Raw genomic sequence first — 56,767 nt, 5'->3', positions numbered from 1 at the left:
CGCCTTTTGCCACGGATCAAACTGGTAACTGACCTTGCGAATGATCCCGTATCGCTGATCGTTCCGCCAGCGATTGCACCATTGCGTCGGCGGTTTGAGCTTCTACAATTCGTATCGAAACTACTGGAACAAGAACCCGACCTTGCGCCGCGTGCCGCACTTTATGATCTGTCAGATAGCCTTGCGAAACTGATGGACGAAATGCAGGGCGAGGGCGTAAGCCCAGAAACCATTGCCAGCCTTGATGTGTCCGATCAATCCGGCCACTGGCAGCGGGCGCTCAAGTTCCTCAACATTATCACACCGTTTTTTGGGGCGACCAACGACACCCCCGACAAAGAAGCGCGCCAACGGCTTGTCATCGAAACGCTGTCACAGCGCTGGGCGGACACGCCACCAACCCATCCAATCATCGTCGCCGGTTCAACCGGGTCACGCGGCGCGACCGCGATGTTTATGCAAGCGGTCGCAAAACTACCCCAAGGTGCGATTGTCCTTCCCGGTTACGATTTCGATCTTCCCGATCCCGTTTGGCAGGCGATGGACGATGAAATGACCGCCGAGGATCATCCGCAGTTCCGGTTCCGTCGTCTTATGGACCTCATGGAATTTGGCCCCAATGACGTAAAGTCCTGGTGTGATTTGGCGCCCATTCATCCAGCGCGAAACAAATTGGTATCACTGTCGCTACGCCCTGCACCCGTCACCAGCCAATGGCTGGAAGAAGGGCCCAAGCTGGGCGACCTGTCCGCTGCAACCGAAGGGCTGACATTAGTCGAGGCTGCGTCGCCCCGCGCCGAGGCCGAAACCATCGCGCTACGTCTACGCCAAGCCGTCCAAGACGGCATCACTGCCGCGCTGATTTCTCCGGATCGGATGCTAACGCGGCAGGTTACCGCCGCGCTGGACCGTTGGGATATTAAACCGGATGACAGTGCCGGTGTTCCGTTGCAGCTATCGCCGCCAGGCCGGATGCTGCGTCATGTTGCTGACACGCTGGGCAAACCGCTGACCGGGGAAATGTTGCTCGTGTTGCTAAAGCATCCGCTGTGCAACTCGACAGATTCTGAGCGCGGCCCGCATTTGCGTCATTCCCGCGAACTTGAGATCTATCTGCGCCGCAACGGGCCGCCATTCCCAACGCCCGACACGCTGCGCAATTGGGCGTCCCGTGCCGAAGGACGCGATGAATGGGCGAATTGGCTTTCCGAAACGGTATTTGGCTATGCCGATCCGCTTACCATACCTTTGTCCGACCATTTGCAGACGCATCTCCGACTGGCCGAAAAGCTGTGCGCCGGGCCATCAGGAACAGACGCTGGCGAGCTATGGAAAGAGGCAGCGGGCCGTGAGGCACGCAAAACCTGCGATACGATTGCCGAGAACGCCGACTTTGCCGGTAAAATGGATACCAAGGATTACGCCGCGCTTTTCGGCGCTATCCTGTCCGAAGGCGTCGTGCGCGAACGTGACAAAGGCCACCCACAAATCCTGATCTGGGGTACGCTAGAGGCCCGTGTTCAAGGCGTTGACCTGACGATCCTTGGCGGGATGAACGATGGGGTTTGGCCCGAGGCACCAGCACCAGACCCTTGGCTAAACCGCGTCATGCGGGCCAAGGCCGGATTGCTTTTGCCCGAACGGCGCATCGGTCTTTCCGCGCACGATTATCAACAAGCAATCGCCGGCAAAGAGGTCTGGATCACGCGCGCTAAACGGTCCTCTGACGCGGAAACCGTACCTTCGCGTTGGGTGAACCGGCTTACCAACCTGCTACGTGGATTGCCCAAACAAAACGGCGTTGTCGCGCTGGACGCAATGCTGGAACGTGGCCGCAACTGGGCTGACATGGCAGCGCAATTATCAGGCGCCGATCACCGGACAGAACCAGCACCACGTCCTTCACCTTGCCCACCCGTTGATGCGCGTCCCAAACAATTGTCCGTCACACAAATCAAGACGCTGATCCGCGATCCATTCGCGATTTACGCACGCAAGGTGCTGCGCCTTGACCCGCTTGATCCGTTGGCACCAACAGCTGATGCACCTTTGCGCGGGACCATCGTGCACGAAGTCTTAGAAAAATTTATCGCAGGCGGCTTTGCACCCGACGATCGCGAAGCACTGATGCAAATCGCCAATGAATGTTTCCATGAACACTGCCCATGGCCGACCATCCGCGCCCAGTGGATCGCCCGGATGGAAAAATCAGCCGATCCGTTCCTAGCAGATGAAGTCAAACGACAAGCCCTGTCCGATCAGCGCGTGATCGAAAAGAAGGGTGAAATCGTAGTTCCAAACGTAGGTGTAAAACTGACCTGCCTTGCCGACCGGATCGACATCACCCCTGACGGTCAGGCGCTGATCTACGACTATAAAACCGGCGTTGTTCCCAGCGAAAAACAGCAAGAAAACTTTGACAAGCAACTGTTGCTCGAGGCCGCGATGGTCGAACGCGGTGCGTTTAATGACCTTGGACAGAAACCCGTTAAAGCCGCCACATTCATCGGGGTAAACACGACGATGAAAAACAGCAACGCACCACTTGAAAAGAACCCGCCGGATCAGGTTTGGGCCGAGTTAGAGACGCTTTTTGAAAATTGGCAACGTGTTGATCGCGGCTATACCGCTCGGATCGCGCTATTCTCAAAGACCGATTACAGCCCCTATGATCACCTGTCGCGTTTCGGGGAATGGGACACCAGTGACGATCCAAAACCAGAGGTGCTGACATGATCCGCGACGCAGCATCCCAACGGCAGGTCGACGCCGCCGATCCACGCACATCCACTTGGCTTTCTGCAAATGCCGGGTCTGGCAAAACCCGCGTGCTGACCGACCGCGTGGCGCGGCTATTGTTGGAAAAGGTGTCCCCGCAGAACATTCTTTGCCTGACCTACACCAAAGCCGCCGCAGCCGAGATGCAGAACCGCCTGTTCAAGCGGCTTGGTACTTGGACGATGATGGCGGACGACGCGCTGCGTGCGGACCTTCAGTCGCTTGGCGTGGATCGTGTGATTGATGATCAGCAACTGCGCGAAGCAAGGACGCTGTTTGCCCGCGCGATTGAAACTCCTGGCGGTTTGAAAATCCAAACCATCCACTCGTTTTGTGCAGGTGTTCTGCGGCGTTTTCCACTCGAAGCGCAAGTGAGCCCGCAGTTCCGCGAAATGGAAGACCGCGCCGCAGAGCTGCTACGCGCAGAGGTCATGGATGAACTGATCACTGGTCCAGATGCACCCGCTGTCGAACAGGTTTTGCGATACTTCACCGGCGCGGAGCTATCCAAACTGACGGCCGAAGTCGCGAACAAACGTGATGCCTTTGCAAACGGTATCCCACGCGAAGCACTGTGTGAAACGCTTGGGATCGATCCGACGCTTTCGGCTGATGTGCTTGTTTCACAAGTCCTAAGCCAATCAAGCCTTGATACGATCCACGCGCTGGCCAAGATTTGCGCCAAAGGCAGTTCGACCGAAGCCAAGGCTGCAGCAACACTTGATAAAGTCAGCACAACCGCACCCGGGACGCTGCAAGACCTAGAATTATTAGAAAGCGTGTTTCTTTTCGGGGCATCGGCCAAATCCCCGTTTGGGGCGAAGGTCGGTAGCTTCCCAACCAAGGGCACCCGCGAAGCCCATGCCGAACTAATGGACGATCTGGAACCCATCATGCTGGGCGTTCAAGACGCTCGCGAAGATCGGCTGGCGCTAAATGCGTTGCACCGCACGCTTGCGATCTATCGGTTTGGCGCTATTTTTGTGCCGGCCTATGAACAGCGCAAATTGATGATGGGTGCGTTGGATTTTGACGATCTGATCCGCAAAGCCAAGGCACTGCTAACCGACCGGGACGTGGCGCAGTGGGTGTTGTTCCGATTGGACGGCGGCATTGACCACGTTCTGGTTGACGAAGCCCAAGACACAAGCCCCACCCAGTGGGCTGTGATCGAACAACTGACCCAAGAATTCGCAAGCGGCGAGGGCGCGCATCCGGACCGCGAGCGCACTGTGTTTGTTGTGGGTGACAAAAAGCAGTCGATCTATTCGTTCCAAGGCGCTGATCCTGCCGCCTTTGATGAAATGAAGGTCCATTTCCGCGATGCCCACCACGCCGTTGAAAAGCCGTTCGAGGTCACATCGCTTGACCATTCGTTCCGGTCTTCGCAAGCGATCCTGTCCGTCGTGGATGCCACGTTTACGGGTGACCGCGCCGCCGGGATGGACGACACGCTGACCCACATTGCGTTCAAAGAAAACATGCCGGGGCGCGTTGATTTATGGCCTGTCGTCGAAAAATCGGTGGTTGATGAACCCCGCAACTGGTTCGACCCCATCGATCTGCCCAGCGAAACGGACCACACTGTGTTGATGGCAAACCGTGTGGCGGAACAGATCAAGCGCATGATCACGCACGAAACCTTGCCAGAGGAAATCGGGCATTCGGGTGAATACCATCGCCGCCCGATCACCGAAGGCGACTTTTTGATCCTAGTGCAGCGGCGTTCGGAACTGTTTTCTGAAGTGATCCGCGCATGTAAGGCAGCAGGTCTAAAGATCGCGGGTGCTGACCGTCTACGCGTTGGTGCAGAACTGGCGGTCAAAGACCTTGCGGCACTTTTGAACTTTCTTGCCTTGCCAGAGGATGATCTTTCGTTGGCTTCCGCTTTGCGGTCCCCATTGTTTGGCTGGTCAGAACAGGATCTCTTCACACTGGCACACCACCGCCCAGAAAAAGGATATCTATGGCCTGCCTTACGGGATTCAGACCATTCCGAGACTTTGGCTATCCTGCGTGATTTACGTAAAGAAGCTGACTTTTTACGCCCCTATGACCTGATTGAACGTATCCTGACGCGTCACGATGGGCGGCGCAGACTTTTGGCGCGGTTGGGGCCAGAGGCAGAAGATGGCATTGATGCGCTGCTTTCCCAAGCGCTCGCCTACGAAAGCACAGGGGTGCCTAGTCTGACCGGTTTCCTGACGTGGATGGAAACTGATGATCTAGAGGTTAAACGCCAGATGGATGCCCAAGGTGACCGGATCAGGGTGATGACTGTGCACGGGTCCAAGGGACTTGAAGCGCCGATTGTTATTTTGCCCGACACTGCCAAACGCCGTGTTGACGTTAAAGACGAATTGCTGCCGGTTGGTGAACACGTGATCTGGAAAACTGCGGCGCAGGCTTCGGGTTCTGCAATGCAGGAAATCCGAGATGATTTCGTCGCCAAGCAAACCCGCGAACGGATGCGTCTTCTTTATGTTGCGATGACGCGTGCAGAAAAATGGCTGATCGTCGGGGCCGCTGGTGATGTGGGGGACGGTGACGACAGTTGGTATAACATCGTTGCAGACGGCATGGCCGCCCGCGGTGATACCGAAATACAAATCGACAACATGGAAGCGCGGCGCGTGGCGCACCTTGATTGGGACGCAGGCGAATTGCTGCAGCCCGAACCTATCACCAAAACGAAAGTTGAGGCACCGACCTTTGGCCCAGTTCCAGAGCTAACCATTCGCAAAACGTTGTCTCCGTCGGAATTTGATGGCGCGAAAATCATGCCCGGTGATCCGGCGCGGGCGGATATCGAAGACGCAATGGAACGCGGGACAGCGATCCACAATCTGTTGGAATACCTACCGCAGGCCGACCCAAAAGAGCGTAAAGCGCTTGGCCAGCGTGTATTGGAACACAACGATCCTGGACTTGTGGAGGAAGTTGTCCGGCTTTTGGATCAACCTGATTTAGCCCATCTTTGGGATCCAGCCGCCTTGACCGAAATTGATGTCACCGCCGACATCGATGGTATAGGGCGCATTCATGGCACGATTGACCGATTAATCATCCGCGAAGACAGCGTTTTGGCGATTGATTACAAGTCAAACCAAATCGTGCCTGATCATGCCACACAAACGCCGTTGGGAATTTTGCGGCAGATGGCAGCCTACGACGCTGCCTTGCGCCAAATTTATCCAGATCGCGATGTTTGTGTGGGCATTTTATGGACGGCCACGGGGACATTGATGCAACTGCCCAAAGAACTGCTTCACGAAACCCTGAACGGCCTTTCGATCCCTTGACCAATCCACGATGGGTACATAGGTTCAGCGTCCAATGACATTCGCCAAGGAGTGACCCAATGGCAACCGTAGCAGTAACAGACGCAACCTTTGACGCCGAAGTACGCCAGTCAGATATTCCTGTTGTCGTAGACTTCTGGGCTGAATGGTGTGGCCCATGTAAACAAATCGGCCCAGCTCTTGAGGAGCTATCTGCCGAGTATGATGGCAAAGTAAAAATCGTCAAAGTAAACGTTGACGAAAACCCGAATTCGCCTTCACAGCTTGGCGTTCGCGGCATCCCAGCACTGTTCATGTTCAAAGGCGGCGAAGTCGTTTCGAACAAAACAGGTGCTGCACCAAAAGCTGCTTTGCAGGGCTGGATCGACGAGTCGATCTAAGCAGTCTGACATTATGAATTATGGGCGCCCATTGTGGCGCCCTTTTTCATTTCAGACGGGCCAACCGTGACCCTGCAAAACTTTGCGTATGGTTTCTTCTGTTTCTGGCCGTCCTGCGTTGATGGCCTGTTGTTGCAGAAACCAAAACAGATAGGCAGCGTAGTCTGGAGTGTGATCTGTGCGCGCAGCAAATGCTTCGGCAACGCCCATTGTTTGCACATTTAACCCGATATGATGGAAATCAGTTTTTCCAAACAAGATCACAGGTTTTTCTAAGAAATATCCGTGAAACCCAAGACTGGAATTCTGCGTCACGATGTAATCGCAATTATGCAGGTATATGTCCGCACTACGGTGTTGAATGGATAGCCGACCGTTCGCGTCAACCAGTGACTTCAACGCCGTCAAATCATCATCGCTATAGTTTTCTGACGGGTGAAGCGTCGCGATAATTTTTCGGTCAGGATCATGTTGCAGCGTTGTTTCAATCATCTCAATCGGACTGCAAAACTGAAACGAACGACGCACGGTTAAACGCCCCTGCAAAGGCATGTATACAAACCCTTCTTTTCGGGTTTCGCCTGCAAACAGTTTTTCGCACCACCGTTGATGGAACTTCTTTGCTTTGGTGTGATCCACTGCGCTGGTATCAAATGTTTCTTGCGCGACAGGCCATTCCCAACGCTTGCTTTGTTTTTCGATGTGCCAAAACGGATAGATATACGTCTTACGAAAGCTAAGACCGCGTTCATCAACAGGGTCATCCATCAAAAACAAACTACGCCCCGGTCGTGCCATTGCATTTAAACGACCAAGTTCATCATTCCCATCATAAGCAAATTTTAAACCAGCGCTTTTCAACACAGCGCATACTTGCCTTATGAAATTATGGTTACCACGTTCGGCTTGTCGTCGCAGTTTAGGGTTCAAATAGAATGTGACAGTGTTTTCGTCGCTCATACCGCGAACGCTAGCCCGGTGACTGGCGGGCGGCAACCCATCGGGGTTGTTTGCCCGCGCGCGCACCGCCATATAGTGTCCAACCCGCAAGGAGCAGATTGATGAGTAAAGAAGAATTCCCCGGCTGGCACGGCACAACGATCATCGGTGTGCGCAAGGATGGTAAAGTTGTAATTGCTGGCGATGGGCAGGTTAGCCTTGGCCAAACTGTGATCAAAGGCACAGCACGAAAAGTGCGTCGCCTGTCACCCGGCGGACAAGATGTGATCGCTGGTTTTGCGGGTTCGACCGCTGACGCGTTTACCCTGCTTGAACGGCTCGAGAAAAAGCTAGAAGCAACCCCCGGTCAGCTGGCACGCGCAAGTGTTGATCTTGCCAAAGATTGGCGCACAGACAAATATCTGCAAAAGCTAGAAGCGATGCTGATCGTCACCGATGGCAAAGACCTGTTTGTGATTACAGGGGCGGGCGATGTTCTGGAACCTGAACATGATATCGCAGCCATCGGATCCGGCGGAAACTTTGCGCTGGCTGCTGGTCGCGCCATGATGGACAGCGACATGGACGCCGAAGCAGTTGCGCGTAAGGCGATGGCAATTGCCGCTGATATTTGTGTTTATACCAATGGCAAATTGACAGTCGAAAGCATCGGTTAAGTGATTGGTGCGACGGCAAGACCGACGTTGAATTCCTCGCACCAAATCCAGACCTCGTTATAGGCTGATGTATCGATACCCTCTGGGGCCATATATTGGGATGCACCAGTATCACTGGCAAGCGGTCCCATAATGGTGGCGGGGTCATAAACCCCGTCTTTGCCCAGCGCGACTTTGGGGTCCGGCGCGCCATCAAACACAAAATCATCAAGCAGGTTGATCTCGCTTCCCGCGATTTCAGCGATGCCCGTCACCGTATGGCCATTGATGCCACCCCATGTACCTAAACGGCCATGGCCACCTGCAAATGCTGGCAATGCTGCTGTACTTAGCAACGCCGTGATAAAAGAACGTCTATCCATCGGAAACCTCCTGTTTCTGTTGCTGCTAATCGTACAGCGCATTGGTTTTCAAACAATCATCCCCACGCGTTTGTGAAGCGCTGCAACTTACGGCAAAAGGAAGGTGTCACCCTTGGAGTTGCATGCCACAACACTTAGGTGTGACGAACGCAAAGGAATGCCGATGATTGACACAGATGACCTACGCGCTGCGATCAACAGCGGCCTATTGTCCGAACGACAAGCCGCTGATCTGGCGCAGCTTGCGCAACAGCGGAAAACATCAGGTTCTGATCTGTCGCCCGGCGATGAACCGTTCGAACTGTTTCGTGGTTTCAACGAAGTCTTCATAATCATCGGATTATTTATTCTTGGTATCGGTTGGTATTCGGTTGCTACGCTCGCGCTAGGTGACGAAATTGTTGACCTTAAACGCTATGTCATCGGCGTTACGTTGGCTGGCGCTGTCGCGATCTGGCTACTGTCAGAATACTTCATCAGAAAGCGCCGCATGATCGGCCCCGCATCGACGCTTGCGATTATGTTTATCATCAACGCGACCTTTGGTTTTCTAAGCTATTTCGCCGAACCGTTTATGGTTGGTCAGGGTAATTTCGAAAGCATCCCGCTTCCGCTTTTCCTAGGTTTGATTTCGCTCCTAATCTATTGGTGGCGCTTTCGCGTACCGTTTGCGATGGCAATCCTTGCTATCGGGTTTTTCGTTGTCTCGATGGTGTTCACCGCCAGCAAAGGTGGCGAAATTAACGAATTCAAAGACCTTTTCTTGCTATCCGCTGGCGGACCATTTGCGTGGATCACACTGGTGTTGGGGCTTATTGTTTTTGCCGTCGCCATGATGTTCGATATGAGCGACCCACATCGCGTCACCCGGCGATCAACGAACGGGTTTTGGCTGCATGTCGTTGCAGCGCCTGCTTTGATTAACACAATCGGCCTGACTCTCTTGAACCAAGGGACGTCGGCCGCAAACTTTGGACTATTTGTTGTGCTTGGTATCTTCGCTGTTATTGCGATCATCATCGACCGGCGGTCATTTTTGATTACGGCAATTGGCTATATCGTGACCGTTGCAATCACAGTTCTGGATGGCGATGGCGTCGCCCTAACAGTTCTGCTACTTGGCGCAATCATGCTGTTTTTAGGTGCTTTTTGGGAAAAAATTCGTGCGCGGACTTTGCGTTTGCTGCCGGCTGGTTTTCCATTGCACCGCCTGCCTCCATCCCATGTGTAAGGATTGACATGACTGACCTCACCCCACGTGAAATCGTATCGGAACTTGATCGGTTTATCATTGGACAGAACGACGCAAAACGCGCCGTGGCTGTGGCCCTGCGTAACCGCTGGCGCCGTAAGCAATTGGGCGACGATTTGCGCGATGAAGTTTACCCAAAGAACATTTTGATGATCGGGCCCACTGGTGTTGGTAAAACCGAGATCAGCCGCCGCTTGGCGAAACTTGCCCGTGCGCCATTCATCAAGGTCGAAGCAACAAAGTTCACCGAAGTCGGCTACGTCGGCCGTGACGTTGAACAAATCATCCGTGATCTGGTTGATACTGCAATCTTGGACACGCGCGAGCACATGCGCGAAGACGTCAAAGCCAAAGCACAACAAGCCGCCGAAGACCGCGTTATCACAGCTGTTGCTGGCACCGATGCCCGCGATGGAACCCGCGAAATGTTCCGACGCAAGCTGAAGGCTGGCGAACTGGACAACACCGTGATCGAGCTGGAGCTGGCAGACACATCCAACCCGTTGGGTGGTTTTGAAATACCTGGCCAGCCCGGCGGAATGGGCGGCATGATGAACATTGGCGAATTGTTCGGCAAAATGGGCGGTGGCCGCACGGTTAAGAAGAAGATGACCGTCGCAGAAAGCTATGACGCGCTAATCGCAGACGAAGCCGACAAACTGCTTGATGATGAGACAGTGACCAAAGCCGCGCTAGAAGCAGTTGAACAAAATGGCATCGTCTTCTTGGACGAGATCGACAAAGTCTGCGCACGCTCTGACGCACGTGGTGCTGATGTTTCCCGCGAGGGTGTTCAGCGCGATCTACTGCCATTGATCGAAGGTACAACCGTTTCAACCAAACACGGCCCAATCAAAACAGACCACATCCTGTTTATCGCCTCTGGCGCATTCCATGTCGCCAAACCATCAGACTTGCTGCCTGAACTACAGGGCCGTTTGCCGATCCGTGTTGAACTGCAAGCCCTGACTGAAGACGACTTTGTCCGCATCCTGACCGAAACCGACAACGCACTGACGCTGCAGTATACCGCACTGATGAAAACGGAAGAAGTCATAGTGACGTTTTCTCCCGAAGGGATCAAAGCACTGGCCAAGATCGCGGCAGAGGTCAATGAATCCGTTGAAAACATCGGGGCACGGCGATTGTACACCGTGATGGAACGCGTATTCGAAGACCTGTCTTTCAACGCGCCTGATCGCGGTGGTGAAGCTATCACCGTAGATGCCGCATTCGTTGAAAAGCATCTTGGCGAATTGTCCCGTTCCTTGGATGTCAGCCGCTACGTGTTGTGATTTAGCTGCACCCCTGCATTAGGGCTTTCCTTTTGGGCGGTGCAGGATCACCAAAGGCGTATGAATTCATTCGCCTCTTATTTCCGTTTTATCCGTGAAAACGCGCCATTCCTTGGGGTTGGCGCGATTTTATCGTTCCTGTCTAGCTTTGGCCAAACGTTTCTGATCGCCGTCTTTGCCGGAGAAATCCGCGAAGAATACGGGCTATCCAACGGCGATTGGGGGCTGATCTATATGATTGCCACAATGACGTCAGCGGGGGTCATGATTTACGCAGGCGGTTTGACAGACAGGTTTCGCGTCCGCAGTTTGGGTGTTGTCGTTCTGACATTGTTGGCGTTGTCCTGCCTTGGCATGGCGTTCAATACACATGTGCTTGGCTTAGTTTTTGTCATCTTTTGCCTACGCCTGTTTGGCCAGGGCATGAGCAGCACAATTTCGATCGTGGCGATTTCACGTTGGTTCATCGCGACACGTGGCCGTGCGCTCGCTGTATCAACGCTTGGGTTTATCCTTGCCGAAGCCGCGCTACCGCTATCAAGCGTCTGGCTAAAATCTCATATGGAATGGCGAAAAATTTGGGTCGGATTCGCAGTTTTCATTCTGCTCATGATCCCACTCTTGTGGAGATTGCTCAAACTCGAACGAACTCCGCAATCCTCGGCAAAGTCCGACACTGCTGTTGGCATGGACGGACGACACTGGACTCGCGCCGAGGCATTACGCCACCCGCTATTTTGGACACTTGCCCCCGCGATGGCGTTGTTCCCCATGCTCGCTACTGCATTCTGGTTTCATCAGGTCCACTTTGCAGAAATCAAAGGATGGGAGCATCTGAAATTCGTTGCTGTATTTCCACTGGGGACATTCACATTCATGGGCTCCACGTTCCTGTTTGGCTGGGCCGTGGATAAATTCGGGGTAGGGCGGTTATTGCCGATCTACCTACTGCCATACTCAGTCGCATTCATCGTTCACGCCTTTGCCCCCACGATAGCCTGGTCCGCATTGGGTGTGATCCTGATGGGATTGGCTGGCGGCGGTCAATCAACGTTACCTGGTTCCGTATGGAGCACATATTTCGGCACCGCACACATAGGATCCATCAAATCAGCAGCGGTTGCTTTGATGGTACTTGGGTCCGCGATTGGCCCGGGACTATCTGGTTGGTTGATTGATCTCGGCTTTGAATTCGATACGCAGCTTTTGTTTTACTCAGCAACTTTCGTGATCGCGTCACTTGCCATGGTTCCAGCGATCAAAAAGGCGCAAACCCGTCTATCGGCTTCGGCGTAAATACACATAATACGCGCCGTGGCCTCCGTGTTTCAAATGCGCTGGCGTCACTTGAAGGATCGCGTGGTTTAGTGGTGGAAGCGCAAGCCATTGTGGGACCTGGTGTCGTAAAACGCCCTGCCGAGTTGGGATGGCTCCGCCATCATCACGATCTTTGCCTTTGCCAGTGATCACCAAAACCAACCGACGCCCGATCGAGTGCGACCCAAGTATAAATGCAACGAGTTCGGGGTGTGCCTCGCTCATAGTCATTCCATGCAGGTCGATCCGCGCCTCTGGCACCAGTTTACCGCGTTTCATTTTGCCGAATGATTTGTGGTCCATATGTACAGGTGCACGGCTTAGTCGTTCTGTGATGCTGGGCAAAATATCATGGGGGCGGTGCGTATTTGCTTTTTGTCCAACCTTAAAGTTTGGCATCGGTGTGCCGCCAACATCACGGGGTTTTGGTTTAGGCTTGATCGGTGCCTTTTCAGCAGCGTGCGATTTCGGATCAAGTGGTTTTGCCCGTTCGGCAACTTTATCCCACAGCGCACGCTCTTCTTCAGAAAGGTTTCTTGGCCGCCGCATCAGGTCGTCTTTCCGCAAATTCGCTGCGCCATATCATTTGGCAGCAAGACAACCATACGTCCGCCATCATTCACCTGACCAGCCAGACGCCCAGCCTCGCTCCCAGTGCCAAAGAATATGTCGGCACGTTGAGCACCCTTGATCGCCGATCCCATATCTTGGGCAGTCATAAGACGGTGCGTCCCAGCTTTTTCAATCCAAACCGGCGCACCAAGCGGGGTGATTTCTGGATCAACGGCGATTGATCTACCCGCAGTAATCGAAGCACCTAATGCGCCCAAAGGGCCGTGATCTGCGGGAACCTCGGTTATTTCTTTGAAGAAGACATAGCTTTCGTTTTCCCACAAAAGCGCCTGACCCTTCGTCCTGTTTTGGGCAACCCAGTCACGGATGGATTCCGGGGTCACATCGCTTTCAGCCAGTTCGCGCCGCGCAATAAGAACCTTTCCGATGGATGTATATTCCCGACCATTCTTGCCTGCGAAGCCAACGCGCATCATGGTACCATCGGGTAGCTGAATGCGGCCTGATCCTTGGACCTGCAGAAAGAACAAATCGACGGGGTCAGAAAGCCACGCAATTTCCAAACCGCGCCCTGCAAGAGGTTGGTCTTCGTCAATCTGCCGACGTGTGTATTTGGCCGGTTCGTCGGGCAACGCATAGATGGGAATTGAAAATGCTTCAGACTTTGTGCGCGATCCAGCAAGCTGCGGCTCGAAATAGCCGGTGAACACCATCGGTGCACCGTCTTCGATCAAAACGGGTTGAAAGTGGCTTTCGAAAAACTGACGGGGTGATTGCGCGGCATTCGCCATATCGCCCCAGTTATCATTGGTCAGATGCGCGCTGGTGTTCAGAAAAACATCAAGGGCGGCCTGATGATCATCAGCCGCCCAATCGTTCAAATCGTCAAAGGACAATTGCCTATATGTCAGTCCGGCCATTGCCTTGCCTGCACCTTATTCGCCAGTCGCAACCAGTTTCCAGTTTGGATCACCGGCATCCATCCGACGCGAGAATGTCCAAGTATCTTTCTGGCGTTTCACTTCTTTGTCGCTGCCTTCGACGATGTCACCACCGTTATCGCGGACGACCGAAGTCATCTCGGACTTAAAGCGGACAGAAATATCTGCTTCGTTGTTTGATGCATCGAATTCGGCCGCAGCCAAGGTCATGTCGCTGACACCGATGAATGTAGCGTCAACAGTAAGACCTTTGCGTTTACGGTCTTCGACAACGAAAGCAAAAGCTTCGTAAACGTCATCAGAGATAAACGGTTTGATTTCGTCCAGATCGCCTTTTTCAAACGCCATCAGGATCATTTCATAAGCGGCACGTGCGCCGCCCAAGAACTCCGAAACATTAAACGTTGGATCAACGCGCTTCATCGCGGCAAGCGCTGTCGCTGCGGCGCTACCTTCAGTGACGTGATCGGTGATATCCAGATCAGGACCGTCTTTCACAAGCTCAAGATCAGGCCTTTTTCCACGCCGATCATCTTGTGACGGGCGTACGACAGGTTTTTCGAAACCTTCGCGCGTGCCCAGAACACCCCGCAAGCGCAGGATCAAAAAGACGGCAATGCCAGCCAATACCAAAAGTTCAATAACAGAGTTCATTCGGACCTCAATTAGGGTGGGGCATGGAAACATACCCGTTCCAACCCTATGTAGGGGCTGTATAGGGCCAAGTCCACCTTGCCCGGAACAAGTTAAGAAAGGCGCCCACTATGTGGCTATTGATCGCATTCATCGCAGTCCCAATGATCGAAATCTCGTTATTCATCCAAGTTGGCGGCGCCATTGGTGTTTGGTGGACTCTTTTAATTGTTCTGACAACGGCAATCGCCGGGTCATATTTGGTAAAACAACAGGGCCTGCGTGAACTTGGAAAACTTCAACAATCTTTTTCTGAACTCCAAGATCCGTCCGAACCATTGGCAAATGGGGCGATGATCTTGTTCGCAGGGGCTCTTTTACTAACACCGGGTTTTTTCACAGATATTGTAGGGCTTTCCCTATTGATACCAAAGGTACGCCAAGCAGCATTTGTCTGGGGCCGTTCAAAGATCAAGGTCGCTAGCTTTACAGAAACTTCCAACCAGCAACGCACACAACAACCCAATGATCAGGTCATTGATGGTGAATTTCAGGACGTGACCGGAGACAAAAAACCAACACATCCGCCATCAGGGTGGACCCAGCATTGAGCCTTAGGACATTGGCTGTTAGGAAAACGCCAACAGAATTTAACCGGAGCAGTTTATAATGTCTGATACCCCCGAAAACGGTGCCGCTGCGGCACAACCCGCGCAGGTCAAAAGCCGTGTAATGGCACAGTACATCCGTGACATGTCTTTCGAAAATATCCTTGCGCAAAAAGGTGTTTCTGGCGAAGCCCAACCAGAAATTCAGGTTCAGGTGAACCTAGATGCGCGCAAGCGTACTGCAGACAACCAGTACGAAGTCATCACAAAACTAAACATCACCAGCAAAACTAAAGACAAAGGCGAGCCACTGTTCGTTCTGGAAATCGAATATGCTGGCGTTTTCCACGTCGAAGGTGTCCCAGAAGAGCAGATGCACCCATATCTGCTGATCGAATGCCCACGCATCACTTTCCCATTCCTGCGCCGCATCGTCAGCGACATCACACGCGACGGTGGTTTCCCAGCGCTTAACCTAGAAACAATTGATTTCGTTGCGCTCTACCGTTCGGAGCTGGCACGCCGCGCGGAAGCAGAGAAAGCAAAAGTTAACTAAGCTTTTTCCACAAAGCATCGTCGCCCAATTTGTCGATAAAGGCATTATGGGCGGCGGTTTCTTCAGCAGTTAGCCGCGATGGCAACGGCTGGGGCCGCGCCGATGGGCGCCAATCTTCTGAAGCATTGCTATTCGCTTTTGAACGCGTGTCTGATGAGAGCGCGAAATCCGGCTGTCGTCCGCCGATCAGCTCTAGATACACTTCGGCAAGGATTTCACTGTCCAACAACGCGCCGTGCAACGTCCGCGAAGAGTTGTCGATGCCAAACCGACGGCAAAGCGCATCCAATGATGCTGGCGAACCGGGGAACTTGCGACGTGCAATTGCCAACGTATCAAGTGATTGATCCATAGGCAGCAACGGGCGACCAAGCCAACCCAGTTCCGCATTCAAAAACTTCATATCAAATGCGGCGTTATGGATGACCATTTTTGAATCACCCACGAAATCAACAAATGCCTGAGCGATATCTTTGAACACTGGCTTGTCACGCAGCGTTTCTTGACCCGGCTTTGGATCTTGGGGCGGTTGCAATAAATCGGGACCAATACCGTGAACGCCAAACGCCTCGGCTGGCATTGATCGTTCGGGATTGATGTACTGATGATATGTACGGCCGGTTGGCATATGGCCGATCAGCTCGATCGCACCGATTTCAACAATCCGGTCGCCTTCGTTGGGTTCAAACCCGGTGGTTTCCGTATCAAGTACGATTTCGCGCATCAGATTGCCCCTTTAGTTCCGCAATCAGGTTTCGCACAGCAGCGCGGGTATCGTCCAGCGTCAGCGTTTCAATAATATGGTCAGCGCGTTCACGTTTTTCTGCATCCGGCGTTTGGCGGGAAAGAATAGTCTTGAATTGCTGTTCCGTCATACCGGGCCGGTCCATCACACGTGATTTTTGTATGTCAGCAGGGGCCGTCACAACCAAAACTGCATCTAACCATTCGTCTGCACCAGTTTCGAACAGCAAAGGTATGTCAAAAACCACCAGTGGATCATTATGATTGGCTAAGAATTTACGGCGACTGTCAGCAACAAGCGGATGCACAATTTTTTCAAGCTGCGCGATGACTGTTGGATCTGATGCAATCAACTCTTTCAGTACGTCTCGGGACACTGATTTTTCGACGACCGCATTGGGAAACGCAGCAGCGATGGGTGCTACGGCCAATCCATCTTTTTCATATAGTTCATGCACAGTGGCATCTGCGTCCCAAACAGGGACACCTTCGTCGCGAAACATCTGTGCTGTCGTGGATTTTCCCATCCCAATTGATCCGGTCAATCCAAGCCGTATTGTCATGCTAAAACAGCCTGACGCGTTTCTTCATCGACTTCTGGGCGCTTACCGAACCAACGTTCAAACCCAGGCACACCCTGATGAAGCAGCATTCCCAAACCATCGACTGTCGTACAGCCGACCTTTTCGGCTGCCTTCAAAAACGGCGTACGCAGCGGGTTATACACAATATCTGTGACGACAGTTTCAGGGCGCAGCGCATCAAGCGAGACTTTGAATTCAGCAGCACCTTTCATCCCAAGCGAAGTCGTATTGATCACGACATTCGCGTCTTCCAGAACACTGCCAGCCTGAACCCAATCGACCACACGAATACGCGCACCGAAATCAGCGCGCAAAGCTTCTGCTTTGGCACGGGTCCGGTTGGTAAGGATAATTTCCGGCACACCAGCGTCTGCCAATGCCACGATAACAGCGCGCGCAGCACCACCAGCACCAAAGATTACGGCTGGCCCAGATTTTGGATCCCAATCCGGGGCGCCTTGGCGCAGATTGGAAATGAAACCATAGCCATCGGTGTTGTCCGCAAAAATGCGTCCGTCTTCTTTGAATGTCAGCGTATTCGCCGCACCAATCAAGGTCGCACGATCTGTAATTTGATCCGCGTATTGCAGTACTTCTACCTTATGCGGAAGCGTGACGTTCACTCCTACGAAACCCTGACTAGGCAGCATCCGTAGTGTTTCTTCCAGATCACCTTCTGTGACTTGTAGGGCGGTGTATTCACCCGGCAACCCATAACGCTTGAGCCAATAACCGTGCAGTTTTGGCGACAAAGAATGAGAGATTGGGTTACCAATGACACAAGCTTTTGGTGATTGGGTCATGACGGAAGTGTCCCACGCAATGTCAGATAAGATAGTAGCTCTAATAGCGGCAGTCCCAGCACGTTGAAATAATCCCCCTCGATGCGCGTGAAAAGTCGCACACCTTCTTCCTCAAGCTTATAGGCTCCGACAGAGTAACGAATGCTTTCCCAGTTGCGATCAACATAATCAGTTAAATATGTGTCGCTCGCGTCACGCATTTGCAGCCGCACAACGCCAACATGACGCCATAGCGGTTTGCCTTCGCCGTATATCACAGCTGCTGACAACAACTGATGCTTTTGACCGCGCAAAGACTGTAACTGTGAAAGCGCCTGCTCGGGTGTTTCTGGCTTACTATATATAGTGCGCCCAAGCGCCAAAACTTGATCACAGCCAATGACAAGCGCATCTGGATGTTTTGCGGCAACCCTTTGTGCTTTGAGTTCGGCCAAAGTGTCGGCAATATCCCGAGGCGCAGCATCTTCAGCCTCGAGAGACTGGCGGATCGCATCTTCGTCAATACGAGCCTTATAAACTGTAAAGTTGACCCCCGCGTTTTTGAGCAATGTTGCGCGAATTTCAGAGCCAGAGGCCAATATGATCGTATCGGTCATGTGGATAACCTTTTGGAAAAACCGTGTGTCAGCCTGCGGGCGACCTGTGGGATGAGTCAGTGGATTTCTGAACCTGTGCGAAAGTCGAAACTTATGCCAGCTGTTATGCCGATTTTTCCACGGTGGGAAAGGATAAGTCGGCCCTGTGGAGGAATCGCGCGAAAGTGCAGAGTCAATGTCACAATAGGTACCGGTCGCGAAAACATTACAACGTTCAACGTATTGTTTTTATGACATAAAAGCTTAATTCTAACAAGAGTTATATAATTATTTTTCCAAGTTCAGCCTTGGGATAAGTCTGCGGATGAAAAAACAAACCACAGAAATTGGGCTCACTATCATCATCATCATCTTTTCTTTTAATATATATTTATTAAGAGGTAACTGACGGAAGAGAGTGAAACACATGCTGGAATTTCTGAGCGGTTATTACGATTGGATCAAAGCGATCCATATTATGGCTGTCATCTCGTGGATGGCCGGTATGTTCTACTTACCGCGTTTGTTTGTTTATCATGCTGAGCGGGCAGTGGTTGGATCAGAGCTTGATCAGACATTCCAGGTAATGGAAGAAAAACTGCTTCGTGTGATTATTAATCCCGCTATGGCCGTCACCTGGATCGCAGGGTTGACCATGCTCGCCATGGGGGCATTCGATTGGGGATCGGTCTGGGCATGGGCAAAAATCATATCTGTGATCTTAATGAGCGGTTTTCACGGCTGGCTAAGTAAACGACGGAAAGAGTTCGCTGCAGGGACCAACACGCGCTCTGGGCGGGTCTACAGGCTCGCTAACGAGGTTCCGACAGTTCTGATGGTGATAATCGTTGTAGCGGTCGTTGTGCGCCCGTTTTAGGGCGTCGTTGACTCGCGGTGCATGTTTGCTTATGTGTGCCGCAGCTTCCCGTCCGGGAAAGTGGTTTTTCCATTTTTATATGCAAAGACACCGGCCATTGGGCTGGTGATGGATTTTATGATGTCCCAACACCGTCTGAACCTTGCTGATCTCAAGGCACAAAGCCCAAAAGATCTGTTGTCGCTGGCTGAAGAGCTCGAAATCGAAAATGCTTCGACGATGCGGAAAGGCGATATGATGTTCGCCATTCTGAAAGAGCGGGCAGACGAAGAATGGATCATCGGCGGTGACGGCGTTTTGGAAGTCTTGCAAGACGGCTTTGGTTTCTTGCGTTCACCCGAAGCGAACTACCTTCCGGGTCCAGATGATATTTACGTTTCACCAGACATGATCCGTCAGCATTCATTGCGGACTGGCGATACCGTCGAAGGTGTGATGAAAGAGCCGAACGACACAGAGCGTTACTTTGCGCTGACTTCGGTTGAACAAATCAACTTTGAAGAGCCAGAGAAGGCCAAGCACAAGGTTGCGTTCGACAACCTAACGCCGCTTTACCCAGATGAGCGGCTGAACATGGAAGTCGAAGATCCAACGATCAAAGACCGCTCAGCACGGATTATCGATCTTGTTGCTCCTATTGGTAAGGGGCAGCGTTCATTGATCGTCGCGCCGCCGCGGACTGGTAAAACGGTTCTTTTGCAAAACATCGCCAACTCGATCGAAAAGAACCACCCAGAATGCTATCTGATCGTTCTGCTGATTGACGAACGCCCTGAAGAAGTCACCGACATGCAACGTTCGGTGAAAGGCGAGGTTGTTTCTTCGACATTTGATGAACCAGCAACACGTCACGTTGCTGTGTCTGAGATGGTTATCGAAAAGGCAAAACGTCTTGTTGAACATAAGCGCGACGTCGTGATCTTGTTGGATTCGATCACGCGCCTCGGCCGCGCATTTAACACAACCGTTCCATCGTCCGGTAAAGTTCTAACCGGTGGTGTGGATGCGAATGCATTGCAACGTCCAAAACGTTTCTTTGGTGCGGCACGGAACATCGAAGAAGGCGGCTCTCTGACAATCATCGCAACCGCGTTGATCGATACAGGTTCACGTATGGACGAAGTTATCTTTGAAGAATTCAAAGGTACGGGTAACTCTGAGATCGTTCTGGATCGCAAAGTGGCTGATAAGCGCGTATTCCCTGCGATGGATATTCTGAAATCCGGTACACGGAAAGAAGAGCTGTTGGTGGATAAGGTCGATCTAGCGAAAACATACGTTCTTCGCCGGATTCTAAACCCAATGGGTACGACTGATGCGATTGAATTCTTGATTGGTAAGCTAAAGCAGACCAAAACAAATTCGGACTTCTTCGATTCAATGAACACGTAACTTATTGTTATAATACAATGGGTTGATTTATGGATACGATTTTTGCCTTAGCAACTGCAAAGGGCCGGGCTGGTGTGGCTGTGGTCCGTTTGTCAGGTTCAGACGCGGTGAGATCTGCTGAAAGGCTGATGGGGAATGTACCTGTCAGCCGAGGTGTTCGTGTGCTTTCCGATCCTGACGGGCAATTGTTGGACGAAGCGTTGGTCCTGAAGTTCGCAGAAGGAAAAAGTTTCACAGGCGAAGAGGTCGTGGAGTTTCATTTGCACGGTAGCCCGGCCGTCGTGAGTGCAGTGTTAACCGTGCTCGGAAACGATCCTCAACTTCGTCAAGCAGAACCCGGGGAATTTACACGTCGCGCGCTTGATAACGGGCGGCTAGATTTGGCGCAGGTCGAAGGCCTAGCCGATTTGATTGATGCTGAAACTGAGAGTCAGAGAAAGCAAGCGGTCAGAGTTTTCTCTGGTGCGTTGGGTGATCTGGCAGAAGGGTGGCGGATAAAGCTGATCCGGGCGACTGCATTGCTAGAGGCAACGATTGACTTTGCGGACGAAGAAGTACCGGTCGATGTTGCGCCTGAAGTTCTTGAACTGATCGGCGAAGTCAAAGCGCAGATGCGTCGCGAAGCAGAAGGCGTGCGCATTGCTGAACGTCTGCGAGACGGTTTTGAAGTCGCGATTATTGGTGCACCGAACGTCGGAAAATCAACACTACTTAATCGGCTTGCTGGTAGAGAAGTCGCTATTACATCAGAAATTGCCGGTACGACCCGTGATGTGATCGAAGTGCGACTTGATCTTGATGGTCTTGCTGTAACGATGCTGGATACAGCGGGATTACGTGACACAGATGATGTGGTTGAGGGCATAGGTGTTCAACGGGCAAAAGAAAGAGCAGCACAAGCAGATATACGTGTCCATATGTTGTTACCTGATGATATTGGACCACTTAATGTAGGTGATAGTGATATTCTTGTTCGGGCAAAATCTGATCTAGATTGCGGAGAAGGCCTAGCAATATCAGGGAAAACTGGGGACGGAGTTGATGCGCTTGTTGAAAAAATTTCTGATATCTTGAAGGAACGGGTAGGTTCTGTCGGGATTGCAATGCGCGAACGACATAGGATCGCTATGGTGAACGCCATTCGCTTTCTGGACGCGGCAGAAGCTGATCTTGATGTACAGCATGGGATGACTGACCTTACTGCGGAGGAACTTCGTTCGGCTATTCGCGCAGTGGATAGCCTTGTCGGCCGAGTTGATGTAGAACAAGTCCTTGATGAAATCTTTTCTAGCTTTTGCATCGGCAAATAGGAGTGTTTCACGTGAAACATCATGACTTCGACGTAATTGTTATCGGTGGCGGACACGCGGGTGCAGAAGCAGCACATGCGGCCGCAAGAATGGGTGCGCGTACGGCGCTTATCACGCTGACAAAGCAGTCCATTGGGGTAATGTCCTGCAACCCTGCTATCGGTGGGCTTGGAAAAGGACACCTTGTTCGCGAAATCGATGCGCTTGATGGCGTTATGGCCCGTGTCGCTGACCGCGCAGGTATTCAATTTCGGCTGCTGAATCGAAGAAAAGGGCCAGCAGTACAAGGCCCACGCGCGCAAGCCGACCGTGAAATATATCGCACGACGATGCAGGCAGAGCTAGATCTAGTAGAGAACCTTAAAATCATTGAAGGTGAAGCAACAGATTTAATCATGGACGGTGATCGAGTTAGCGGCGTCGTAATGTCTGACGATAGTCGCATAACTGCGGCTAACGTAATCCTGACTACCGGTACTTTTCTACGGGGCGTTATTCACATCGGTGATGTGTCGCGACCTGGCGGTCGGATGGGGGATAAGCCCTCTGAAAAAATGGCCGAACGGTTGGATAGTTTTCAACTCCCGCTTGGTCGCCTTAAAACGGGAACGCCGCCACGGTTAGACGGACGTACGATTCGCTGGGATTTGCTAGAGGCACAGCCAACAGACGAAGACCCAACAATGTTTTCGTTCATGTCAAAGGGCGTTTTCGCGCGACAAATTGATTGTGGTATTACACACACCAATGAAAAGACGCATGAGATTATTCGCGCTAACCTAGATCGGTCTGCGATGTACGGCGGGCATATCGATGGTGTTGGTCCGCGCTATTGCCCATCAATCGAAGATAAAGTCGTCCGGTTCGCCGATAAAACGTCGCATCAGATATTTCTTGAGCCGGAAGGGATAAACGATCATACTGTTTACCCAAACGGGATCTCAACATCACTGCCTGAAGACGTTCAAGAAGCATACGTACATTCGATCTATGGTCTTGAAAACACTACAATTCTTCAGCCTGGGTATGCTATTGAATATGACTATGTTGATCCGCGTTCGCTTAAGCCAACGCTGGAACTACGTGATGTCCAAGGTCTGTATTTAGCTGGCCAAATCAACGGAACAACAGGTTATGAAGAGGCGGCGGCCCAAGGGTTAGTTGCTGGATTAAACGCAGCTGCGCAGGCCGGCGGTCGCGACCCGATAACCTTTAGTCGTCGGCAGTCCTATATTGGGGTCATGATTGACGACCTTATTACGCGCGGTGTGTCTGAACCCTATCGGATGTTCACATCACGGGCAGAGTTTCGTTTGTCCTTGCGCGCGGATAATGCCGATCAACGTTTAACCGCTTTTGGCCATTCGCTGGGTTGCGTCGGCGACGCACGCTGGGATTCTTTTTCAGAAAAGATGGAAAAGATTCAGAAAGCTCAGGATATGTTGTCTAATGTTTCCCTTTCTGCGCGCGAGATAGCAGGGCAGGGAGTAAAGTTGAATGCGGACGGTCCGCGGCGCTCTGCTCTTGATGCGTTGGCCCTGACCGATTTTGATTTCATGCATCTAGAGGCGCTTGTGCCGGAAACTGGTGCGATTGAACCAGCTGTTAAGGATCAAATCAAGAAAGACGCCTTGTATGCACACTATGTGGCGCGGCAAGAACGAGATATAGCAGCCTTAGAACGCGACGAGAAGCAGGCTATTCCCGAAGACTTGGATTATTCTCTGGTTAAAGGGCTTTCTAACGAGCTTGCCAGCAAGTTGAAAGCAGCACGCCCTGTTAGCATTGCGCAAGCGGGGCGCATCGAAGGCATGACACCGGCAGCACTTATGTTGATCGTAAGCGTGATTAAGCGAACCCAACAAGCAAAGACAGGAAGTTAAGTAATGAGCGTCGATGTTGGTGGGGTTAATGTTTCACGTGAAACATTTTATGATCTACAGAAGTTCGAAGACTTGGTTCGTAAGTGGACACCTAAAATAAACTTGATCTCTCCTGCCTCAATCCCTGAATTATGGGACCGACATATTGTCGATTCAGCACAAATTTACCGATATTCGCCAGAATCATATGAAAAATGGGTGGATATCGGAAGCGGCGGGGGCTTTCCCGGTATCGTAATGGCCATCATTGCGAAGGCTCAGCAGCCAGATGCGTCATTTATCCTCATCGAAAGTGACCAACGTAAGGCTACATTCCTGCGAACAGCCGCGCGAGAATTGGGTCTTCGCGTTACCGTGCTTGCCGAACGAATTGAAAATTCTGACTCGCAAGAGGCAGATGTTGTGTCAGCACGGGCGCTTAGTACCCTATCTACGTTGCTGCCATTGATTGAAAGGCACATAAATCCAAATGGTAAGGCCATTCTTCACAAAGGTAAAAAGGCTGGGGAAGAAATCGCCGATGCGCATAAGAACTGGCGCTTTGACCTTGAAGAGTTCTCGAGTTTAACCGATCTTGGGGGTCAAATTCTTATCGTAAAAGGGATATCCCGTGTCGGCTAATGACTGCAAAATTATCGCTATTGCGAACCAGAAGGGCGGCGTCGGAAAGACGACCACGACAATCAACCTAGGTGCTGCTCTGGCTGAGCAGCGAAAAAAGGTATTGTTGATCGACCTTGATCCGCAAGGAAACGCTTCAACTGGACTAGGTATAGAGCAAGATCAGCGTGATATAACAACATATGACCTTCTTTCGGGCGACGCGAGCTTAGAAGAAGCAGCGTTACCTACCTCTGTAAAGAATTTGTCGATCATCCCGGCGACAACTGATCTTAGTTCGGCCGACCTTGAGCTGATTGATAATGATAAACGCAGCTTTTTGCTGCGTTATGTGCTGCAGGAAGCGGATAAAGCTGTTTCTCAGTATGACTATATATTGATTGATTGCCCGCCATCGCTCAACATCTTGACAGTCAACGCAATGGTTGCTGCGCATTCGATCCTTGTACCACTACAAAGTGAGTTTTTTGCGCTAGAGGGCCTTTCGCAGCTTATTCTGACTGTCCGTGATGTTCGCCAAACTGCGAATCCGGATCTTTGGATCGAAGGAATCGTTCTTACGATGTATGATCGCCGCAACAACCTATCGATTCAGGTCGAAGATGACGCGCGAGAGAACATGGGCGATATGGTGTTTAAAACGGTGATTCCACGCAATGTTCGCCTAAGCGAGGCGCCATCTTTTGCGTTGCCTGTGATCGAATACGATAGCGCGTCGAAGGGTGCGACCGCATATCGGGCGCTAGCAAAAGAAGTCATTAACAAAGCTAAGAAAAAAAGGGCTTAGAGCATGGCAAGTAACGCAAAGAAATCTCGTGGTTTGGGCCGTGGTTTGTCGGCTTTGATGTCAGATGTAGCACCAGATGATACGGCGATCGATACCCCACGCCGTCCTGATTTGTTGGTTCCGGTTGAACATATTTTTCCGAACCCTGATCAACCGCGTCGTACCTTTGGTGAAGATGCGCTTAACGATTTGGCCGCTTCGATTGCTGAAAAGGGCATTATTCAGCCTTTGATCGTTCGTAAGTCTCCGAAAGACGCTGATACCTATGAAATTGTTGCCGGTGAGCGCCGCTGGCGTGCTGCTCAGATCGCTAAGCTGCACGAAATTCCTGTTCTTCTGCGTGAATACACCGACACCGAAGTTCTTGAAGTCGCAATTATCGAGAATATTCAGCGCGCAGACCTGAACGCCGTTGATGAAGCGGCTGGCTATCGTCAGCTTATGGACCGTTTCGGCCATACGCAGGAACAGCTCGCGACTGCCCTTGGTAAAAGCCGCAGCCATATCGCGAACTTCTTGCGTTTGTTGAATCTACCGGACGAAGTGTTGGACTATCTCGTTCAGGGCCAAATTTCTGCAGGTCACGCGCGTGCATTGGTTGGCCATGAGCGGGCAGTGGAAATTGCCCGCGAAGTTATCCACCGCAACCTTTCTGTTCGTGAAACCGAGAAACTTGCCAAGCAGGGGCCGATATTAAAGACAAAGCCCAAGTCCTCCGGAAAGTCTCAGAAGGACGCAGATACAGTTCAGATTGAAAAAGAACTGACAGCGACACTTCGGATGAAAGTCACAATTGATCATAAAGAAGGTGAAGACGGCGGTAAAATGACGATTGGTTATAAGTCGTTGGACGAATTGGACGATCTTTTGCGCGCATTGTCGGGCGGCTAAGCGCCCAACAACTCGCGTAATACTGCATTAAGAACAGGGCGGCCTTCTGGCGTTAGCAGAAGTCTGCCCTCGGCCACATCAACCATTCCTATTTCACGCAAATTATTGATTTTATTTTGAAACAATTCAGTATTGGCTGCAGAAACGCGATTCAGATCAACACCTTCGCGCAATCGCATGCCCATCAACAGCATTTCTGATTGCTGATCCTCAGCTGATAGGGCGGTACGTTCGGAATTGCCATTCCCCGTTCGATTGACCTGCGATAGCCAATTCATCGGTGCTGATGGTGCTTCGGTCGCGAAACGGTTTCCGTTTAAGGTTAGCCGACCGTGTGCACCGGGACCAATTCCCGCGTAGTCGCCATAGCTCCAATAGATCTTATTGTGGATGCTTTCGCACCCGGGCCGGGCGTGGTTGGAAACTTCGTAGCCTTCAAAATTTGCAGCACCGCAAACATCTTGGGTAAGGGCGTACATGTCAGCGGCAACATCATCATCCGGCAATCCGCGAAGTTTTCCGGCGGCATAACGGTCGCCAAACGCTGTGCCCTCTTCGATTGTCAGTTGATACAATGACAGGTGATCAATCGCCAATCCCAATGCTTGTTTCAATTCGTCACGCCAATCCGTCAAAGTTTGCCCCTGACGAGCATAAATGAGGTCAAAACTGACCCGATCGAACGTCTCTCTGGCCGTGCTGAAGGCCGTCAGAGCCTCCTGAGCGGTGTGAAGGCGACCTAGGGCACGCAGATCTTTGTCATTTAGGGCCTGAATTCCCATCGAAACGCGGTTAACGCCGGCCTGACGGTATCCGACAAAGCGTCCAGCCTCGACTGAAGTTGGGTTCGCCTCGAGCGTAATTTCAATATCGTTGGCCATGGACCAGGTCGCGCGCACCTTTGTCAGGATCGCGTCAACCAAATCTGGGTCCATCATGCTAGGTGTGCCGCCACCAAAAAAAACGGAACGCAAGATGCGTCCTTGGGTGTCGGCGCCGACGCGTTCGATTTCGCTTAGGTATGCAGTTTGCCAAGCTTGCTGATCAATCTTGGAAACGACATGACTGTTGAAATCACAATATGGGCATTTAGCCTGACAGAACGGCCAATGGATATATAGGCCAAAGCCCCCGTGTTCCCAATCCTCAGGCAAAGCAACCTGCGACGAGTTTTTGGAAAGCATCAGCCCGGTGGCTGATCTTGTTTTTCTCTTGGCTGTCCATTTCACCAAACGTGATGTCATAACCGTCAGGTTGGAAAATGGGGTCGTACCCGTGACCCTGATCGCCACGCATAGGCCAAACTACCTGTCCTGGCATTACCCCTGGAAAGACCTCATCATGGCCATCTGGCCAGGCTAAAACAAGCGTACAGCAAAACCGCGCGGTACGTGGATATGGGGCAGAAACAGACTCTAACTCTGCCCAACTCCGCTCCATTGCCATTTTGAAATCGCGCCCATTGGGTGTTTCGGCCCAGTCCGCAGTATATACACCGGGGGCTCCATTCAGCCCGTCAATTTCGATCCCACTGTCATCGGCAAGCGCCGGAAGGCCGGTCGCCTTTGCAGCGGCATGTGCTTTGATGCGCGCGTTACCAACAAAAGTTGTTTCGGTTTCTTCAGGCTCTGGCAGACCGTGGTCATCGTTTGACGTCAAAGTCACGCCAAACGGCGAGAGAAGCTCGACCATTTCGGCGAGCTTACCTTTGTTGTGGGTCGCGATGACCAGTTCTTTGCCGTCAAACTTACGCATTAGCTTACCGCCGCCAGTTGTGCTGCTGTTAGTTCAGCGACACCTTTTTCTGCAAGATCCAAAAGAGCGTCCATTTGTGCACGCGAATATGTCGATCCTTCGGCAGACATTTGTACTTCGACCAGCTTACCGGCGGTCATAACAAAGTTACCGTCAACACCTGCTTCGCTGTCTTCTGGGTAATCCAGATCAAGAACTTCTTGGCCTGCGTAAATACCGCAAGAAATCGCAGCGACTGGATCGACAAGCGGATCAGAAATGACATCGCCAGCTTTCATCAGTTTTTGAACTGCCAATTTCAGTGCAACCCAACCACCGGTGATTGATGCACAGCGAGTGCCACCGTCAGCTTGGATAACGTCGCAATCAATGACAATTTGGCGTTCGCCTAATGCAACACGATCAACACCTGCACGTAGTGAACGACCGATAAGCCGTTGAATTTCTTGGGTACGGCCAGACTGACCGTTCTTGGATTCACGACGCATCCGTGTGTTTGTTGCACGTGGCAGCATACCATATTCGGCAGTCACCCAGCCAAGGCCAGAGTTTTTCAAAAATGGGGGAACGCGTTCATCGATTGTTGCTGTGCACAAGACGTGAGTGTTACCGCACTTGATAAGGCAGGACCCTTCCGCATGCATGGTCACATCGGTTTCAATGGAAACTTCACGCATTTCGTTCGTTTGACGGCCTGATGGGCGCATGGGGTCACTCCTTTTGATTGTAACGCTCAGATACGCTGCCCACATATGAAATCCAACCCCGATTGACGCCCGGGCATACTTCGTTTTAATTGCCCAGCCTTTATCCGAGAATGAAATGACTGATCAGACGCCTAATATTTCAGATATGAACGATCGTTCGCGCGAAGTGTTCCGTCGTGTCGTCGAAGGATACCTAGAAAGTGGTTCGCCGGTTGGGTCCCGAACACTGACGCGCGATTTTTCGGAACAAGTCAGTGCGGCGACTATCCGAAATGTGATGCAGGATTTGGAATACCTTGGATTGCTGGATAGCCCCCACGTCAGTGCAGGGCGTATTCCAACGCAGCTGGGACTGCGCATGTTCGTGGATGGGTTGCTAGAGGTCGGTGATTTAGATGGCAAAGATCGCCAAACCATTGATCGTACCCTTGGTGATAATGACAGGGATGTTGCGTCTGTCTTGGATCAGGTGGGGCAGGCGCTGTCTGGTGTGACCCAAGGTGCGAGCCTTGTTCTGACGCCAAAACACGAAGCACCTATTAAACACATTGATTTCGTGAGCCTTTCGCGAGAACGCGCACTTGTTGTTTTGGTGTTCGCTGATGGTCACGTCGAAAATCGCATCTTTACGCCGCCCGCAGGACAAACGCCGTCATCAATGCGCGAGGCTGCAAATTTTCTGAATGCAATTGCCGAAGGGCACACGCTTTCCGAACTGGGCAAAGTCATCTCTCGTGAGATTGCAGCGCGTCGGCAAGAGATCGACAGCCTTGCCGCTGATCTTGTCGAAAATGGCTATGCGCTGTGGGAAAACGAAGGTGAATCTACGGAACGGCTGATCGTACGTGGCCGCGGAAATTTGCTGACTGATGGTGAAAATGAAATTGATCTTGCGCGTATCCGTACGCTGTTTGATGACCTTGAACGCAAGCGCGATATAGCACAATTTCTTGATCTTGCCGAAGATGGCGACGGTGTGCGCATTTTTATTGGGTCTGAGAACAAATTGTTCTCACTTTCGGGTTCCTCTCTGGTCGTTTCTCCTTATATGAACGCCGACCGTAAGATAATTGGCGCCGTGGGCGTCATCGGGCCGACACGTCTAAACTATGGGCGGATCGTTCCAATCGTGAACTACACTGCACAGCTGGTGGGCAAGCTTATTGCCGACCGCTCCTAAAGGAAGAAACTGATGGCTGACAACGAAGAGCAACTGCAAAGCCTTGATGAACTCGCTGCTGAAGGCGATGAAATGGATTTCGCTGCAGAAGCTGGTTTTGAAGAAATAGAAGCATTGCGTGCAGAGCGGGATGAACTAAAAGACAAGTTCATGCGTGCCTTGGCTGATGCGGAGAATATGCGCAAACGGTCCGATCGTGACCGCCGCGAGGCCGAGAATTACGGTGGCTCGAAACTCGCACGTGATATGCTGCCGGTTTACGACAACATGCGCCGCGCGCTTCAGTCAGTAGAAGAATCTGATAAAGAAACGAATGCTGCGTTGCTTGAAGGTGTTGAACTGACAATGCGTGAATTGATCAGCGTATTTAAGAAACACGGCATCGACCCGATCGTTCCCGAAGTTGGTGATAAGTTCGATCCGAAAGTTCACCAAGCGATGTTTGAAGCCCTAGTGCCCGGCACTAAAGCAGGAGAAATTATTCAGGTCGCTGCAGAGGGTTTCATGCTTCATGACCGTCTACTGCGCGCTGCCCAAGTCGGCGTGTCCTCTACGCCAGCATGATACAAAATATGATAAAAGCAGGGCTGTTGGTCCTGCTTTTTTCTTCTGTGCAGACACATGCGCAAAATTACCGGCCGGATCAGGACTTATATGTCAATGATTAAGCCAACCCGCTTAGCCCAGAGCAGGATTGTCTAGAACGCTTGGCGATCTTCAAGATACTATGGGTATCGAGCGGTAGCTAGTGATCTATGTTTCGCGTGAAGCAGCCGGAATGCAGGTCACGACGATCAGTCCCAACAGCACTAAAACCGCGCCGATCACGCTTTGCATTGTTGCTGTTTCCCCAACGAAAAATGTTGCAAGTAGCCATGCTGTCACTGGCTCTGCCAGCGCGAGGGTAACAGCAGTAGATGCCGCGATATGCATTAAGCCCCAAGTGTAAAACGCATATGCTAGCCCGGTTGCGACAAACCCTAGAAACAACATTCCAACCCATGCACTTGGATCAGATAACCAACCTAAAGGGACGAAGAATAATGCAGGTAACGTAATTATCGCTGCGATACTGAAGGTCGCAGCAGCGATGGTGGTCGTAGGTGCGCGTTGTGTCATACGGCTTGTTGCAAGCGAATAACAAGCATAACAAGCGCCAGCACTTAGCGCGAGGATGATCCCAAAGACGGACCCTTCAGAAGTCGTCCCCGCGAGGCCAAGCATACCAACACCGATGATTGAAAGACATTGTCCTGTGGCGCGAATTTTTCCGGGTAACTTTCGTCCGACAAGAATTTCCCAAAGAGTTGTCCACAATGGTGCGCTGCCAATGGTAACCGCTGTTCCAATTCCAACGCCAGACAGCGAAACGGCATAGAAAAATAGAAGGTTGTAACCGCCGATCGCAATTCCGGCGATGATAACCTCTGCGGGAGGCAGCAAGTGGAACGCTTTGCGGCTTTCGCCATTTGCAAATGCCAAACCCAACAGGAATAATGCACCAAAGGCCAATCGCAATGCACCCACAGCAACTGGTTCGCGGTCGCCCGGCAATAAGGTTTGAACTGTCCCGGTGGTTCCCCACAGGCAGGCTGCTAACAAAACAGCGCCCACACTTGCAAACCGGGCGCTGTTCATCAGATCAAATCACGCAGTTCGTAAATCAGCGAAAGCGCCTCTTTCGGGGTAAGCTCATCCGGCAGGATGCTTTTTAACCGAGTTTCGACCTCAGAATCCTTTGGTTTTTGCGGGCTAGGTGCAGGTGTCGCAGAAAACAGTGGTAAATCGTCGATGATGGCCTTTTGGGCACTCCCGCCTTCGCGTTCGCCTTTTTCCAACGCCTCTAACACGACCTTGGCGCGTTCGACCACGACGGGGGGCAGGCCGGCAAGGCGCGCGACCTGTACCCCATAGCTGCGGTCCGCAGTCCCGCGTTTGACTTCGTGAAGGAAAATCACGTCGCCTTCCCATTCTTTGACAGTCACCGTGGCGTTTTCCACACCATCAAGCTTGTTCGATAGCGCCGACATTTCGTGGTAGTGCGTGGCGAACAGGGCGCGACAACGGTTTACGTCATGCAGGTGTTCTAGGGTCGCCCACGCGATGGACAAGCCATCATAGGTTGCCGTTCCGCGGCCGATTTCATCCAAGATGACCAGTGCACGGTCGTCTGCTTGGTTTAGGATCGCGGCAGTTTCTACCATTTCGACCATAAACGTTGATCGGCCACGGGCCAGATCGTCAGATGCACCAACGCGGCTGAATATTTGGCTAACGATGCCAATATGCGCCTTACCAGCCGGAACATAGCCACCCATCTGCGCCAAGATTGCCAGCAACGCGTTTTGGCGTAGGAACGTCGATTTACCGGCCATGTTCGGACCAGTTAGCAGCCAAATAGGCGCGTCAGTCAGACCGCAATCGTTGGCAATGAATGGCTCACCAGCCTTTTGAAGTGCGGCCTCGACCACAGGGTGGCGGCCACCAGTTATTTCAAACGCACGACTGTCGTCCACCAACGGACGGGTCCAATTTTCAGCCACAGACAAATGCGCAAGCGACGTCGCCAAATCGAATTCTGCAAGCGCCCGCGCCAATGCACCTAGTTGTCCAGAGAGCGCCACAATTGACTGAGTTAGGCTAGAATAGAGCCTTTTTTCGATCTCAAGCGCCCGACCGCCAGCATTCAGAATACGTGTTTCGATCTCGGACAGTTCAACGGTCGTAAAGCGTACCTGATTTGCGGTCGTCTGGCGGTGAATGAAGGTTTCATTCAATGGCGCGGCCATCATCTTGTCTGCGTGGGTTGCCGTTGTTTCGATGAAATAGCCCAGCACGTTGTTGTGCTTGATCTTAAGCGAGGGAATACCTGAAAGTTCGATGAACTCGGCTTGCATTGCTGCGATAACTGAACGGCCTTCGTCGCGCAGTTTGCGTACTTCATCCAGTTCTTCGTCATAACCCGGTGCGATAAACCCGCCATCGCGGGATAACAGTGGGGGTTCAGCGACCAGCGCATCATCGAGAAGCGCGAGCAGTTCATCATGCCCGGTTAAATCTTTTGCTGCATCAGCCAAAAGCGATGGCAGATCACCGGTGACGCATTCCGCAAGTGCTTGGGCTTGACCGAGCGTGTTTCGAATGGCTGCCATATCGCGTGGGCCGCCACGGTCCAGCGCCAAACGCGAAAGCGCGCGATCAAGGTCATGAACGCCACGCAGCTGATCACGGATATCTTCGGTCAGTCGCGTGTTGTTTACCAGATGCTCAACACAGTCCTGACGCGCATGAATGACGGGCAGGGTGCACGATGGCGATGATAACCGCCGTTCCAGCATCCGTGCACCACCAGCAGTGATGGTGCGGTCAATGCAATGCAAAAGCGACCCTTGCTTGCCACCATTCATCGCGTGGGTCAGTTCCAGTGAACGGCGGGTCGCAGCGTCGATTTGCATTGCTGCGGACTGGCCTTCCTGAACGGGGGGGCGCAGCAGGGGCAAGTTACCTTTTTGCGTGATATCAAGGTATTCGGCCACGGCAGACATCGCTGAAATCTCGACCCGCGAAAAGCCACCAAAGGCATCTAGCGACCCGACTTTGTATAGGGCGCACAGACGCTTTTCACCTGCCGTGCTGTCAAAGGCAGCAGCACCCAAAGTTGTCAGGGTCGCGCCGTTATCAGACACTATTCCAGCCCAATCCGCCTCTGATCCGTCTGCGACGATCACCTCGCGCGGGGTCAGACGGGCAAGTTCGGGCCCCAAATTCACACCGCTACATGGCATCACATGAAACGCGCCGGTTGAAATATCGACCCATGCAAGGGCGGCCTCATCACGGATCACGGCATATGCAGCAAGGAAGTTGTGGCGACGGGCATCAAGCAGGGAATCTTCGGTCAACGTACCGGGGGTCACAAGGCGCACGACCTCGCGTTTGACCACGGATTTGTATCCACGCTTTTTCGCCTCGGCGGGGCTTTCCATTTGTTCGCAGACTGCGACGCGAAACCCCTTGCGGATTAGCGTCAGAAAATATCCTTCGGCTGCATGGTGGGGTACACCGCACATGGGGATATCTTGATCATCGTGCTTGCCACGCTTTGTTAACGCGATGTCCAATGCTTCGGCTGCTGCAATGGCGTCGTCAAAAAACATCTCATAGAAATCACCCATACGGTAAAACAGCAGCGCATCCGGGTACGCCGCTTTGATTTCTAGAAACTGTGCCATCATTGGCGTGACTGTGGATTTCTTGGTGCTCATTTATGCCCCCGCATCATCTGGCAGACATTATCGGGGCAATGTTAGCGACGAAACCCCGAAATGAACCCGTTGCAGCTACAATCGGTAAACCGTTATGACTGTCGAACCAACGAGGGGGACGATAATGGCCAAAACGAAGATGACCCGCGAAGACGCGCTGCAATTCCACATGCAGCCAAACCCGGGCAAATGGGAAATTCAGGCAACCGTGCCGATGACGACGCAGCGCGATCTTTCGCTGGCATATTCCCCCGGTGTCGCCATCCCATGCGAGGAAATCGCCGCTGATCCTTCGACTGCGTATGACTATACAAACAAGGGCAATTTGGTTGCCGTGATTTCAAACGGTACTGCTGTTTTGGGCCTTGGTAACCTTGGCGCACTGGGTAGTAAGCCAGTGATGGAAGGTAAATCGGTTCTGTTTAAACGGTTCGCCGATGTGAACTCGATCGACATCGAGCTTGATACCGAAGACCCCGATGCGTTTTGCAATGCGGTGCGCCTGATGGGGCCGACGTTTGGTGGGATTAACCTTGAAGATATCAAAGCGCCTGAATGTTTTATCATTGAACAGCGCCTCAAAGAGGAAATGGATATCCCCGTTTTCCACGATGATCAGCACGGGACGGCGGTGATTTGCGCGGCAGGTCTTTTGAACGCGCTGCATTTGTCGGGCAAAAAGATCGAAGACGTTAAAATCGTGCTGAACGGGGCAGGTGCCGCTGGGATCGCATGTCTTGAGTTGCTCAAGGCAATGGGTGCACAGCACGATAACTGCATCATGTGCGATACCAAAGGCGTGATTTATCAGGGCCGGACTGAAGGGATGAACCAGTGGAAGTCGGCACATGCCGCAAACACTGATGCCCGTAGCCTAGATGACGCGATGAAGGGCTGTGATGTGTTTCTTGGGGTTAGCGCCAAGGGCGCCGTTACCCAAGATATGGTCGCGAGTATGGCACCAAACCCCGTCATTTTCGCGATGGCGAACCCTGATCCAGAAATCACACCAGAAGACGCGCATGCCGTCCGCGAAGATGCCATCGTTGCGACAGGCCGTTCGGATTACCCGAACCAAGTGAACAACGTCCTTGGATTTCCTTATCTGTTCCGTGGTGCGCTAGATATTCATGCGCGTGCGATCAATGATGAAATGAAAATCGCCTGCGCCGAAGCGCTTGCTGCACTCGCCCGCGAAGACGTTCCTGACGAAGTGGCAATGGCATATGGCAAAAAGCTGACTTTTGGTCGCGACTACATCATTCCAACTCCCTTCGATCCACGTTTGATCCATCGTATTCCAACCGCAGTGGCACGTGCAGGTATGCGCACGGGTGTCGCGCGGCGTCCGATTGTCGATATGGATGCTTACGAGGCCACCTTGATGGGCCGGATGGATCCGACAGCTTCGATCTTGCGCAGCCTGAACGCACGTGCGCGGTCAAACCAGTCAACTGTGGTATTTGCCGAAGGTGATGATCCACGCGTTTTGCGGGCCGCTGTGCTGTATCAGCGCTCCGGGCTTGGTAAAGCACTGGTTGTTGGCCGTGCAAGCGACGTCGCAGAAAAGCTGACCGCCGAAGGGTTGGGCGACGCAGTGGCTGAACTGACCGTAGTAAACGCAGCGAACACCGAACATCTTGAAACTTACAAAGAATTCTTGAACCATCGCCTTCAGCGTAAAGGGTTTGATAGGCAAGATATCCACCGTTTGGCGGCGCGTGACCGACATGTGTTCGCATCTTTGATGGTTGCTCATGGGCATGCCGACGGGATGATCACGGGCGCGACGCGGAAATCTGCGCATGTGCTTGAACTGATCAATCACGTTTTTGACGCACAGCCGCATGATGGGGCAGTTGGCGTTACGGCAGTGCTGCATAAAGGACGGATCGTCCTAATCACGGATACATTGGTTCACGAATGGCCAGACGAGCAAGACTTGGGCGATATCGCAGAGCGCGGTGCATCCGTTGCCCGCGACCTTGGCCTTGATCCACGTGTGGCTTTCGTTTCGTTTTCGACTTTTGGCTATCCTGTTTCGGAACGAGCCGAAAAAATGCATGTGGCGGCAAGCGTTCTTGACGGTCGCAATGTTGACTTTGAATACGAAGGCGAGATGACGGTTGACGTAGCGTTGAATGTCCAAGCGCAAGAAAACTATCCGTTTTCACGACTAACAGGTCCCGCTAACGTGTTGGTTGTACCGGCGCGACACTCGGCGTCGATTTCTGTTAAGCTGATGCAAGAGATGGCTGGCGCAACGGTAATCGGACCGATCTTGTCAGGTGTCGGTAAGCCTGTTCAAATCTGCTCGACAGTGTCGACGGTAAACGACATCTTGAACATGGCAGTTATCGCGGCATGTAGGATCGATTAATGGCAATTTGGAATCTTGGCTCAATCAACGTAGATATCGTTTTCTCGGTTCCGCATATTTTGGAGCCGGGCGAGACGCTTTCTTCCACGGGCCGAGAGATCTTTTTGGGCGGCAAAGGGGCCAACATGTCGGTCGCCGCCGCCCGTGCTGCCGCGCGTGTAAACCATATTGGTGCCGTCGGAAAAGATGGTGAATGGGCGGCAGATCGATTGCTTGAATATGGTGTGGATACACGAAATATCGCTGTGTTAGACACTGATACTGCTCAGGCAATCATTATGGTCGATCCGCATGGCGAAAACGCAATCGTGCTTCATCCTGGCGCGAACGTGGAAATTCCGCAGACGGTTTTACAGACGGCCATGGCCGAGGCACAAACTGGTGATTGGTTGGTTCTTCAGAACGAAACAAACCTACAACGCACCGCAGCAAGCATGGGTAAGCAGATGGGCCTGAACGTCGCCTATGCTGCTGCTCCCTTTGATCCGGATCGCGTGATGGCGGTTTTGCCTTATCTTGATTTTCTGATCCTGAACGCTGTCGAGGCCGAGCAACTGCGCGAGGCAACCGGTCAGTCGCCCGACGACCTGCCCGTGCGTGATGTCATCGTGACATTGGGTGCAGATGGCGCAGACTGGTATGGTACAAGCGGCAAGCAGCATTTTGACGCGATAAAGGTTGAACCCGTGGATACGACCGGGGCTGGCGACACGTTCACTGGTTATGTGCTTGCTGGGCTTGATCGTGGAATGACGATGGAACAATCAATTGAGCAGGCGACCAAAGCAAGCGCGCTAATGGTCACCCGTCACGGCACGGCTGACGTAATCCCGGATCTTTCCGAGGTTCTTGCTTTCCAGTCCTAGTGCACAAACGGCGCAGCATCGCCCCATAGCTCTGACACACGTTGATCACGCCCGCAGGCATCGCGGTAAAACGCATATGCTTCGCTTTGGCGTTTTGGTCCGCGTCGGGTCAAAACAATTGAGCTACCTTTGTAATAATCTTGGTGGACGGCTTCTGCCTCGTAGAACCGGGCAGCTTGCAGAATTGGGGTAACAATTCGTTGTTCCAAATCGCGTTGGGCAGCAGCCTTGGCAGCCTCAGCTGATGCATTTTGGGCAGCGTTAGACACGAAAATTGCCGTGCGATAGCTTTCACCCCGGTCGCAGAATTGACCGCCCGCATCAGTTGGGTCGACTGATCGAAAAAACAAATGCAGCAACTGATCATAGCTGACAACGTCCGCGTCATACGTGATTTGGACCGCCTCATAGTGCCCTGAACCTTTGATGGTTTCATAGGTCGGGTTTGCGGTCGTCCCGCCGGTATAGCCGGACACCGCGCCGATCACGCCGTTGATCTTTTCAAAGTCGCTTTCGACGCACCAAAAACAGCCCCCAGCTACAGTGGCGGTTTGAATATCTTCTGCGGCAACCACTTGCGCGGTTGGTGCAATTAAAACGGCGGCAATCATTGCTCTGAACATGGGCGTCTCCTCTTTGCTCTATCCTCTTTTGTTGGCGGTTTTGGCGCAATGCACGGCGACGTGATCTCACGCGGTGTTTATCGCTTGGAACATTTGGCGGCCTGTCCTAGCGTCCAAACAAAGGAGCCCGCTATGACCGAAGTGACCACCCACCAAGCCGAAGAAGATGCCCGGAATGAAGACATCCTAATCTATCTGAATGGGCAAATCGTGCCCAAGGCGCAGGCCACGGTTAGCGTATACGATAGTGGTTTCATGTTGGGCGACGGTGTGTGGGAAGGGCTACGTCTGTATGATGGAAAATGGGCGTTTCTAGACGAGCATATGGACCGCTTGTTTGAAGCCGCAAAAGCGGTTGATCTAGATATCGGTTTGGACAGAAAAGGCGTCATTTCAGCCTTGTTAGAGACACAAAATGCGAATGGCATGACCACAGACGCCCACGCACGTCTGATGATCACACGCGGCACTAAGATACGGCCATTTCAGCATCCAAGCCTGTCGCAATCGGGCCCTACGTTCGTGATAATCATGGAGCATTCAAAGCCTAAGATCCCGCGTCCGATCACGCTTTCTACGGTTCCACATTTGCGCGGTCTGCCCATGACCCAAGACCCCAAGCTGAACAGCCATTCCAAACTGAATTGCATCCTCGCTTGCATCGCCGCGCAAAAGGCCGGCGCAGACGAGGCGCTGATGCTCGACTTGAATGGTTTTGTGAATACGACGAATGCTTGTAACTTTTTCATTGTAAAAAAAGGCGCTGTTTGGACAAGCACAGGGGATTATTGCATGAACGGCATCACCCGACAAAAGGTGATAGACCTATGTCGCGCGAACGATATCCCCGTATTTGAACGCAATTTTAGTCTGGTCGATACCTACTCCGCCGACGAGGCGTTTTTGACGGGGACGTTCGGTGCACAAACCCCAGTCAGCAGCATTGATGGTCGTACCATTGGTACGGGTGAACTTGGCCCAATGACGATGCGCTTGCGCGAGCTTTACAAGGAATTGGTGGATCGATCATGAGAATAGCAATGTGGTCTGGCCCTCGAAATCTTTCGACGGCGATGATGTATAGCTTCGGAAACCGCGCGGACTTTGCCATTTGGGATGAACCATTCTATGCGCCCTATCTGGCAGCGACTGGTTTGGATCATCCGATGCGCGACGAAATCTTGGCAGCGCATGAGGTCAATCCAGCAAAGGTTGCCACGCGTTGCATAGACTCTATTCCAGCTCAAAAGGCACATTTTTATATGAAGCACATGCCGCATCATATGATTTATGGCATGCCTTTGGATTGGGCGAATGAATGTGTGAACGTACATCTGATCCGGCATCCCGCGCGGGTAATTGCGTCGTATGGCGTAAAGCGCCAAGAAATGACTTTCAACGATATTGGGTACGCGCAGCAGGCAGCCTTGTTCGACAAAATTGGCGGACATGTCATCGATAGCGCCGACATCCGTACGAACCCGGAAAAGATGTTGCGCAAGCTGTGCGAAGCAATTGACCTGCCATTTGAACCCGCAATGCTGAAATGGAAAGCGGGGCCACGCGCCGAAGATGGCGTATGGGCGGCGCATTGGTACAACGCTGTGCATCAAAGTACGGGGTTTGCTGGGGCCGAAGGGCCGCTACCAGAACTAGAGGGTGAGGCGGCTGAATTATGCGCGCAAGCCCTACCGTATTACGAAAGGCTTGCGGCGCGAAAGCTATGACTTCAGCAGCTCGCCTAGTTTCATCGCGATACGCGCATCGCCTGAGACCTTGAGCTTGCCGGTCATCACGCCAGTCATTGGGTTCAGCTTGCCTTTGACAAGTTTCGCCATGTTGGGCAGCGTGATTTTGATCGTGCAATCAGCCGCGCGATCAGTGTTGTTAGCTGTTTTGTCTTCGAGAACAACAACACCGTCGTCCCCGCAGTCAAATTTTAGGCTGCCCTTTAGAGGCGCATGATCGACCCCGCGTTGCAGCAGGGCCGTGATTTCATCAAGCGTCATTTTGTGCGGCGATCCCGCGCAGCAAGCAGTTTCAAACGCAACGCGTTCAGCTGGATAAAGCCTTGGGCGTCAGTTTGGTCATATGCGCCTGCATCTTCTTCAAAGGTCACGTGGGCCTCTGAATACAGGGAATGATCAGACCAGCGCGCAACGGTTGTCGCAGAGCCTTTGTACAGTTTCACGCGAACGGTACCGCTGACGTGCTCTTGGGATTTGTCGATCAGGGCTTGCAGCATTTCACGCTCTGGTGAGAACCAGAAGCCGTTGTAGATCAGCTCTGCGTAGCGGGGCATGATGCTGTCCTTGAGGTGACCAGCGCCGGAATCCAACGTGATCTGTTCGATCCCGCGGTGTGCTTCTAACAGGACAGTGCCGCCAGGCGTTTCATAGATGCCGCGTGACTTCATACCAACGAAACGGTTTTCAACGAGGTCAAGGCGACCGACACCGTGCTTGCCACCAAGTTCGTTCAACTTGGTCAGGATAGTCGCAGGCGACATTGCTTCGCCATTGATCGCAACGGCATCACCTTTTTCAAAAGTGATTTCGACCATTTCTGGTGTATCGGGCGCGTCTTCTGGGTTCACTGTGCGCTGATAGACGTATTCTGGTGCTTCTTCGGCCGGATCTTCCAGCACTTTGCCTTCGGAAGATGTGTGCAGCAGGTTTGCATCAACACTGAACGGTGCTTCGCCGCGTTTGTCTTTGGCAACAGGGATTTGGTTCTTTTCAGCGAACTCAAGCAGTTTGGTCCGGCTGGACAGATCCCATTCGCGCCAAGGTGCAATCACTTGGATATCTGGGTTCAGCGCGTAAGCCGCCAGTTCGAAACGAACCTGATCGTTGCCCTTACCTGTCGCGCCGTGGGCAACCGCGTCTGCACCTTCGGCAGCGGCGATTTCAACCAAACGCTTGGAAATCAGTGGGCGAGCGATGGATGTACCCAGCAGGTAAACGCCTTCGTAAACGGCGTTTGCACGGAACATCGGGAACACAAAGTCACGAACGAACTCTTCGCGCAGATCTTCGATGTAGATGGCGCTTGCGCCCATCATTTCAGCCTTAGCGCGGGCTGGTTCCAGCTCTTCGCCTTGGCCAAGATCAGCAGTAAAGGTAACAACCTCGCACCCGTATTCCGTCTGAAGCCACTTCAGAATGATCGATGTATCGAGGCCACCGGAATAGGCGAGAACAACTTTTTTAGGGGCAGTCATACGAGGGGCCTTTATGTCAGATGTAATTAGCTTCGCGCGATAACGGTTTTCCGCCGATAGAGCAAGGATTGCACCGTTGACGCATGCTTTGCCGCATGTAACGAAGTCCCCATTCGCCAAAAAAGGGAATTTATTGATGGCTTTTCAGATAATACGGCATGCGTTTGCTATGATTTTCGGCAATTTGGGGCAGGCACTTCGGGTGTCGGTTGGGCCCTATCTGATGTTAATCCTCGTAATAGTTGCCGCTGGCGCTGCGTTGGTAGGGAATAATGGTCAGCTGCTTCGTGTGATGACAGGTGAAGTGCCACCAGAGCATTTTATCGGGCAAGGCGGAGGTGGCATTCTTCTGTTCGCATTGGTCGTGTTGGTGTTTATCGTATTTGTGGCCGCGTGGGTGGCCGTATCATGGCATCGGTTTATCTTGCTTGAAGAATACAGCGGCATGCTTCCTGCTGTGTCTGGCCGTCCAATCTGGCCATATGTGGGACGCAGCCTTCTTTATGGTTTTTTGATTGCACTAGTCGCTTTCGCTGTCGGCATGATATCATCCTTATTCATGATCCCGTTTGCAGCTGCTGGTGGGGATGCTGTGTTTGTTGCAGGCGTAATCATTGGGGTCGTTCTGGTTGCTGTCGTATCTTATGTTTGGTTTCGGATTGGGGTGGCGTTGCCAGCAGTCGCAGTAGGAAAGCCAATCAGTATGGGGGATGCATGGCGTGCCACGGCAGAAATGAGCAGCACGATTTTCGGTATCGTCTTTATCATTGCCTTTGCCAGCGCGATTGCGGGTGTCGCAACACAAGGTCTATACGGACTTAGCCCAATCCTTGGCATGGTTGTGGACATCTTTGTTCAATGGGTGACCTTGATGGTCGGCGTCAGCGTTCTGACAACGCTATATGGCCACCTGATCGAAGGCCGTCCGCTAATCGATTAACCCAGCGATAAACGCGGCGTCGCCATCGTTTGCGATTTCTTGAACGGCGTCGCGTGGGTTCATCCACACGGCTTCATGGCCTGCCTCTGATGGGGGGCCATGTGGTCGCACGGGGCGGGCCAGATAGATATGGCAGATTTTTTCGGCGTTGATTCCGTATTCGGGCATATAAACGAACCGCCGGAAAACCCCTACCCGCATGGGTTTCGCAATGCGCCAGCCAGTTTCTTCGAATACTTCGCGGTGTAACGCCTGAATGGGGCTTTCTCCGGGGTCGATACCGCCACCGGGAAGTTGGAATTCATGGTGTGGCTCGCCTTGGTAAGTTAGCAGCAATTGTCCATCGCGCGGCAAAATCGCATAGGCTCCGGGGCGCAAAACATAGTTTTGACCCGGTTTTGGGCTATTTCCATAGCGTTTGATCATCACTTACCCCTTGGACCGTGGCTTGTCCTGACTATATAGGCGCGGTATGCCAATTCCTGACATGTAAGGAAACCCTATGAGCCTCAGCGCCAAAATCGCTTGGGACGATACCGTCCTGCCTTTTCAACTTGATGCATCCGACATCCGTGGACGGGTGGCGCGGCTTGATGGCGTGCTGGAACAAGTGCTTTCTCAGCATGACTATCCACCGATGATCGAAGGCATGGTCGCCGAAATGGCTTTGCTGACCGCGATGATCGGCCAATCGATGAAAACACGTTGGAAGCTGTCTTTGCAGGTACGTGGCGATGGCCCCGTTCGATTGATTGCGACTGATTATTATAGCCCAAGCGAAGACGGTGCGCCCGCAAGCGTCCGTGCCTATGCGTCGTACGATAAAGAAAACATAGATTTGAACGCCGACGCGTTTAGTCAAATAGGCAAAGGGTATTTTGCTATTTTGATCGACCAAGGTCAGGATATGACTCCCTATCAGGGTGTTACGCCAATTTCTGGTGCATCTTTGTCTGCCTGCGCTGAAACATATTTTGCGCAGTCCGAGCAGCTTCCAACACGGTTTTCCCTGACATTCGGTCAATCGCAAATACCGGGTGAAGGTACGCATTGGCGTGCAGGCGGCGTTATGTTGCAACATATGCCAAAGGCGTCTCCGTTCGCAAAAGGCGAAGGTGGATCGGGCGAAGACGGTCTGCTGGAAGCCACTGACATTTTGAACGATGACGAAACCGAAAATTGGACACGTGCCAATGCGCTGCTTGATACTGTTGAGGAAATTGAATTGATTGGCCCGTCAGTTACGCCGACTGATTTGTTGTTGCGTCTATTCCACGAAGAGCAACCGCGCGTTTTTGATGCGCAACCGGTTCAGTTTGGATGTACATGTTCTGATGATCGGGTTCGCCAAAGTCTTTCGATCTATTCTGCAAAAGACATTGGAACGATGACGACAGAAGAAGGCACAGTGACAGCTGATTGTCAGTTCTGTGGTGCGCACTATGTCTTTGATCCAGCGACACTGGGTTTTGAGGCTAAGGATGACGGTGCCTGATCTACGCACACGTATTCGCGATGCGCTGTCCATTTCGGGTGGCGCATCGTCTGATTTCGACCTGAATAAATCTATTAGACCAACAGGGTTAACCCAGACTCCCGCCGCTGTTTTAGTGGCCATTCATCCAGTGTTAGAGACTGTTATTCTTACAAAACGGTCTGCGCGGCTAAAGCACCATCCGGGTCAAATTGCGTTTCCGGGTGGTAAGCAAGACCCAACAGACGCTACCCTTACAGATGCCGCATTGCGCGAGGCACATGAGGAAATCGGGCTACCTTACGGCATTGTCGATGTTCTGGGTGCGCTACCGACGCATCAAACTGTGACGGGTTATGAGATGACACCGATTGTTGGCATGCTGACTGCAGACTACGATCCTATTCCCGAAGCAGGCGAAGTTAGCGAAGTGTTCGAAGTTCCGCTATCACATCTGGCCAATCCCGAAAACTATCGGATTGAAGGCCGTTATTGGTGTGGTCAAAGGCGAGAATACTATGCCGTTCCATATGGTCCATATTACATTTGGGGAGCAACGGCTCGCGTTTTACGTGGATTAGCAGAGCGTCTGTCATGACTGTAATTGATGCGCCTTGGTTAAATGACAAAGCGGCCCAACAAGTCTGTGGCTTGCTGACCGACGCTGGCTATCAGGCTTGGTTCGTGGGTGGCTGCGTGCGTAACGCGCTTTTGGGTGCGCCCGTCGCCGATTTGGACCTGTCGACAGACGCGCATCCGAATGTTGTAACGACCTTGGCCAAGGCTGCCGGGCTCAGCGTTATTCCAACCGGTATCGAGCATGGAACAGTCACTATTCTTGCTGAAAACGTCCCTTTTGAGGTGACAACCTTTCGCCGAGATGTCGCGACGGATGGACGTCGGGCAACCGTCGCTTTTGCTGACAATATGGTTGATGACGCTCGCCGTCGCGATTTCACGATGAACGCTCTGTATGTCGGCCCTGACGGTGTTGTCGCCGATCCACTAGGCGGTTTGCCTGACCTCCACGCCCGCCGGATCCGGTTTATCGAAGATGCCGATCAGCGGATCAGAGAGGATTACCTACGCATCTTGCGGTATTTCCGGTTCCACGCGTGGTATGGTGCAACGGATGAAGGACCCGACCCTGATGCGCTGGCGGCCTGCGCCGAAAATATTGAAGGTTTACAAACACTTTCAGCTGAACGGGTCACAAGCGAACTGTTGAAATTGTTGGCCGCACCTGACCCCGCGCCATCAGTCGCTTCAATGGCTTCGACGGGTGCGTTGGCGCAGGTGCTTCCCGGTGCGAATGCGGGGATGCTTGCCGTTTTGGTGCATGTCGAAGGGCAGGCCGGAATGTCGCCTGACCCAATCCGCCGATTGGCGATTTTGGGTGGTGAGACTGGCGGGCTGAGGTTGTCGAAAGATGAAAGCAAGCGGCTAAAACAGATGCGCAGCGATCTTGATCCCAGTGAACTTGGTTATTGGTTTGGCGCGCAGGCCGCGTTGGATAATTTGGCTGTTACGGCGGCAAGCCTTGGTCAAGAAATAGACTCTAACTTGGCCCAAAAAGCGAAGAATGGCGCGGCCCAAGTGTTCCCACTAAAGGCTGCTGATTTAATGCCAAAGCTCCAAGGTCCCGCCCTTGGCAAGGCGTTGAAAGACGCAGAGGCGCGGTGGATTGCATCGGGTTTTACACTGACAAAGGCTGACTTACTTGACTGACTTACTTCCGCTGTTTGGGTTTGTGTTCTTTGGTCTGTTTTCACCGGGCCCGAATGTCATTTTGCTGACAGCATCCGGCGCGCGCTTTGGGTTTCGGCGCACCGTTCCGCATATTTTGGGTGTGGCGCTGGGCGTTGGGATTACCGCTGGCGTTACAGGGTTCGGTATTGGCGCACTGCTAAAGGCGCACCCAACACTTGAGATCGTCCTAAAGATAGCCGCCAGTGGGTGGATTCTATGGATGGCCCTCAATCTATGGCGCGCTGATCCGGCGAAAAATCAAGGTGGGGATCGCCCGTTTACATTCCTTGAGGCTGTTTTGTTTCAATGGGTAAACCCAAAGGTTTGGGCAGTGGCACTGAGCGCGACCGCATATGTCGCTGGCGCATCGCCGACGGATCAAGCGGTGACGCTTGGCCTAACGTTTTCTGGTTTGAACCTTGGGGTTTGTTTGTTTTGGGCGACTGCGGGCAGTTTGCTTGCCTATCTTCTGACCAATCAGGCCGCTTGGCGCATATTTATGCGGATTATGGCTGTGGCATTGGTCGGTTTTTCGGTGCTGGTTTTCCTCTGATTGAAACCTTGCTATGTCTTTCGCGTATCCGAAAGGCAGGTCCATGTTTCGTTATTTCGAAGGTCTGGTCGATCCTTATACCACTTATCAAGAAACCGATGCGCCGCCCACGCGGCTCTACCCATTTTTGCGGCAATACGCAGAGCCATTCATTGGCGTTTTCGCCATTACGGCAATCGCGTCAGTGGTTATTGCCGCGGTCGAGATTTGGTTGCTTGGCTATCTTGGTCGGCTTGTCGACATATTGTCAGGCGGCACCCCAGAACAGGTCTGGATGCAAAGCGGGCTAGAGCTCATCCTGGTTGCGGTGTTCATTCTGACATTGCGACCGGCCATCCATATCTTCCAAGTTTTACTGCTAAATAACACGATCCTACCCAACTTTGGGACATTGGTGCGATGGCGAGCACACAAGCACGTGCTGCGGCAATCCGTCGGATGGTTCGAGGATGACTTTGCCGGCCGTATTGCCAACCGGATCATGCAAACACCCCCAGCTGCGGGCGAGGTCGTGTTTCAATTATTCGACGCAATAACCTTTGCGATTGCCTATGTTATCGGTGCTGCCATTTTGCTCGGGCAGGCTGACGCGTGGCTTATTTTGCCGCTTGCGCTTTGGTTTATACCCTACGCGTTTCTTCTGCGCTGGGTCGTGAAACGGATTGGCCCCGCGTCAGAGGCTTCATCAAACGCGCGCAGTGCAATTACCGGTCGCGTTGTCGACAGCTATACCAATATTCACTCGGTCAAGATGTTCGCGCATCACGACCGTGAAGTTGCCTATGCCAAAGACGCAATAGAAAAGGCGCGCAGTACGTTCCAAGCAGAGATGCGCCTTTACACGATCATGGATGTGGCATTGATGATCTTGAACGGTTTGCTCATCGTTGGGGTCGTTGGTTGGGCGATCTATCTGTGGATGCAGGGTGTTGCCTCTGTTGGGGTTGTTGCTGTTGCGACGTCGTTGGCGCTGCGTCTGAATGCGATGTCCGGCTGGATCATGTGGGCAATCAGCAACTTTTTCCGTGAACTGGGTGTCGTCGCTGAAGGGATGAAAACCATCGCGCAGCCAATTCGATTGTTGGATGATGATAGCGCTGGCGCACTTAAAATGGGTGCAGGCAAGGTCGAGATTTCCGGCCTGTCCCATCACTATGGCAAAGAAAGTGGCGGTTTAGATAACATCAATCTGACGATAGCACCGGGTGAAAAGGTGGGCCTTGTTGGGCAATCTGGTGCGGGTAAGTCGACGCTGGTCAAGCTGTTGCTGCGCTTTTACGACGCGGAAGAGGGGCGCATTGTCATTGACGGACAGGATATTGCGTCTGTTAGCCAAGAAAGCCTGCGGCGCGTTATCGGTATGGTACAGCAGGATTCATCGCTGTTGCATCGATCGGTACGTGAGAACATTTTGTACGGACGTCCAGATGCCACCGAAGAGCAGATGATCGCTGCCGCGCAAAAGGCCGAAGCCCATGGATTCATTCAGGGGCTTGAGGACGCTGAAGGTAACAAGGGTTATGATGCACGCGTTGGTGAACGCGGTGTTAAGCTTTCGGGTGGTCAACGGCAGCGTATCGCGCTCGCGCGGGTTATTCTGAAAGACGCGCCGATCTTGTTACTGGACGAAGCGACAAGCGCGCTAGATAGTGAGGTCGAAGCCGCGATCCAGCAGACCCTTTACGGGATGATGCAAGGTAAAACGGTTATTGCCATCGCTCACCGACTTTCGACCATCGCGCAGATGGATCGTATTATCGTTATGGACCAAGGCCGTATCATCGAGGACGGCAGTCACGACGATTTGTTAGCAGCGAACGGGCAATACGCGCGGTTCTGGGCTCGTCAATCTGGTGGGTTCCTAGGATAATTTGAGCAGGACATAGAATGAAACCAGAGAACTGGATCGACCCGTTCGAACGCGCCGATGGGCCGCCCCCGCAGACCTTGTTGGCGTTCCTAAAATGGTGCGTGCAAGGCAGCATAAAAGTAGTGTTTTTGGCTGGAATAGTGTCTGCTTTGGCGGGAACACTAGAAGTCGCCACCGCCCTGATGCTGGGGTGGGTTATCGACGCGGCGCTAGCGTCCGATGCTGGTTCTTATTTCTCGCAAAACATGATGTTGTTGCTTGGCGTAACCCTATTTTTCGTAGTCGTACGCCCGATTTTCCTAGGTGTGTCTGGGCTTCTTCAAAACGTGGTCATTGCACCGTCTTTAAGCAACCTCATCTTGTCGCGCCTGCATCGGCATTCAATTGGGCAGTCGGTTACATTCTTTGACGATGATTTTGCTGGCCGTATTGCGCAAAAGCAGATGCAAGCGGCCAGAGCGGCAACAGATTTGGTGGTCGATATGATCCACACTGTGGCCTTTGCGTTGGCTTCGCTTGTTGGGTCGATCATTCTGTTGCTGACGATGGATCTGCGGTCTGCTGCGCTGCTGACGCTATGGGTGGTCGCCTATATCGGTATGATTAAATACTTCATGCCTCGTATCCGTAAACGCGCAAAGGCACGTGCTGCAACACGTGCGATGGTCACAGGGCAGGTGGTTGATACCATCACGAATATTAAGACCGTAAAGCTGTTCGCCCACGATGATTTCGAAGACCGTGCCGCGATCGAATCTATGGAAAACTATCGCGATAGGGCGATAAGTTATGGCTGGTTGTCTGCGGCGTTTCGGTTCTGGCTAATGGCGCTGGGCGGGTTGCTTCCAATCATTTTGGTCGGCGCGACGCTGTATTTCTGGAGTTTGGGTTCAGCAACGGCGGGTGACATTGCCGCAGCAGGTGCGATTTCCTTGCGGCTGTCGCAAATGACGGGCTGGGTCAGCTTTACGTTGATGGGTATGTACGCCAACGTGGGTGAGCTTGAAGATGCGATGCATACCCTTAGCCCTGCGCATTCTTTGACAGATGCTTCTGACGCGGCGGAGCTGAACGCGGATCAAGGCGCGATTGCCTTGCAGGATGTCAGTTTTCGATATGGTGGCGGGCCCGGTGGGTTGGATGGGGTGAACCTCTCTGTTGAACCGGGCGAAAAGCTGGGTTTGGTTGGCGCGTCTGGCGCTGGGAAATCGACATTGGTGGCTTTGCTGCTGCGTCTTTACGACACCGAAGAAGGCGTTGTTTCGATTGACGGCCAAGATATCCGGGACGTCACCCAAGAAAGCCTGCGTCGCCAGATCGCGATGGTCACCCAGGAAACCGCAATGTTTAACCGGTCAGCGATTGATAACATTCGCTATGGCAAACCAGACGCGACCCAAGACGAAATCGAAGCAGCAGCCAAACAGGCAGAGGCGCATGATTTTATTCTTCAGTTGGTCGATCACAAGGGGCGCAAAGGCTATGATGCGCATCTGGGTGAACGTGGCGTAAAGCTGTCTGGCGGCCAACGACAGCGTATCGCGATTGCCCGCGCCATTCTAAAAGATGCCCCAATTTTGGTGCTGGATGAGGCGACAAGTGCTCTCGATTCCGAAGTCGAAGCATCGATTCAAGGTGCATTAGAGTCCATTATGGACGGCAAGACAGTGATCGCCATTGCCCACCGCTTGTCTACTTTGGCGCAGATGGATCGCATCATCGTGCTTGACGCGGGCCGCGTTGTTGAACAAGGAACGCACAACGACTTGCTGGCCAAAGGTGGGCTTTATGCCCGTTACTGGAATAGGCAGTCTGGTGGTTTCATAGATGCGAAAGATGCGGCGGAATAATGTTAACGATTGAAAGCTTGACTCACCTTGGCATGGGGCGCGCATCTGATGGGCGGTCTTTGCTACCTCGTGTTCTTCCCGGTGAAGAAGTCGAAGTTGCCCAAGACGGCACCGTGCGGATCGTGACACCGTCGACCGACCGCGTTGCGGCATCTTGTCGGCATTACAAATCTTGCGGTGGATGCGCGATGCAGCACGCGAAAGATGAATTCGTCGCGGATTGGAAGCTGGGCATTGTTCAAAAGGCAGTGCAGGCGCACGGGCTCGCCCCTGATTTTCGCGCGGTGGCGACTTCGCCAGCACGGTCTCGTCGTCGTGCAAAGCTTTCTGGGCGCCGTACCAAAAAGGGCGCGATGGTCGGGTTTCACGGTCGCGCGTCCCACACGTTGGTTGCTGTGCCTGACTGCCAACTGGTTACACCAGCGATATTGGCCATTCAGCCCGCGCTAGAGGCCCTGACCGTCTTGGCATGTTCCCGCAAAGGCGAGATTGACCTGACGGTTACTGATGCCGCGCTTGGTCCGGATGTATTTGTTGCCACAGACAAAGACCTGACACCGCAGTTGCGTGTTGAATTGGCGGCATTTGCAAACCAGCATGGTTTGTCGCGTCTGGTCTGGAACGACGAACCTGTCGTTACTATCAATCCACCGACCCAAGATTTTGGCGGCACAAAGGTGACGCCTCCTCCGGGCGCGTTTTTGCAGGCAACAAAGCACGGTGAAACCACGCTGCTGCAAGCCGTCGAAGAAATTACGGCCAAGGCGAACCGTGTCGTTGATCTGTTTGCAGGATGCGGCACGTTCACACTGCCTATCGCTAAACGGGCCGAGGTTCACGCCGTTGAGGGCGAGGCTGAAATGTTGAACGCGCTTGATCGTGGTTGGCGCGAAGGTCATCAGCTGCGCAAAGTGACAACTGAAACGCGCGATCTATTCCGCCGTCCGTTAGAACCAGACGAGCTGCGCCACTTTGATGCTGCCGTGATTGATCCCCCGCGTGCCGGTGCTGAAGCCCAGATCGAGGCATTGGCCCGTTCCGAGATTAAAACAATTGCGATGGTGTCGTGTAACCCGATCACATTTGCCCGCGATGCAAAAATGCTGACAGATGTTGGGTTTAGCATGCCTTGGGTGCAAACAGTCGATCAGTTCCGCTGGTCCCCACACGTAGAGGTCGTCGCCCCATTCACACGAAAATGAGGGTAAACAGCTAGAATTTCCTACCTTTTGCCACAATGTACGGTTAAATTACTTCAAAACGGCGAAGACCGGTACAAGTAGGCAGTGATATGATTTCAAGACGATCAGTAATGGTTGGCGCAGCAGCAGGTTTGGCCGGCTGTAGCGCAGGACCACAAGTTTATAGCGGGCCACAGGTGACCCGCATTCAGGTCCTTAAAGGACAGCGTACGATGCAGTTGTTGCATCAAAACCAGCTTCTACGTGAATTTCGATTCCAGCTAGGTTTCACGCCTGAAGGACACAAAGTGTACGAAGGGGATGGGCGTACACCGGAAGGATCATATTTGATCGATCGCCGTAACCCGAACAGTAGATATCATCTGTCATTGGGCATTTCTTACCCAAATGCTAATGACGTTGCCTATGCGCGCAGTCAGGGGTTGGACCCAGGCGGCGATATCTTTATTCACGGCACACCTGATCCGTGGGTCGGGAAGGCCGATTGGACGTGGGGGTGCATCGCCATTTCAAACAAAGAAATGGACGACGTTTATGCGATGGTTCAGACAGGTACCTTGGTAACGATCTACGCTTAGAATGTGACTGGGGCGATTGGCCGTGATACGGTTGGATCACTACCCATGTTCATACACCACCAAAGTTTGCCTGCCGGTTCTTGGTACCATGAAAAACCCATAGAGCGTGCTGCCGGGTCCAAGATCACGGCACGCGTATCTGGTTGCCCCATCCATGCGGCAAGCGTTTGCAATTCGGTTTCATAAGATTCCGAAATGTTTTCGCCTAGCAACCTACCGGGGAACCCAGCGCGACGTGCACGGTCAAGCGGGCTGGATCCATCTGATCCGAATAACCATGGTCGGTTCTGTGCGGACATATCACGCGCATGTGTCGCGGCGGCTGCGTTTAATTGTGCATTCAATTCAACGGGTGCTGCGCCAGATGTGCCACGAAGCGAGTTTACGCTGTCTAGCATTCTGAATTGAACGGCCGCTTCGTCTTTGCTGGTGATCCGGTAGACAGTCTGCACGGGTAATCCATCAGGACCCAAAGCACGTTGCGGGTCACATGCGGCCAATGTGGTGGCCACAAGCCCTAGGATTATCTCTCTTCTGTACATTAGTTACCTAACTCGGTTGCATTTTTCATCATTAGCGACATCAGCGGAACACTTCAAACCCACATTACGTCACTTGCGTCCATCTGACATTTGTTTGAATTGCAGTGACTGACCAGACACATTAGATTGCAAGACTGAAAGAAGTTCATATTGAACCGGAGACCGAAATGAATAATGATCTGTCACGTCGTGGGTTTTTGGCCGCAGGTGCAGCTATGATCGGCACCGGTGCTGTGGCACAAACGGCCAATTCGACCGAAATCGAAAGCGATCTGTCGCAGCAAGTTCAGCGCAACATTTCTAGCTTTCGTTCGCTCGATTGGCAGCCGTATTTCAGTAACCTGAATAACGGGGCTATCTTGGTGGATATTCAGTCGCGTGCGCTGCACTACTGGTCTGAAGATCAGGCTATATACAAACTTTTCCCAACCAGTGTGCCCCTGACAGATGACCTGACCCGCACTGGCCGAACAGAAGTGACGCGCAAGGTCGAAGGCCCTAGTTGGGCGCCGACACCAGCAATGCGCATCCGTAACCCTGAGTGGCCTGAATTTATTGGTCCAGGTCCAGATAACCCATTGGGATCGCACGCTCTTTACTTGTCTTGGCAATACTATCGCATCCACGGTACGCACGACACGCGCAAGATTGGTCGCCGGTCATCTAACGGGTGCATTGGGCTATACAATGAGCAGATCGCAGAGTTGTTTGGCTATGCTAAAGTTGGCACACAGGTATTGCTGATTTAAGAGCTGAAACGCCGCGTGAACCACGCACCGATACGGGATTTGTTATGTCCGTATGCCGTAGGTGCCGGTGGGGTGTAGACCGGGATTTCGCTGGTATTGGTGCGCGCTCGCGCTTTTGAACGCTCAATAGACTTGGATGTTTCTTCGTTGAATTCGTGAACCCAGTCTGGAATTTTCTTTTTCGGTGCAGAAACAGGGTTGGGCTTACGAGTATTTTCCCGTGGCTCTGAATTTAACACATATTCATTCGTTTCAGACACAAGCCGAGTCAAAACCTGACCCAGGTTATCACTTGGCTTAAGCAACAAAGGCTTAATGCGGCTTCGTTGATCGCCATCAATAAGATCAGACCATTCCCGTGCTGATTGGATCCGGTCTTTTGGTAATATCGACATGGCTTTGTCGATTGCTTCCAAAAATGTCCGATCATATTCGTCAAATCGCCCAGCTAAGGGTTCGCATGGGTCTGGGTTTTGGCTCGCGAATTCAGCCATACGTGTTTGGCTGTTGGGTGGGGCTTTGCCAGAAATGAGGTGATAGAACGATGCGCCAAGTGCGTAGAGATCGCTGCTGGGGCTTTGTTTTCCACCCGCGAAATAGAATTCCTGCGGTGAGTATCCGTCTTTGACGACTAGAACAGCAGAAAGTTCGCGGGTTTCACGGCTTGCTTCTTCTCTGGCTGCGCCAAAGTCGATCAGAACGGGATTGCCCCATTTATCAAGTAAGATGTTATCAGGCGAAATATCACGGTGAAGTAGATCTTGGCGGTGAACAAGATCAACAGCATCAAGTAGCTTGATCAATATGTCTTTGATTTGCTTTGGCTTTAGATTTTGTTCTTTGTCTTTGATGATGTCTAAAAGATCGCGGCCATCAATAAGATCTAGGATCATATAGGCTGTTTCGTTATCTTCAAAAATCCGGTGAACGCCGACAACATTCGGGTGCCGCATTTTTGCGATTGTCCGTGCTTCTCGCATGAACATTTCAACGATTGACCGGTATTTTTCGTAATGCCTGTCGGACCGCACATAGACGTTTTTACCGTCACGGCGACAAAATACTTCGGGGTAGCATTCCTTTACGACAACGCTGCGATCCAAATAATTATCTTTGGCAAGGTAGGTGATACCAAACCCGCCATTACCAAGCCGTCGTTTAATGATGAATTGGTCACCGAGCAGAACAGTCCCATTGGGAAGAGCCTCGCCGCGGGTGGGCGAATTGGTAAGGTTCTTTTCTGGCGTTGCCGTTGTCATATCTTATAAAATGCGCGCGCCAAAACGAGCGCCTTCCCCAAAACTCAAGTCAATGTTTGCCGGATAAATGTGGTGGTAATGCGGCCAACAAGCAAAAAATCGCCTACAAACAATACCCTGCATTTACAATAATGTATAATTAATAATCATTGTATCCGTCAGCGCCCTAAATGAGGGCGCTGACTAACTGAATTTGCCTTAATTGGGCGGTGTGATTCTATTCGAGCCAGCCTTGTAAATTCCGCTCGATCACGCCGGATAATGCATCGATGTGATCCGGATTATCGTTCAGGCAAGGCACATATGTGAACCCTTCGCCGCCTGCGTGCTCAAAACTTTCCCTGATCTCTTCGTTAATTTCTTCCAGCGTTTCGATGCAGTCAGCCGAAAACGCTGGTGCGCAAACGGCGATGTCCTTAACGCCTTCTTCGCTTGCTAGTCGGGCGACTTCTTTTACGGTATATGGCTTTAGCCATTCTTCGCGACCGAAAATCGACTGAAATGTCGTCATGATCTGGGTGTCGTCCCAACCTAGACGTTCCTTTAGCAAGCGTGTCGTTTTTTGGCAGTGGCAGTGATAGGGGTCACCCTCATGCAAATAACGTTCAGGCACACCGTGGTACGAGCAAATTAGCTTTTCAGGTTTTTTGTCAGCGTTTGCGTATGCCTTTTCCACGGATTTCGCGAGCGCATCAATATACGCGGGGTCTTCGAAATATGGCTCTACGACACGGGCGACTGGCTGCCACTTTTCTTCCATCAACGCGCGGAAAAATTGATCGTTCGCGGTTGCTGAAGTTGCGCCAGCATAGTGTGGGTAAAGCGGGAAGAATAGAATTTTGGTACAACCTGCTTCAGTCATTTCACGGACTTTGGATTTGGTCGAAGGGTTGCCGTACCGCATGCAAAAATCGACCATGACATCATCGCCATAGCGTTCTTCCATTTTTGCTTTGATCGCTGCGGTCTGCTGTTTGGTGATCGTCAGCAGCGGACTTTCGTCTGCTTCGTTGTTCCAAATGGTTTTATACGCAGCGCCGGATTTTGAAGGTCTGATCGTCAGAATGATCAGTTGCAGGATTGGTTGCCATTTCCAAGTAGGGTAATCGACAACCCGCTTGTCGGATAGAAATTCATTCAGATACCGCCGCATCGACCAATAGTCGGTTCCGTCCGGTGTCCCAAGGTTTGCTAACAGAATACCTACCTTTGCAGGTTTGATCTTTGGGTGGTTAGCAGGGGCGTGGGCAGGGCAGGTTGCAGGCTGCGGTTTATCAGACATTTGCGTGGCCTTTTGGAACGAATGTTTAGAACGGAGTTAAATAGTTTACGTCCAAGGTCAATCTTTGGATTGATCTAAGGGCGTTTCTGTCGCGCCTAACGCATCGGCAAGTCGGGTCGTCGCGCTGCCGGGACGTAATGGTTGTTGCTGCCCCTCGCCGGGTGACCAGCCGGTTAGGGTGATCAGTTCAAATGTTGCATCAACCCGACCATCATCGTTGCTAAAGTGTTCGGCGTAAATGCTTGCGGTTTCGGTCATCACGTTGCGACGGGTCATGTGTTTAATCCGCGCATCTAGCGCGTTGGCTTCGCCCATTTTGCGCAAATCGTGCATGAGATGAAACGCATTGGCATAGCTTGCAGTAAGCGGTGTGGCGTCTGCAACAGGCAACGCAAAGCCTGCGCGCTGTAACAATGCGCCTAGGTCACGAATTTCGCCCATCGGTGCGATACGTGGTGATATGCCGCCGGCGACGATAGCTTCGGCTTCTGCCAATGACGCACGCAGTTCATGCAGTGTTTGGCCGCCTAAGAACCCGCAAAGTAATAAGCCATCGGGTTTCAGCGCATGCCGACACTGGACAAGTTGCCCGACAGGATCGTTTGACCAATGTAGTGCCATAACGTGTAAAATTAGATCATGGGTTTCGGGTTCCGCAGATAGAGTATCATCGTCTGCCAAAATGGTCGCGTTTGGAAAGGCCTGCGCCCAAAAATCAGGAAATCCAGTAACGATCGCAACGGACGTAAAGGTTCTGTTAACCTCGTTCAGTCTTTCTTGCAGCTCAGCGGCTAATGTTTCGTGCAAGAACAGCGCATCCGCGTCAGCGCGGGCGCGATTACGTTGCAGGGCGAGGCGGTCAACAAGTACGGGCATATTTTCCATGCCCCCCATCTAGGGTGCAAACATGCGAATGCAAAGCGTGATCAGAGCAATCTACCCTGCGCAATGCGTCGCATGTGACGCGCAAACGGAATCTGAATTTGGACTTTGTGGTGCATGTTGGCGTGAAACAAAGTTTATTGGAGGGCTGATTTGCGACACCTGTGGCGCGCCGCTTCCGGGCGAAGATACAGGCACAATCGAGCAATGTGATGATTGCATGACCATCGCCCGACCATGGGATCATGGGCGAGCAGGGCTGATATACACAGGGATTGGTCGCAAGTTAGTGTTGGGTTTCAAGCACGGGGATCGTACAGATTTGGCGCGACCTGCCGCGATATGGCTTGCGCGGATGGCGCGCCCGCTTTTGCGTGATGATACAGTTTTAGTGCCGGTACCGCTCCATTGGGTGCGTCGCGTTCAGCGCCGTTACAATCAGGCCGCGTTACTGGCGCATGCCTTAGGCCGGGAACTGGGTGTTCCTGTTTGCTCTGATGCGCTTCTAAGGCCCAAAAAGACAAAACCTCTTGAGGGGCATAGCCGTGATGCGCGCTTTGCTGCGCTGTCTGGGGCGATTGTGCCAAACCCAAAATGTGCTGATGTAATCGCCGGGAAGCCCGTGCTGATTGTGGACGATGTAATGACATCCGGCGCCACGTTGGCCGCTAGCGCAGAGGCCGCGAAGGCAGCCGGTGCCACACATGTGTCTATTGTTACACTGGCACGGGTGGTCAAAGACGCTTAGATGCAGGGTA

General features: G+C 52.4%; 55 protein-coding genes (1 of these 55 running past the window's edge). 33 read left to right on the top strand and 22 right to left on the bottom strand.

Annotated elements, in window-relative coordinates; translation table 11 throughout:
* The 3 genes in view from addB to trxA are tightly spaced (at most 59 nt apart) and all read left to right on the top strand, a layout consistent with a single transcriptional unit that may run on beyond the window.
* On the top strand, nucleotides 1-2,736 hold the 3' portion of the coding sequence (gene addB / locus CLV80_RS14900) for a double-strand break repair protein AddB (protein WP_106358731.1). 192 nt of this gene lie to the left of the window's left edge; 2,736 of the gene's 2,928 nt are visible here — the last part of the coding sequence; the start codon falls outside the window, past its left edge; its stop codon occupies nucleotides 2,734-2,736.
* Nucleotides 2,733-6,080 (top strand): double-strand break repair helicase AddA, encoded by a 3,348-nt coding sequence (gene addA, locus CLV80_RS14895; RefSeq protein ID WP_106358730.1) that lies wholly within the window; start codon nucleotides 2,733-2,735, stop codon nucleotides 6,078-6,080. The genes addB and addA overlap by 4 nt, the downstream gene beginning before the upstream one ends.
* A gap of 59 nt (nucleotides 6,081-6,139) precedes the next feature.
* Nucleotides 6,140-6,460 carry a thioredoxin gene (gene trxA, locus CLV80_RS14890; RefSeq protein WP_106358729.1) on the top strand — a complete coding sequence of 107 codons (321 nt, stop codon included), beginning with the start codon at nucleotides 6,140-6,142 and terminating at the stop codon, nucleotides 6,458-6,460.
* Nucleotides 6,461-6,511: 51 nt separating this feature from the next.
* On the opposite strand, the gene CLV80_RS14885 is transcribed toward trxA, so the two are convergent.
* Entirely contained in the window at nucleotides 6,512-7,420 is a 909-nt protein-coding gene (locus tag CLV80_RS14885) for a capsular polysaccharide export protein, LipB/KpsS family (RefSeq protein WP_106358765.1), read from the bottom strand.
* A gap of 101 nt (nucleotides 7,421-7,521) precedes the next feature.
* Here CLV80_RS14885 and hslV point away from each other — a divergent pair, with 101 nt between their 5' ends.
* A complete protein-coding gene (gene hslV, locus CLV80_RS14880; protein WP_106358728.1) occupies nucleotides 7,522-8,076 on the top strand; it encodes an ATP-dependent protease subunit HslV in 555 nt (184 codons plus the stop codon).
* On the opposite strand, the gene CLV80_RS14875 is transcribed toward hslV, so the two are convergent.
* A complete protein-coding gene (locus tag CLV80_RS14875; protein WP_165793393.1) occupies nucleotides 8,073-8,438 on the bottom strand; it encodes a DM13 domain-containing protein in 366 nt (121 codons plus the stop codon). The genes hslV and CLV80_RS14875 overlap by 4 nt on opposite strands.
* 163 nt (nucleotides 8,439-8,601) lie before the next feature.
* Between CLV80_RS14875 and CLV80_RS14870 the strand changes: the two genes are divergently transcribed.
* The 3 genes from CLV80_RS14870 to CLV80_RS14860 are packed head-to-tail and all read left to right on the top strand — an operon-like array spanning nucleotide 8,602 to nucleotide 12,281.
* Nucleotides 8,602-9,669, top strand: coding sequence for a V-type ATP synthase subunit I domain-containing protein (locus CLV80_RS14870; protein WP_106358726.1), 1,068 nt, complete (start codon nucleotides 8,602-8,604; stop codon nucleotides 9,667-9,669).
* Nucleotides 9,670-9,677: 8 nt separating this feature from the next.
* A complete protein-coding gene (gene hslU, locus CLV80_RS14865) occupies nucleotides 9,678-10,985 on the top strand; it encodes an ATP-dependent protease ATPase subunit HslU (RefSeq protein ID WP_106358725.1) in 1,308 nt (435 codons plus the stop codon).
* Nucleotides 10,986-11,045: 60 nt separating this feature from the next.
* On the top strand, nucleotides 11,046-12,281 hold the full coding sequence (locus CLV80_RS14860; protein WP_106358724.1) for an MFS transporter: 1,236 nt from the start codon (nucleotides 11,046-11,048) through the stop codon (nucleotides 12,279-12,281).
* Here the strand turns inward: CLV80_RS14860 and CLV80_RS14855 are convergent.
* From CLV80_RS14855 to CLV80_RS14845, 3 genes are read right to left on the bottom strand one after another with little or no spacing between them, the layout of a single operon-like run.
* The gene (locus tag CLV80_RS14855; RefSeq protein ID WP_106358723.1) at nucleotides 12,264-12,851 is read right to left on the bottom strand and encodes a Smr/MutS family protein; all 588 of its coding nucleotides are present in this window, start codon (nucleotides 12,849-12,851) and stop codon (nucleotides 12,264-12,266) included. The genes CLV80_RS14860 and CLV80_RS14855 overlap by 18 nt on opposite strands.
* Nucleotides 12,851-13,795, bottom strand: a complete 945-nt coding sequence (gene mltA / locus CLV80_RS14850) for a murein transglycosylase A (RefSeq protein WP_106358722.1) — start codon at nucleotides 13,793-13,795, stop codon at nucleotides 12,851-12,853. Before mltA ends, CLV80_RS14855 begins: the two co-directional genes overlap by 1 nt.
* 15 nt (nucleotides 13,796-13,810) lie before the next feature.
* Entirely contained in the window at nucleotides 13,811-14,470 is a 660-nt protein-coding gene (locus CLV80_RS14845) for a Tim44/TimA family putative adaptor protein (protein ID WP_106358721.1), read from the bottom strand.
* A 110-nt stretch (nucleotides 14,471-14,580) separates the two neighbouring features.
* Between CLV80_RS14845 and CLV80_RS14840 the strand changes: the two genes are divergently transcribed.
* Together CLV80_RS14840 and secB are read left to right on the top strand one after the other, a co-directional pair.
* Nucleotides 14,581-15,060: an FxsA family protein gene (locus CLV80_RS14840; protein ID WP_106358720.1), complete on the top strand. Its 480-nt coding sequence runs from the start codon at nucleotides 14,581-14,583 to the stop codon at nucleotides 15,058-15,060.
* Between the two features lie 58 nt (nucleotides 15,061-15,118).
* The gene (gene secB, locus CLV80_RS14835; protein ID WP_106358719.1) at nucleotides 15,119-15,613 is read left to right on the top strand and encodes a protein-export chaperone SecB; all 495 of its coding nucleotides are present in this window, start codon (nucleotides 15,119-15,121) and stop codon (nucleotides 15,611-15,613) included.
* On the opposite strand, the gene dnaQ is transcribed toward secB, so the two are convergent.
* The 4 genes from dnaQ to CLV80_RS14815 are packed head-to-tail and all read right to left on the bottom strand — an operon-like array spanning nucleotide 15,606 to nucleotide 18,340.
* The gene (gene dnaQ, locus CLV80_RS14830) at nucleotides 15,606-16,337 is read right to left on the bottom strand and encodes a DNA polymerase III subunit epsilon (RefSeq protein ID WP_106358718.1); all 732 of its coding nucleotides are present in this window, start codon (nucleotides 16,335-16,337) and stop codon (nucleotides 15,606-15,608) included. The two genes, secB and dnaQ, sit on opposite strands and share 8 nt — an antisense overlap.
* Nucleotides 16,318-16,920 (bottom strand): dephospho-CoA kinase, encoded by a 603-nt coding sequence (gene coaE / locus CLV80_RS14825; RefSeq protein ID WP_106358717.1) that lies wholly within the window; start codon nucleotides 16,918-16,920, stop codon nucleotides 16,318-16,320. The genes dnaQ and coaE overlap by 20 nt, the downstream gene beginning before the upstream one ends.
* Nucleotides 16,917-17,744 (bottom strand): shikimate dehydrogenase, encoded by an 828-nt coding sequence (locus CLV80_RS14820; RefSeq protein ID WP_106358716.1) that lies wholly within the window; start codon nucleotides 17,742-17,744, stop codon nucleotides 16,917-16,919. Before CLV80_RS14820 ends, coaE begins: the two co-directional genes overlap by 4 nt.
* The gene (locus tag CLV80_RS14815; RefSeq protein ID WP_106358715.1) at nucleotides 17,741-18,340 is read right to left on the bottom strand and encodes a Maf family protein; all 600 of its coding nucleotides are present in this window, start codon (nucleotides 18,338-18,340) and stop codon (nucleotides 17,741-17,743) included. Before CLV80_RS14815 ends, CLV80_RS14820 begins: the two co-directional genes overlap by 4 nt.
* 406 nt (nucleotides 18,341-18,746) lie before the next feature.
* Here CLV80_RS14815 and hemJ point away from each other — a divergent pair, with 406 nt between their 5' ends.
* From hemJ to CLV80_RS14780, 7 genes are all read left to right on the top strand, one after another.
* On the top strand, nucleotides 18,747-19,196 hold the full coding sequence (gene hemJ / locus CLV80_RS14810; protein ID WP_106358714.1) for a protoporphyrinogen oxidase HemJ: 450 nt from the start codon (nucleotides 18,747-18,749) through the stop codon (nucleotides 19,194-19,196).
* A 120-nt stretch (nucleotides 19,197-19,316) separates the two neighbouring features.
* Nucleotides 19,317-20,588 (top strand): transcription termination factor Rho, encoded by a 1,272-nt coding sequence (gene rho, locus CLV80_RS14805; RefSeq protein ID WP_162617712.1) that lies wholly within the window; start codon nucleotides 19,317-19,319, stop codon nucleotides 20,586-20,588.
* Between the two features lie 29 nt (nucleotides 20,589-20,617).
* A complete protein-coding gene (gene mnmE / locus CLV80_RS14800) occupies nucleotides 20,618-21,898 on the top strand; it encodes a tRNA uridine-5-carboxymethylaminomethyl(34) synthesis GTPase MnmE (protein ID WP_106358713.1) in 1,281 nt (426 codons plus the stop codon).
* A gap of 11 nt (nucleotides 21,899-21,909) precedes the next feature.
* Complete coding sequence (mnmG, locus tag CLV80_RS14795; RefSeq protein ID WP_106358712.1) at nucleotides 21,910-23,781, top strand: tRNA uridine-5-carboxymethylaminomethyl(34) synthesis enzyme MnmG; 1,872 nt, start codon at nucleotides 21,910-21,912, stop codon at nucleotides 23,779-23,781.
* A gap of 3 nt (nucleotides 23,782-23,784) precedes the next feature.
* On the top strand, nucleotides 23,785-24,402 hold the full coding sequence (gene rsmG / locus CLV80_RS14790; protein ID WP_106358711.1) for a 16S rRNA (guanine(527)-N(7))-methyltransferase RsmG: 618 nt from the start codon (nucleotides 23,785-23,787) through the stop codon (nucleotides 24,400-24,402).
* Entirely contained in the window at nucleotides 24,392-25,189 is a 798-nt protein-coding gene (locus CLV80_RS14785; RefSeq protein ID WP_106358710.1) for a ParA family protein, read from the top strand. The genes rsmG and CLV80_RS14785 overlap by 11 nt, the downstream gene beginning before the upstream one ends.
* A gap of 3 nt (nucleotides 25,190-25,192) precedes the next feature.
* The gene (locus tag CLV80_RS14780; RefSeq protein WP_106358709.1) at nucleotides 25,193-26,080 is read left to right on the top strand and encodes a ParB/RepB/Spo0J family partition protein; all 888 of its coding nucleotides are present in this window, start codon (nucleotides 25,193-25,195) and stop codon (nucleotides 26,078-26,080) included.
* Here CLV80_RS14780 and hemW read toward each other — a convergent pair.
* From hemW to rph, 3 genes are read right to left on the bottom strand one after another with little or no spacing between them, the layout of a single operon-like run.
* Nucleotides 26,077-27,264, bottom strand: coding sequence for a radical SAM family heme chaperone HemW (gene hemW, locus CLV80_RS14775; RefSeq protein ID WP_207766595.1), 1,188 nt, complete (start codon nucleotides 27,262-27,264; stop codon nucleotides 26,077-26,079). The genes CLV80_RS14780 and hemW overlap by 4 nt on opposite strands.
* On the bottom strand, nucleotides 27,227-27,835 hold the full coding sequence (gene rdgB, locus CLV80_RS14770) for an RdgB/HAM1 family non-canonical purine NTP pyrophosphatase (protein WP_106358708.1): 609 nt from the start codon (nucleotides 27,833-27,835) through the stop codon (nucleotides 27,227-27,229). The genes hemW and rdgB overlap by 38 nt, the downstream gene beginning before the upstream one ends.
* Nucleotides 27,835-28,542: a ribonuclease PH gene (rph, locus tag CLV80_RS14765; RefSeq protein ID WP_106358707.1), complete on the bottom strand. Its 708-nt coding sequence runs from the start codon at nucleotides 28,540-28,542 to the stop codon at nucleotides 27,835-27,837. Before rph ends, rdgB begins: the two co-directional genes overlap by 1 nt.
* 115 nt (nucleotides 28,543-28,657) lie before the next feature.
* Here rph and hrcA point away from each other — a divergent pair, with 115 nt between their 5' ends.
* Both hrcA and CLV80_RS14755 read left to right on the top strand, forming a co-directional pair.
* Nucleotides 28,658-29,722 (top strand): heat-inducible transcriptional repressor HrcA, encoded by a 1,065-nt coding sequence (gene hrcA / locus CLV80_RS14760; protein ID WP_106358706.1) that lies wholly within the window; start codon nucleotides 28,658-28,660, stop codon nucleotides 29,720-29,722.
* 12 nt (nucleotides 29,723-29,734) lie between these two features.
* Nucleotides 29,735-30,286 carry a nucleotide exchange factor GrpE gene (locus CLV80_RS14755; protein WP_106358705.1) on the top strand — a complete coding sequence of 184 codons (552 nt, stop codon included), beginning with the start codon at nucleotides 29,735-29,737 and terminating at the stop codon, nucleotides 30,284-30,286.
* Nucleotides 30,287-30,475: 189 nt separating this feature from the next.
* On the opposite strand, the gene CLV80_RS14750 is transcribed toward CLV80_RS14755, so the two are convergent.
* On the bottom strand, nucleotides 30,476-31,360 hold the full coding sequence (locus CLV80_RS14750) for a DMT family transporter (RefSeq protein WP_106358704.1): 885 nt from the start codon (nucleotides 31,358-31,360) through the stop codon (nucleotides 30,476-30,478).
* Entirely contained in the window at nucleotides 31,360-33,987 is a 2,628-nt protein-coding gene (gene mutS / locus CLV80_RS14745) for a DNA mismatch repair protein MutS (protein ID WP_106358703.1), read from the bottom strand. The genes CLV80_RS14750 and mutS overlap by 1 nt, the downstream gene beginning before the upstream one ends.
* A 124-nt stretch (nucleotides 33,988-34,111) precedes the next feature.
* On the opposite strand from mutS, the gene CLV80_RS14740 reads away from it, so the two are divergent.
* Together CLV80_RS14740 and CLV80_RS14735 are read left to right on the top strand one after the other, a co-directional pair.
* Nucleotides 34,112-36,367, top strand: a complete 2,256-nt coding sequence (locus CLV80_RS14740) for an NADP-dependent malic enzyme (RefSeq protein WP_106358702.1) — start codon at nucleotides 34,112-34,114, stop codon at nucleotides 36,365-36,367.
* Entirely contained in the window at nucleotides 36,367-37,233 is an 867-nt protein-coding gene (locus CLV80_RS14735) for a ribokinase (RefSeq protein ID WP_106358701.1), read from the top strand. The genes CLV80_RS14740 and CLV80_RS14735 overlap by 1 nt, the downstream gene beginning before the upstream one ends.
* Here the strand turns inward: CLV80_RS14735 and msrA are convergent.
* The gene (gene msrA / locus CLV80_RS14730) at nucleotides 37,230-37,856 is read right to left on the bottom strand and encodes a peptide-methionine (S)-S-oxide reductase MsrA (protein WP_106358700.1); all 627 of its coding nucleotides are present in this window, start codon (nucleotides 37,854-37,856) and stop codon (nucleotides 37,230-37,232) included. The two genes, CLV80_RS14735 and msrA, sit on opposite strands and share 4 nt — an antisense overlap.
* A 132-nt stretch (nucleotides 37,857-37,988) precedes the next feature.
* Here msrA and CLV80_RS14725 point away from each other — a divergent pair, with 132 nt between their 5' ends.
* Both CLV80_RS14725 and CLV80_RS14720 read left to right on the top strand, forming a co-directional pair.
* The gene (locus tag CLV80_RS14725) at nucleotides 37,989-38,888 is read left to right on the top strand and encodes a D-amino acid aminotransferase (RefSeq protein WP_106358699.1); all 900 of its coding nucleotides are present in this window, start codon (nucleotides 37,989-37,991) and stop codon (nucleotides 38,886-38,888) included.
* The gene (locus tag CLV80_RS14720; protein ID WP_106358698.1) at nucleotides 38,885-39,583 is read left to right on the top strand and encodes a sulfotransferase-like domain-containing protein; all 699 of its coding nucleotides are present in this window, start codon (nucleotides 38,885-38,887) and stop codon (nucleotides 39,581-39,583) included. The genes CLV80_RS14725 and CLV80_RS14720 overlap by 4 nt, the downstream gene beginning before the upstream one ends.
* On the opposite strand, the gene CLV80_RS14715 is transcribed toward CLV80_RS14720, so the two are convergent.
* Complete coding sequence (locus tag CLV80_RS14715; protein WP_106358697.1) at nucleotides 39,578-39,865, bottom strand: SCP2 sterol-binding domain-containing protein; 288 nt, start codon at nucleotides 39,863-39,865, stop codon at nucleotides 39,578-39,580. The two genes, CLV80_RS14720 and CLV80_RS14715, sit on opposite strands and share 6 nt — an antisense overlap.
* Nucleotides 39,862-41,079 (bottom strand): argininosuccinate synthase, encoded by a 1,218-nt coding sequence (locus CLV80_RS14710; RefSeq protein ID WP_106358696.1) that lies wholly within the window; start codon nucleotides 41,077-41,079, stop codon nucleotides 39,862-39,864. Before CLV80_RS14710 ends, CLV80_RS14715 begins: the two co-directional genes overlap by 4 nt.
* Before the next feature lie 136 nt (nucleotides 41,080-41,215).
* Here CLV80_RS14710 and CLV80_RS14705 point away from each other — a divergent pair, with 136 nt between their 5' ends.
* Nucleotides 41,216-42,019, top strand: a complete 804-nt coding sequence (locus tag CLV80_RS14705; protein ID WP_106358695.1) for a hypothetical protein — start codon at nucleotides 41,216-41,218, stop codon at nucleotides 42,017-42,019.
* Here CLV80_RS14705 and CLV80_RS14700 read toward each other — a convergent pair.
* The gene (locus tag CLV80_RS14700) at nucleotides 42,008-42,445 is read right to left on the bottom strand and encodes an NUDIX hydrolase (protein WP_106358694.1); all 438 of its coding nucleotides are present in this window, start codon (nucleotides 42,443-42,445) and stop codon (nucleotides 42,008-42,010) included. The two genes, CLV80_RS14705 and CLV80_RS14700, sit on opposite strands and share 12 nt — an antisense overlap.
* A gap of 76 nt (nucleotides 42,446-42,521) precedes the next feature.
* Between CLV80_RS14700 and hslO the strand changes: the two genes are divergently transcribed.
* The 8 genes from hslO to CLV80_RS14660 all read left to right on the top strand — a co-directional run bounded on the left by hslO (nucleotide 42,522) and on the right by CLV80_RS14660 (nucleotide 51,295).
* Nucleotides 42,522-43,514 carry an Hsp33 family molecular chaperone HslO gene (hslO, locus tag CLV80_RS14695; protein ID WP_106358693.1) on the top strand — a complete coding sequence of 331 codons (993 nt, stop codon included), beginning with the start codon at nucleotides 42,522-42,524 and terminating at the stop codon, nucleotides 43,512-43,514.
* Nucleotides 43,507-44,091: a CoA pyrophosphatase gene (locus tag CLV80_RS14690; protein ID WP_106358762.1), complete on the top strand. Its 585-nt coding sequence runs from the start codon at nucleotides 43,507-43,509 to the stop codon at nucleotides 44,089-44,091. Before hslO ends, CLV80_RS14690 begins: the two co-directional genes overlap by 8 nt.
* Nucleotides 44,088-45,221 carry a CCA tRNA nucleotidyltransferase gene (locus CLV80_RS14685; protein ID WP_106358692.1) on the top strand — a complete coding sequence of 378 codons (1,134 nt, stop codon included), beginning with the start codon at nucleotides 44,088-44,090 and terminating at the stop codon, nucleotides 45,219-45,221. Before CLV80_RS14690 ends, CLV80_RS14685 begins: the two co-directional genes overlap by 4 nt.
* The gene (locus tag CLV80_RS14680; protein WP_106358691.1) at nucleotides 45,214-45,795 is read left to right on the top strand and encodes a LysE family translocator; all 582 of its coding nucleotides are present in this window, start codon (nucleotides 45,214-45,216) and stop codon (nucleotides 45,793-45,795) included. Before CLV80_RS14685 ends, CLV80_RS14680 begins: the two co-directional genes overlap by 8 nt.
* Before the next feature lie 43 nt (nucleotides 45,796-45,838).
* Nucleotides 45,839-47,665, top strand: coding sequence for an ABC transporter ATP-binding protein (locus CLV80_RS14675; protein ID WP_106358690.1), 1,827 nt, complete (start codon nucleotides 45,839-45,841; stop codon nucleotides 47,663-47,665).
* A 17-nt stretch (nucleotides 47,666-47,682) separates the two neighbouring features.
* Nucleotides 47,683-49,515, top strand: coding sequence for an ABC transporter ATP-binding protein (locus CLV80_RS14670; RefSeq protein WP_106358689.1), 1,833 nt, complete (start codon nucleotides 47,683-47,685; stop codon nucleotides 49,513-49,515).
* The gene (locus tag CLV80_RS14665; RefSeq protein ID WP_106358688.1) at nucleotides 49,515-50,717 is read left to right on the top strand and encodes a class I SAM-dependent RNA methyltransferase; all 1,203 of its coding nucleotides are present in this window, start codon (nucleotides 49,515-49,517) and stop codon (nucleotides 50,715-50,717) included. The genes CLV80_RS14670 and CLV80_RS14665 overlap by 1 nt, the downstream gene beginning before the upstream one ends.
* Before the next feature lie 89 nt (nucleotides 50,718-50,806).
* Entirely contained in the window at nucleotides 50,807-51,295 is a 489-nt protein-coding gene (locus CLV80_RS14660; RefSeq protein WP_106358687.1) for a L,D-transpeptidase family protein, read from the top strand.
* On the opposite strand, the gene dalA is transcribed toward CLV80_RS14660, so the two are convergent.
* Complete coding sequence (gene dalA, locus CLV80_RS14655) at nucleotides 51,292-51,837, bottom strand: divisome-associated lipoprotein DalA (RefSeq protein ID WP_106358686.1); 546 nt, start codon at nucleotides 51,835-51,837, stop codon at nucleotides 51,292-51,294. The two genes, CLV80_RS14660 and dalA, sit on opposite strands and share 4 nt — an antisense overlap.
* 167 nt (nucleotides 51,838-52,004) lie before the next feature.
* Here dalA and CLV80_RS14650 point away from each other — a divergent pair, with 167 nt between their 5' ends.
* Nucleotides 52,005-52,586 (top strand): L,D-transpeptidase, encoded by a 582-nt coding sequence (locus CLV80_RS14650; RefSeq protein WP_106358685.1) that lies wholly within the window; start codon nucleotides 52,005-52,007, stop codon nucleotides 52,584-52,586.
* Here CLV80_RS14650 and CLV80_RS14645 read toward each other — a convergent pair.
* From CLV80_RS14645 to CLV80_RS14635, 3 genes are all read right to left on the bottom strand, one after another.
* Entirely contained in the window at nucleotides 52,583-53,845 is a 1,263-nt protein-coding gene (locus CLV80_RS14645; protein ID WP_106358684.1) for a serine/threonine protein kinase, read from the bottom strand. The genes CLV80_RS14650 and CLV80_RS14645 overlap by 4 nt on opposite strands.
* 217 nt (nucleotides 53,846-54,062) lie before the next feature.
* The gene (gene hemH, locus CLV80_RS14640) at nucleotides 54,063-55,127 is read right to left on the bottom strand and encodes a ferrochelatase (RefSeq protein WP_106358683.1); all 1,065 of its coding nucleotides are present in this window, start codon (nucleotides 55,125-55,127) and stop codon (nucleotides 54,063-54,065) included.
* Between the two features lie 57 nt (nucleotides 55,128-55,184).
* Nucleotides 55,185-56,012 (bottom strand): methyltransferase domain-containing protein, encoded by an 828-nt coding sequence (locus CLV80_RS14635; RefSeq protein WP_243394588.1) that lies wholly within the window; start codon nucleotides 56,010-56,012, stop codon nucleotides 55,185-55,187.
* 22 nt (nucleotides 56,013-56,034) lie between these two features.
* On the opposite strand from CLV80_RS14635, the gene CLV80_RS14630 reads away from it, so the two are divergent.
* A complete protein-coding gene (locus tag CLV80_RS14630; RefSeq protein ID WP_106358681.1) occupies nucleotides 56,035-56,757 on the top strand; it encodes a double zinc ribbon domain-containing protein in 723 nt (240 codons plus the stop codon).
* The last annotated feature ends 10 nt before the right edge of the window (nucleotides 56,758-56,767 follow it).

It is taken from the genome of Yoonia maritima (assembly GCF_003003285.1).
GTDB lineage: Bacteria > Pseudomonadota > Alphaproteobacteria > Rhodobacterales > Rhodobacteraceae > Yoonia > Yoonia maritima.
The sequence above is the reverse complement of the archived record's forward strand: the minus strand, read 5'-3'. Positions and strand labels throughout refer to the sequence as shown.

Coding starts and splice junctions, on each gene's coding strand:
- CLV80_RS14870 (WP_106358726.1), top strand. CDS start 8,602: ATGATTGACACAGATGACCTACGCGCTGCGATCAACAGCGGCCTATTG.
- mltA (WP_106358722.1), bottom strand. CDS start 13,795: ATGGCCGGACTGACATATAGGCAATTGTCCTTTGACGATTTGAACGAT.
- rho (WP_162617712.1), top strand. CDS start 19,317: ATGTCCCAACACCGTCTGAACCTTGCTGATCTCAAGGCACAAAGCCCA.
- mutS (WP_106358703.1), bottom strand. CDS start 33,987: ATGAGCACCAAGAAATCCACAGTCACGCCAATGATGGCACAGTTTCTA.
- hslU (WP_106358725.1), top strand. CDS start 9,678: ATGACTGACCTCACCCCACGTGAAATCGTATCGGAACTTGATCGGTTT.
- CLV80_RS14710 (WP_106358696.1), bottom strand. CDS start 41,079: ATGACTGCCCCTAAAAAAGTTGTTCTCGCCTATTCCGGTGGCCTCGAT.
- CLV80_RS14735 (WP_106358701.1), top strand. CDS start 36,367: ATGGCAATTTGGAATCTTGGCTCAATCAACGTAGATATCGTTTTCTCG.
- CLV80_RS14740 (WP_106358702.1), top strand. CDS start 34,112: ATGGCCAAAACGAAGATGACCCGCGAAGACGCGCTGCAATTCCACATG.
- dalA (WP_106358686.1), bottom strand. CDS start 51,837: ATGTACAGAAGAGAGATAATCCTAGGGCTTGTGGCCACCACATTGGCC.
- CLV80_RS14875 (WP_165793393.1), bottom strand. CDS start 8,438: ATGGATAGACGTTCTTTTATCACGGCGTTGCTAAGTACAGCAGCATTG.
- dnaQ (WP_106358718.1), bottom strand. CDS start 16,337: ATGCGCGAAATCGTACTTGATACGGAAACCACCGGGTTTGAACCCAAC.
- hemW (WP_207766595.1), bottom strand. CDS start 27,264: ATGCTTTCCAAAAACTCGTCGCAGGTTGCTTTGCCTGAGGATTGGGAA.
- CLV80_RS14720 (WP_106358698.1), top strand. CDS start 38,885: ATGAGAATAGCAATGTGGTCTGGCCCTCGAAATCTTTCGACGGCGATG.
- hslO (WP_106358693.1), top strand. CDS start 42,522: ATGAGCCTCAGCGCCAAAATCGCTTGGGACGATACCGTCCTGCCTTTT.
- CLV80_RS14715 (WP_106358697.1), bottom strand. CDS start 39,865: ATGACGCTTGATGAAATCACGGCCCTGCTGCAACGCGGGGTCGATCAT.
- coaE (WP_106358717.1), bottom strand. CDS start 16,920: ATGACAATACGGCTTGGATTGACCGGATCAATTGGGATGGGAAAATCC.
- CLV80_RS14815 (WP_106358715.1), bottom strand. CDS start 18,340: ATGACCGATACGATCATATTGGCCTCTGGCTCTGAAATTCGCGCAACA.
- CLV80_RS14855 (WP_106358723.1), bottom strand. CDS start 12,851: ATGCGGCGGCCAAGAAACCTTTCTGAAGAAGAGCGTGCGCTGTGGGAT.
- mnmE (WP_106358713.1), top strand. CDS start 20,618: ATGGATACGATTTTTGCCTTAGCAACTGCAAAGGGCCGGGCTGGTGTG.
- hemH (WP_106358683.1), bottom strand. CDS start 55,127: ATGTCTGATAAACCGCAGCCTGCAACCTGCCCTGCCCACGCCCCTGCT.
- CLV80_RS14630 (WP_106358681.1), top strand. CDS start 56,035: ATGCGAATGCAAAGCGTGATCAGAGCAATCTACCCTGCGCAATGCGTC.
- secB (WP_106358719.1), top strand. CDS start 15,119: ATGTCTGATACCCCCGAAAACGGTGCCGCTGCGGCACAACCCGCGCAG.
- hslV (WP_106358728.1), top strand. CDS start 7,522: ATGAGTAAAGAAGAATTCCCCGGCTGGCACGGCACAACGATCATCGGT.
- CLV80_RS14705 (WP_106358695.1), top strand. CDS start 41,216: ATGGCTTTTCAGATAATACGGCATGCGTTTGCTATGATTTTCGGCAAT.
- CLV80_RS14645 (WP_106358684.1), bottom strand. CDS start 53,845: ATGACAACGGCAACGCCAGAAAAGAACCTTACCAATTCGCCCACCCGC.
- CLV80_RS14860 (WP_106358724.1), top strand. CDS start 11,046: ATGAATTCATTCGCCTCTTATTTCCGTTTTATCCGTGAAAACGCGCCA.
- CLV80_RS14650 (WP_106358685.1), top strand. CDS start 52,005: ATGAATAATGATCTGTCACGTCGTGGGTTTTTGGCCGCAGGTGCAGCT.
- msrA (WP_106358700.1), bottom strand. CDS start 37,856: ATGTTCAGAGCAATGATTGCCGCCGTTTTAATTGCACCAACCGCGCAA.
- CLV80_RS14685 (WP_106358692.1), top strand. CDS start 44,088: ATGACTGTAATTGATGCGCCTTGGTTAAATGACAAAGCGGCCCAACAA.
- CLV80_RS14635 (WP_243394588.1), bottom strand. CDS start 56,012: ATGGAAAATATGCCCGTACTTGTTGACCGCCTCGCCCTGCAACGTAAT.
- CLV80_RS14725 (WP_106358699.1), top strand. CDS start 37,989: ATGACCGAAGTGACCACCCACCAAGCCGAAGAAGATGCCCGGAATGAA.
- CLV80_RS14665 (WP_106358688.1), top strand. CDS start 49,515: ATGTTAACGATTGAAAGCTTGACTCACCTTGGCATGGGGCGCGCATCT.
- CLV80_RS14670 (WP_106358689.1), top strand. CDS start 47,683: ATGAAACCAGAGAACTGGATCGACCCGTTCGAACGCGCCGATGGGCCG.
- CLV80_RS14845 (WP_106358721.1), bottom strand. CDS start 14,470: ATGAACTCTGTTATTGAACTTTTGGTATTGGCTGGCATTGCCGTCTTT.
- CLV80_RS14660 (WP_106358687.1), top strand. CDS start 50,807: ATGATTTCAAGACGATCAGTAATGGTTGGCGCAGCAGCAGGTTTGGCC.
- CLV80_RS14840 (WP_106358720.1), top strand. CDS start 14,581: ATGTGGCTATTGATCGCATTCATCGCAGTCCCAATGATCGAAATCTCG.
- addA (WP_106358730.1), top strand. CDS start 2,733: ATGATCCGCGACGCAGCATCCCAACGGCAGGTCGACGCCGCCGATCCA.
- CLV80_RS14780 (WP_106358709.1), top strand. CDS start 25,193: ATGGCAAGTAACGCAAAGAAATCTCGTGGTTTGGGCCGTGGTTTGTCG.
- CLV80_RS14755 (WP_106358705.1), top strand. CDS start 29,735: ATGGCTGACAACGAAGAGCAACTGCAAAGCCTTGATGAACTCGCTGCT.
- hrcA (WP_106358706.1), top strand. CDS start 28,658: ATGACTGATCAGACGCCTAATATTTCAGATATGAACGATCGTTCGCGC.
- CLV80_RS14820 (WP_106358716.1), bottom strand. CDS start 17,744: ATGACCCAATCACCAAAAGCTTGTGTCATTGGTAACCCAATCTCTCAT.
- rdgB (WP_106358708.1), bottom strand. CDS start 27,835: ATGCGTAAGTTTGACGGCAAAGAACTGGTCATCGCGACCCACAACAAA.
- rsmG (WP_106358711.1), top strand. CDS start 23,785: ATGAGCGTCGATGTTGGTGGGGTTAATGTTTCACGTGAAACATTTTAT.
- trxA (WP_106358729.1), top strand. CDS start 6,140: ATGGCAACCGTAGCAGTAACAGACGCAACCTTTGACGCCGAAGTACGC.
- CLV80_RS14700 (WP_106358694.1), bottom strand. CDS start 42,445: ATGATCAAACGCTATGGAAATAGCCCAAAACCGGGTCAAAACTATGTT.
- hemJ (WP_106358714.1), top strand. CDS start 18,747: ATGCTGGAATTTCTGAGCGGTTATTACGATTGGATCAAAGCGATCCAT.
- CLV80_RS14675 (WP_106358690.1), top strand. CDS start 45,839: ATGTTTCGTTATTTCGAAGGTCTGGTCGATCCTTATACCACTTATCAA.
- rph (WP_106358707.1), bottom strand. CDS start 28,542: ATGCGCCCATCAGGCCGTCAAACGAACGAAATGCGTGAAGTTTCCATT.
- CLV80_RS14885 (WP_106358765.1), bottom strand. CDS start 7,420: ATGAGCGACGAAAACACTGTCACATTCTATTTGAACCCTAAACTGCGA.
- CLV80_RS14750 (WP_106358704.1), bottom strand. CDS start 31,360: ATGAACAGCGCCCGGTTTGCAAGTGTGGGCGCTGTTTTGTTAGCAGCC.